Below are 57,671 nucleotides of genomic sequence, written 5' to 3'. Positions count from 1 at the left end.
CGACCGCTTTAAGGTGCGTGAAGATCTGGCAACGCGTCTGGCCGAGTCGTTTGAAACCGCACTGGATCTCTCCGGCGGTACGGCGGTAGTGGCAGATATGGACGATACCAAAGCGGAAGAGATGCTCTTCTCCGCCAACTTCGCCTGCCCGATTTGCGGCTACAGCATGCGCGAGCTTGAGCCGCGTCTGTTCTCGTTTAACAACCCGGCGGGCGCCTGCCCAACCTGTGACGGCCTGGGCGTGCAGCAGTACTTCGATCCTGACCGCGTGATCCAGAATCCGGAACTGTCGCTGGCTGGCGGCGCGATCCGCGGCTGGGATAAGCGTAACTTCTATTACTTCCAGATGCTGAAGTCGCTGGCTGAGCACTATAAGTTCGACGTTGAAGCCCCCTGGGCCAGCCTGAGCGCAAACGTGCACAAAGTGATCCTGTTCGGTTCCGCTAAAGAGAACATCGAGTTCAAGTACATGAACGATCGCGGTGATACTTCCGTGCGACGCCATCCTTTTGAAGGGGTGCTGCACAACATGGAGCGCCGCTACAAAGAGACAGAATCCAGCGCGGTGCGAGAAGAGCTGGCGAAGTTCATCAGCAACCGCTCCTGCGCCACCTGTGACGGCACACGTCTGCGTCGCGAAGCGCGCCACGTCTTTGTTGAAAATACCCCGCTGCCGACCATCTCCGACATGAGCATCGGTCACGCGATGGACTTCTTCAACAACCTGAAGCTCTCCGGCCAGCGAGCAAAAATCGCGGAAAAAGTGCTGAAAGAGATTGGCGATCGCCTCAAATTCCTGGTGAACGTGGGTCTGAACTACCTGACGCTTTCTCGCTCCGCAGAGACCCTCTCCGGCGGTGAAGCCCAGCGTATCCGTCTGGCCAGCCAGATCGGCGCAGGGCTGGTTGGGGTAATGTATGTACTGGATGAGCCCTCTATCGGCCTGCACCAGCGCGATAACGAACGTCTGCTGGGTACGCTTATCCACCTGCGTAACCTCGGCAACACGGTGATTGTGGTCGAGCACGACGAAGACGCCATTCGCGCTGCCGACCACGTGATCGATATTGGCCCCGGTGCGGGTGTACATGGTGGCCAGGTCGTGGCAGAAGGTACCCTGAACGACATCATGGCGGTGCCCGAGTCGCTGACCGGCCAGTACATGAGCGGTAAGCGTAAAATCGACGTGCCAAAACAGCGCGTTCCGGCGGATCCGGAAAAAGTGCTTAAGTTGACCGGCGCGCGCGGTAACAACCTGAAAGATGTGACGCTGACGCTGCCGGTTGGGCTGTTTACCTGCATCACCGGGGTATCCGGTTCCGGTAAATCGACGCTGATTAACGATACGCTGTTCCCTATTGCACAGACGCAGCTTAACGGCGCGACCCTGGCGGAGCCGGCACCGTATCGCGAAATTTCAGGTCTGGAACACTTCGATAAGGTGATCGATATCGACCAGAGCCCTATCGGGCGAACGCCACGTTCCAACCCGGCGACCTATACCGGCGTCTTCACGCCCGTGCGTGAACTCTTTGCCGGCGTGCCGGAATCACGTTCGCGTGGGTATACGCCTGGACGTTTCAGCTTTAACGTTCGCGGCGGCCGCTGCGAGGCCTGTCAGGGCGACGGCGTGATCAAGGTTGAAATGCACTTCCTGCCGGATATTTACGTCCCCTGCGATCAGTGCAAAGGCAAACGCTATAACCGCGAAACGCTGGAGATTAAGTACAAAGGCAAGACCATCCACGAAGTGCTGGATATGACCATCGAAGAGGCGCGTGAGTTCTTCGATGCCGTACCGGCGCTGGCGCGTAAACTACAAACGCTGATGGATGTGGGTCTGACCTATATTCGCCTGGGGCAGTCGGCAACCACCCTTTCCGGCGGTGAAGCTCAGCGCGTGAAGCTGGCGCGTGAACTCTCTAAACGTGGTACCGGTCAGACGTTGTATATTCTCGATGAGCCGACCACGGGTCTGCACTTTGCGGATATTCAGCAGCTGCTCGACGTACTGCATCAGCTCCGGGATCAGGGCAACACCATTGTGGTCATTGAGCACAACCTTGACGTGATCAAAACCGCGGACTGGATTGTAGACCTCGGTCCGGAAGGCGGTAGCGGCGGCGGTGAGATCCTGGTCTCCGGTACCCCAGAGACCGTCGCGGAGTGCGAAGCCTCGCACACCGCACGTTTCCTTAAGCCGATGCTGTAGTCATCACACTGAAAGTTGCTGTCGGGTCGCTTCCGGCAGCAACTCAATTGCCTGCTGATACGAGGCATCTACCAGATAGTAAATTTGCGAATCCGGTAGCGATCCATCGAGATAGACGGTGCTCCAGTGTGCTTTATTCAGATGTTTACTGGGACGGACATCGCTGTGTTGCTGACGCAGCAGTTCTGCCAGTTCCGGGCTGGTTTTCAGTGACGCCGCCGGTCGCCCTTCGACCTCTTTCACCATCGCGAACAGGACATCCGCCACTTTAATCTGGGTGGCTTTCCAGTCGCTGTGCACGCTCTGCTCTGCGCCGGTTTTGTTCATGCAGTACTGTAATATCTCCGAAATGGTCATCTTTATTCCCCCGTGATGGTGGCGATAATCGTGCGTGAGCCGCCGTGGATGCGATGTTCCCCCAGCCAGATTCCCTGCCATGTGCCCAACTGTATCCGCCCTTTATGCAGCGGCAACATTAACGAGACGCCCATCAGAGACGATTTGATGTGCGAAGGCATGTCGTCATCGCCTTCGTAGTCATGCTCATAAGGGGCATTGTCTGGCACAGTTTGCAGAAAATGTCGTTCCATATCGGCACGCACCGTGGGATCGCAATTTTCATTGAGGGTAAGGGAGGCGGAAGTGTGTTGCAGGAGCAGATGCAGCAGCCCGACGTTAATACGGCTCAGGTCGCGAAGTTGCCCGATGACTTCGTCCGTCACCAGATGAAATCCGCGAGGTTTCGCGCTTAAGGTCAGGGTTTGCTGATACCACATGAACGGCTCCGTATTGAAAGAATTGTCCTTCTAAGTGTGCAGCAATACGGCAAAAGGTAAAACCCGAAGAGCCCGATAAGGCTAAAAAATAATCAAATGCCCGGTGCGCTGACCGCACCGGGCAGCGATCAATATTCCGAATTAACAATGACCTCTTCGCCAAACGCCCCTGCCATCGGTAGTGGTCGATAGGTGGAGTTAGAGGCGCGCAGCACGCGGATACCTCTGGCGCCCACGTCGCGGGCCGCGGAGATATCGTTATCCGAGTCGCCATAGAACACTTTGATCTGCTTTTGCTGCAACCACTCGGTTTTGGTGTTCTGGCCTGGCTGATCGCCCGCGAAAATCACCGGATTCATGTTGGCGGCCGGGATGCCGAAAAGGCCCTGCAGGGTTTTAGAGACGGTCTCGGTTTTGGTCTGGCTACGACCCGTCACGAAATAGATGCTATCGCCGCGTTTTACGTGCATGGCAATCAGCGAGCGAGCCACCTCTTTTGGAATACTGAACTCATCCCAGCCGTTATTCATCTTTTCCCAAAACTCGGGATTTTTCAGGTACGCCTCACTCTCAGGCGAGTATGTTTTTTTACCGCGCCAGAAGCCGGGGCTGGAAAAGAGGACGGTATCATCTATATCAAAGCCCACCGCCATCGCCGGACGGCCGAGCAGGCTATTTTCAATCTGGGCAACAGAGACCCAATGAATTGGGGCTTGTTCCGCCAGTTTTGCGGCGGTAGTGCCGTTATATAACGGCGTGGGCGCGGAGGCGCGGGCAACAACGGAACTGTTGAGAGAGAAGAGTAAGCAGGCGGCGCTGAGCGCCAGTGTGATCTTGCGCATGTTTTCCCCTGAATATTCAGACATTTATTCTTTTAATTTGAGTGGATGGTCAAAAAACTTTCCGACCATAACCCCTGAAAGCAGTGAAGGAAAGGAGTTTTTACTTATGAATATGAAGAAAAAAGAAGACGATCACAGAGTGTTGAGCATGACCCAATGCCCTCACTCAGCGAGAGAGGGCATGGTAAGTAAGTGCTTACATTACAGCAGCAAAGGCCTGTGCAACGCGCTGAACGTTATGGGTATTCAGCCCCGCTACGCACATGCGGCCGCTGGCGATAAGATAAACGCCAAACTCTTCTCGCAGACGATCAACCTGCGCTGCGCTGAGACCGGTGTAACTGAACATACCGCGTTGCTTAAGCAGATAATCGAAGTTATGCCCCGGCACCGCCTCTTTTAGCACCTCAACCAGCGTCTGACGCATCGTCAGGATACGACTACGCATGGCTTCGACTTCAGCAAGCCAGCTGGCTTTTAATGCCTCATCGCCCAGCACGGTGGCCACGACCTGCGCCCCAAACGCCGGTGGGCTGGAGTAGATGCGGCGCACCGTCGCCTTCAACTGTCCAAGCACGCGGCTGGCCGCTTCGGCATCTTCACATACCACAGACAGGCCACCCACGCGTTCGCCGTAGAGCGAGAAGATTTTAGAGAAGGAGTTGCTCACCAGCGCGGGCAGCCCGGCGCTGGCAATGGCGCGAATGGCGTAAGCGTCCTCTTCCATTCCCGCGCCAAAGCCCTGATAGGCGATGTCGAGGAACGGGATCAGATTACGCGCTTTCAGCACCTCAATAACCGCATCCCACTGCTCGTTTGTGAGATCCGCGCCGGTTGGGTTATGGCAGCATGGATGCAGCAGCACAATGCTGCGTTCTGGCAGAGTCGTGAGCTTTTCCAGCAACGCCGAAACGCGTACGCCGTTGGTTTCCGTGTCAAACCATGGATAAGTATCTACCGTAAAGCCCGCGCCTTCAAAGATGGCGACGTGGTTTTCCCACGTTGGATCGCTGACCCACACGCCGGAATCCGGGAAGTATTTTTTCAGAAAATCCGCACCGACTTTCAATGCCCCCGAGCCGCCCAGCGTCTGAATGGTAGCCACACGTTTGTTTTGCAACACCGGATGGTCGGCACCAAACAGCAGCGGCGCAATGGTATTGCGGTAGGTATTGAGTCCTTCCATTGGCAGGTAGAGTGAGGCACCGTGCGGCACCGCATTCAGGCGCGCTTCAGCTTCGGCTACGGCCTTAAGCTGAGGAATAATGCCGTCTTCGTTGTAATAAAGACCGATGCTCAGGTTCACTTTATCGCTGCGGGGATCGTCCTTAAAACGCTCCATTAAGGAGAGAATGGGATCGCCGGCGTAGGCGTCTACTTTCTGGAACACGCGATGGTTCTCCGGATTTTTATAAGGCAGGGATTTCAACAATAAACCGGAAGCGAAAGAAGATCGAGCCTTGTGAAGGGAATCGGGGCGCGGCATCTCACCGCGCTCCGATCTGTCTTAATCCAGGTAGTGCATGGCCACGCGAGAGGTGAGCCGCGTAATAAGTTCGTAAGCGCTCACTTTTGTTCTTTCTGCAATGCGCTCCACCGGGAGGCCATCCCCCCACATCACCACCGGATCGCCCGCGCGCTCGTTGGCCTCCGGCCCCAGGTCAACGCAGATCATGTCCATCGCCACGCGGCCAACAATCGGCACTTCGCGGCCATTTACCAGTACGGGGGTACCGGTGGGCGCCGCACGCGGATAGCCGTCGCCGTAGCCCATCGCCACCACGCCTAAACGGGTATCGCGTTCGCTTACCCAGGTGCCACCGTAGCCGACCGGCTCCCCGGCTTTGTGCTCGCGCACGGCAATAAGCGTTGAAACCAGAGACATCACCGGCTGAAATCCGAAGTCCGCTCCGCAGGATTGGCCTTCAAGCGGCGACACGCCATACAGGATAATGCCCGGGCGCACCCAGTCGAAGTGCGACTGAGGCCACAGCAGAATACCGCCAGAGGCCGCGATGGAACGCTGGCCGGGTTTGCCTTCGCAGAAGGTGTTAAACAGATCCAGCTGCTGTTCCGTGGCACCACACTCGGGCTCATCGGCGCGGGCAAAATGGCTGACGATATTGACCGGCTGACGCACGTTTTTGCACTGACTCAGGCGCTGCCAGAACGCTTCAGCCTGCTCCGGACGCACTCCAAGCCGGTGCATACCGGTATCCAGTTTCATCCACACGGTGACTGGCGTGCTGAGCTGTGCAGCTTCCAGAGCGGCCAGCTGCTCTTCGTTATGCACCGCGGTATGCAGTTGCTGCGCTGCGATGACATCCAGATCCGCGGCGTTGAAAAAGCCTTCGAGCAGTAAGATGGGTTGAGAGATGCCCCCTGCGCGCAGGCGGAGGGCCTCTTCAAGACGGGCGACACCAAAAGCATCGGCATCGGGGAGCGTTCGCGCGGTCTCAAGAAGACCGTGTCCGTAAGCGTTCGCTTTCACGACTGCAACCAGTTTACTGGCGGGTGCCCGTTCACGCAGGCATTGCAGATTGTGTCGCAGAGCGCGGCGGTTAATGATTACAGTTGCCGCTTGCATGTGAATTCCTTAATAAAAAGACTCTCCAAAATCCTTCACGTTGCAAGAAGGCGACAAGCCCGTGAATCCCCGGGAGCTGCGTAAACTAAGTGACCGGGGTGAGCGGGCGCAGTCAATGCCCCTGCGGCGTGAAGAATGATGGAGAGTTATTCGTCGTCGTACTGCGGTCCCGCGTAGTTATCGAAGCGCGACCATTGCCCATTAAAGGTCAGGCGCACGGTGCCGATGGGGCCGTTACGCTGCTTACCAATAATGATTTCCGCGATCCCTTTCAGATCGCTGTTCTCGTGATACACCTCATCACGATAGATAAACATGATTAAGTCGGCATCCTGCTCGATAGAGCCCGATTCACGCAGATCGGAGTTGACCGGGCGTTTATCGGCGCGCTGTTCCAGAGAGCGGTTCAGCTGCGAGAGGGCGACAACAGGCACCTGAAGTTCTTTGGCGAGCGCCTTGAGCGAGCGGGAGATTTCGGCAATCTCCAGCGTACGGTTGTCGGACAGTGACGGCACACGCATCAACTGCAGGTAGTCGATCATGATAAGACCGATCCCGCCATGTTCGCGCGCGATACGCCGCGCGCGGGAGCGCACCTCCGTTGGCGTCAGGCCGGAGGAGTCATCAATGTAGATGTTACGTTTTTCCAGCAAGATGCCCATGGTGCCAGAGATGCGTGCCCAGTCCTCGTCATCAAGCTGGCCGGTACGGATGCGGGTCTGATCCACGCGCGAGAGCGACGCCAGAGAACGCATCATAATCTGCTCAGAGGGCATCTCGAGGCTGAAAATAAGAACCGGTTTATCTTGCAGCATCGCCGCATTTTCGACGAGGTTCATCGCAAATGTCGTTTTACCCATCGATGGACGCGCCGCGACGATAATCAGATCCGAAGGCTGAAGCCCGGCGGTCTTTTTATTCAGATCGTCATAGCCGGTATTAACCCCAGTGACGCCGTCGTGCGGCTGCTGGAAGAGCTGCTCTATACGCGATACGGTGGCATCAAGCACTTCCGCGATGTTTTTCGGCCCTTCATCCTTGTTCGCGCGGCTTTCAGCGATTTTGAATACGCGAGACTCCGCCAGATCCAGCAGTTCGTCGCTATTACGTCCCTGGGGATCGAAACCGGCTTCGGCGATCTCATTGGCCACAGAGATCATGTCGCGAACAACAGCACGTTCGCGGACGATGTCGGCATAAGCGCTAATGTTTGCGGCACTTGGAGTGTTTTTTGACAGCTCAGCCAGGTAGGCAAAGCCGCCTACGGTATCCAGTTGACCCTGACGCTCCAGCGATTCCGCCAGCGTAATCAGGTCGATGGGGCTTCCTGACTCCTGCAAACGCGCCATTTCAGTAAAGATATGGCGGTGCGGACGGGTATAGAAATCATCCGTCACAACGCGCTCGGCGACGTCGTCCCAGCGCTCGTTATCCAGCATTAACCCACCCAACACCGACTGTTCCGCTTCAATCGAGTGCGGCGGGACTTTCAGCCCGGCGAGTTGTGGATCGCGCTCACGAGGTTCAGTCTGTTTGTTGAAGGGTTTGTTTCCTGCCATAGTGAATGGAGTTACCGAGATAAAGAGTGGGTCGAAAGATTACCATATTTTTCTTACGGAGGGAGCATGGCAACACGCATTGAGTTCCAGAAACATGGCGGTCCGGACGTGTTGAGGGCGGTGGAGTTTACCCCCGCACCGCCTGGCGATAACGAGGTTCAGGTCGAGAACAAAGCGATTGGTATTAACTATATTGATACCTATATCCGGGGCGGTTTGTACCCACCGCCGTCGCTGCCCAGCGGACTGGGCACCGAAGCTGCCGGTATCGTTGTAAAAGTGGGCAGCGCGGTGAAGCACATCAAGGAGGGCGATCGTGTCGTGTATGCGCAATCCGCCCTTGGGGCCTATAGCTCGGTGCATAACGTGCCGGCGGATAAAGCCGCCATCCTTCCTGGGGCTATCTCGTTTGAGCAGGCGGCGGCATCATTCCTGAAGGGGCTGACGGTCTTCTACCTGCTGCGCAAAACCTATGAGATCAAGCCGGACGAGCCGTTTCTGTTCCATGCTGCCGCAGGCGGCGTAGGGCTAATTGCCTGCCAGTGGGCAAAAGCGCTGGGGGCGAAGCTGATTGGTACCGTCGGCAGTGCGCAAAAAGCGCAGCGCGCACAGCAGGCGGGGGCGTGGCAGGTGATTAACTACCGCGAAGAGAGCATTGTTGAGCGGGTCAAAGAGATCACCGGCGGCAAAAAGCTGCGGGTTGTGTATGACTCGGTAGGGAAAGATACCTGGGAGGCGTCGCTGGATTGTCTGCAACGTCGCGGCCTGATGGTGAGCTTCGGGAATGCCTCCGGGGCCGTTACAGGGGTGAATCTTGGCATTCTGAATCAGAAGGGCTCGCTGTACGTGACCCGCCCTTCCCTGCAGGGCTACATCACCAGCCGCGAAGAGTTAGAGGAGGCCAGCAATGAGCTCTTCTCGCTGATTGCCAGCGGCGTTATCAAAGTCGATGTTGCAAAGGCGCAGAAATATGCGCTAAGCGATGCGCAGCGCGCGCATGAGATACTGGAGAGTCGGGCAACGCAGGGGTCGAGTCTGTTAATTCCATGATGCGTATAAAGAATTAGGGCTTCCCGTAGGAAGCCCTTTCTTTTTTTTAGTTCGGCTGTATGTAGGGTACAGCACGATGAATTCTTTAACGGCAGTCATAGTGACAGATTTGATAAGTAAATCCTATTCCGTTCTAAGCCCCGCCGCCGGAAAAGTTGCAGGGTTGTGACGAACCCCTCAATACCTTAGTAACGAAAACGGTTATTGCGCTGATACTTCGGGACTTTTGGCGATTTTATCGCCCGTATCGCCCAGACGACGGCCACGGCCAGTAACAACCAGGGCAGAACTTTAAACATCAGGGCGAACAAACCGCCGACAAACATCACTGCCGTTGCCACCACCAGCGCGGCAATAATTCCCAACAGGGATACCCCTGTGACCAGGAGCATCACAAAAAATCCCACAACAAACAGCAATTCCAGCATGACTCTCTCCCAGCTAATGTCACCATGATATGCACATCATTACAAGATTCATGCCAGTTTTTAGCGCTTTGATTTATATACAAAAACGCCCTGTCACAATGACAAGGCGTGGTCTATTTGACGATTTTTTAGCGAAATTTATCGCTTGTCCGCCACCAGGCGGAGCGCCTGTTCGAGCACCTCGATATCCGCTCCGGCTTTATGGGCGTTTTCACTCAGGTGACGGCGCCACTGGCGCGCCCCCGGGATGCCCTGGAACAGGCCGAGCATATGGCGAGTCACATGGCCAAGATAGGTCCCTTGACTGAGCTCGCGCTCAATGTAGGGGTACATCGCCCGCACGACAGAGACCGGATCGTTGTCGATGCCGTCGACAGCAAAAATTTCGCGGTCAACGGAGGCCAGAATACCCGGGTTTTGATAGGCCTCACGGCCCACCATGACTCCATCCATGTGCTCCAGATGCGCTTTCGCCTCATCCAGCGATTTGATACCACCGTTAATAGACAGGGTCAGGTGCGGAAAATCGCGCTTCAGCTGGTAGACGCGCGGGTAGTCCAGCGGCGGGATCTCGCGGTTCTCTTTTGGACTCAGGCCAGAGAGCCAGGCTTTGCGGGCGTGGATGATAAACATCTCGCACTCACCGCGGCCGGAAACCGTATTAATGAAATCACACAGGAATTCATAGCTGTCCTGATCATCAATGCCGATACGGGTTTTAACCGTTACCGGAATAGAGACCACATCGCGCATCGCTTTCACGCAGTCGGCAACCAGCTGAGCATTGCCCATCAGGCAGGCGCCGAACATACCGTTCTGCACACGGTCAGAAGGACAGCCTACGTTGAGGTTGATCTCATCGTAGCCGCGCGCTTCCGCAAGCCTGGCACAGTGAGCCAGAGCCACCGGATCGCTACCGCCCAGCTGCAAGGCGACCGGATGCTCCTCTTCGCTGTAGGCCAGATAGTCACCCTTACCGTGAATGATCGCGCCGGTCGTCACCATTTCGGTGTAGAGCAGCGTATTGCGCGACAGCAAACGCAGGAAATAACGGCAGTGCCTGTTCGTCCAGTCGAGCATCGGCGCGATGGAGAAACGGTGGGCTGGGTAAACAGACTGAAGTTCTGACGACATGGCGAAGTTTTAAGCATCTGGTAAAAAGGGGGCGTAACTATAGCACAAAGAGAAGCCGGAGGCGCAGCGCCTCCGGTTTACTTTAGAAGGTCATGGTGAGCTGCGCACCGGCACCCCAGGTCTCATCTTCCCCGTAAATACCGGTCAGATCGACATGGACGGTGTTAAAGGGCGCAAAGCCCAGACCGCCAGTAAAGACATTGCTGTCGTTACCTTTCACATCGCCACGGAAGCCCGCACGTACCGCCAGCCAGCTCAGCGGCGTCACTTCGGCACCCACGCCCACATACTGCGAGGTGTCTTCCGATTTAAAGCCTTTGGTTTCGGTCAGATCGCCATCCGCGCTGATGGTGACCAGGTCGGTGTGCCAGGCCAGCCCTGCGGTAACCAGCGGTCGAATCTGGTAGGTATCTTTGTAGTTCACCACCTCACCCGTGTAGCCATTGGTGATGCGGACATCTCGAGTATCAATATCGCGTGAGATAAGGTTCTGCCCGCTCAGACCCAGGGTCCAGTTTTCGCCCAGATCGGCGGCAATACCCACGTCAACGTTGAAGCCGGTGTCGTCATTACGGTAGCGACTGCTGTTCCAGTCGTTGCTGTCGTAATCATAAATAGAGGTGGTGTAGTTGTAGAGCCAGGTTTTTTGCAGCTTTGGCGTCACGCCTAAGGACACGGGCACATCGCCCATCTCAAACTGACGAGCAACCGCAATACCGTAATCAGAGACAATGGCTACTCTGCCCGATGCGGTTGAGTTCAGGTTTTTGGTGATTTCGTCGGATCCGCCCAGCGCCGCCTTCCCGGCTTCCAGATAAACAGGGCTTAACGGATTATTCAGGTTACTGTTTTGAATCCCGCGTAAATAATCCACATCATGCTGATCGATGGAGGTGCTTACGCGACCGCGCGCATAACCCTTCGCCACAAACGCCATGGAGAGTTGCTGGGTGGGAATAGCAACAGTGAGTCCGGCCCCCGCGCTGGCACGGGCAGTTTTGCCGCGCAGGTAATCGAGCTCATCCGCCAGTTCGCCCGCCGCCCCCTGGAACTTCAATGCGGTTCCGCGCGGATCGAGCAAGATATTCTCCAGAGTTAAGTTATCAACCACATCATCGTAATAATCGACACGATCGTTAATGTGATCAATTTCATCCTGCAAATTGTCTTTATCGCTAATTTGCGCGCCAACGGTCGGAAGGATAATCGTAACGTTATCTTCCTGTTGTGCGCGTGCCAGCAACGCGGGGTTAATTAGCGCCGCGCTGCCATAATGTGCCGATGCTACGCCTGTGCCACCCATCGCGTCGCCGCGAGCTTCTGTCCAGGTATTGGCTGCCCCCGCCTGATTTGCCACAAAAAAGGAGACAGCGATGCTAACCACCGAAAATTTAAAATGTTTTTTCACAGTATTCTCGTCTTATAGTCTGTTATTAAACAACCCCTGTCTGTTATCACCCATACAGGGGCAAACTATTGCTGTGAATAAGTGCAAAAAGACCTGCTATTTCCTTAAGTTAAATTCCCTGTCCGGCCTGTTCTAATATGTGACGACCCTCAATATTTATAGAAGAGGAAATTATTTTCGCCCAGGTTTTCCATCGTGAGGGCCAAAAAATTGCGGTGGATGGTCAACCCAGCGATCTTCACGCGTGGCGCCGTAGACGGCATTTTTTGGGTAATAGATACGGTTGTGTTTTTTATTCGCTTCGCCAATCACCAGCAGGCGAACCTCCGCGTCGGTATTATTGATAAAGGTGTGGCAGATGCCCGTCCCGGCGGGGAATCCGACGCTGTCGCCAGGCTCCAGCTCCCAGAGATAGCCATTTATCCACACCTGCGGGTACCCCTCCAGCACGTGCACAAACTCCTCTTCATCACTTTCTGCATGCGGATACGAGGTACGGCGTCCAGGCAGCAGGCGCTCATGATGGATACCTATCCGACCCAGTCCCAGCGCACGCGCCAGCGGAGCACCAATAGAAAAGCGTTCGTCGCTGTCGGGATAGGTAGAGTCATCGGGACTCTCAAGCTCTCGCCAATGCCGTATACAGTCAGGTTTTTTCATCGTTTTATTCCTCTGTTTATTGGCTCAGGTATAGCACAAGGCGCGGATCTCGGTGTTTTGACCAGAACATGGTAAAGTGATGACTTGTTATTCCACGTTTTCGAGGTGCTTAATGGAAAAGACCACAACGCAGGAGCTGCTGGCGCAGGCTGAAAAGCTCTGTGCGCAACGCAATGTGCGCCTGACCCCGCAGCGCCTTGAAGTGTTGCGCCTGCTCAGTCTGCAGCAAGGGGCCATCAGCGCCTATGATTTGCTGGATCTGCTGCGTGCCAGTGAACCGCAGGCGAAGCCGCCAACGGTCTATCGTGCGCTGGATTTTTTACTGGAACAGGGATTTGTCCACAAGGTGGAGTCGACGAACAGCTACGTGCTTTGCCATCTGTTCGATCAGCCGACCCACACATCAGCCATGTTTATCTGCGATCGCTGCGGTAGCGTGAAGGAAGAGAGTGCGGAAGGCATTGAAGACATTATGCACACTCTCGCGGCAAAGATGGGCTTCGCTCTGTGGCACAATGTGATTGAAGCGCACGGACTGTGCGTGGATTGCGTTGAAGTTGAGGCGTGTAGCCATCAAAGTGAATGTCAGCACGATCACTCCATTCAGTTGAAGAAGAAGCCGCGCTAAAAACAACGTGGGCGGCCTGAGGCCGCCCTGGGTGTACTTCCTTGTACTACGGGTATTACCGGCTTACCAGCGGTAATCGTTACGGGTTTCCCAGTCTTTCACTTCCGATTCAGCCTGGTCTTTCTGATAACCATAACGTTCCTGAATTTTACCCACCAGTTGGTCGCGCTTACCTTCGATGATAGTCATATCATCATCAGTCAGCTTACCCCACTGTTCTTTAGCTTTACCTTTGAACTGTTTCCAGTTACCGCCGACTTCGTCTTTATTCATAATCGCATCCTCATCGTTCGGTGATTAGCCTTCGTATCGTCCGTTACGTTCATTTCCTGTTGGACTTGATAATTATTATAGTTAAGGCTTCGGCGAACGAGGCACTATTCAGAATCTTTTACCGTTACGCCAAACGAAACCGCTACATAAACCAGGTATTATTACGCCAGTGATGGCGCCAGATAAGCGCCAGCGACAGGCCACGCAGAGCCAGAAACACGGCCAGCGCCAGCCATAGACCATGGTTTCCCAGCCAGGGCAATGTGAGTAGCGTGAGGCCAAACCCGGCGGCGGCGATCGCCATACTGTTGCGCATTTCAGCGCCCCGCGTGGCGCCAATAAACATGCCATCCAGCAGGTAACACCACACCCCCACCACCGGTAATATTATCTGCCAGACCAGGTAATGATTCGCCAGTTCGCGAAGTTCAGGCAGCGAGGTGAGTAAGGCGATGATGCAATCGCCCATTAAGGCATAAATGAGAGCAAACCCCAGCGCCACCAGCCCGGCCTGACGACAGGCGGCGCGCCATACCTCGCGTAGCTGGCCACTTTCGCGGGCACCATACGCCTGGCCGGAGTGCGCCTCCACCGCATAGGCAAAGCCATCCAGCGCGTAGGCAGTAAACGTCAGCAGGGTCATCAGAACCGCGTTGACGGCGACGATTTCGGGCCCCAGCCGGGCGCCAAATACGGTTAGTGCGCCAAAGCAGAGCTGTAGCAGCAGCGAGCGCAACATGATGTCGCGGTTCAGAGCCATGAGTTTGCGGATATTACCGCGCCAGCTCGCTTTCAACATCGCCAGTGAGATGCCGCGCAGGGCCAGTACTCGCCAGACCATCCACAAGCCAATCAATAACGTGGCGTACTCTGCCACCGCCGTGGCCAGCGCGGCACCCTGCACGTTCATCTTCAGGCCCATCACCAGCCACAGGTCGAGCACGATATTAATCAGGTTACCCACTACCAGCAGGATCACCGGGGCGCGGGCATATTGCACCCCCAGCAACCAGCCGAGCAATACCAGGTTTGCCAGCGATGCCGGCGCGCTGAGCCAGCGTATTTCCAGGAAACGCCGTGCCTGAAGCAGCACCGCGTCGCTCCCCCCCACAATATGCAGGGCAAGATCGATAAGCGGGGTTCGCAGTAACACAATCAGCAGCCCGGCCCCCAGCGCCATCAGCAGCGGCTGCACCAGCGCACGTGCCAGACGCAACGGATCTTTTGCGCCATAGGCCTGGGCAGTTAAACCGGTAGTGCTCATGCGCAGGAAGAGCAGCAGCATAAAGAGGAAACTGGTCGCCGTCGCGCCGATGGCCACGCCGCCAAGATAGACAGGGGAATCCAGATGACCTATCACCGCCGTATCGACCAGCCCCAGCAGCGGCACGCTGATATTGGAGAAGATCATCGGCAGCGCAAGACGCCATAACGCCTTATCGGCGGTAGTCAGCAGAGACATGTGAATAACCAGAGAGAAAGAGAGCAGGCTACGACACAGTCGTAGCCTGTCAGGAAGAGATTACAGCCAGTCGCCGTTGCGGATAACGCCAACCGCTAAGCCTTCAATGGAGAAGTTGTTTTCACGCAGGTCAACAACGATGGGGGAGAATTCGCTGTTTTCCGGCAGAAGCTGAACAATGTTGCCCTGCTTCTTCAGGCGCTTCACGGTTACTTCGTCGTCGATACGCGCCACGACCACCTGGCCGTTACGCACATCCTGCGTTTTATGCACTGCCAGCAGATCGCCGTCAATAATGCCGATATCCTTCATGGACATGCCGCTAACGCGCAGTAAAAAGTCTGCACTCGGCTTAAACATACCGGGATCAACCTGATAGTGACCTTCAATGTGCTGCTGCGCCAGCAGCGGCTCACCCGCTGCTACGCGGCCTACCAGCGGCAGGCCCTCTTCTTCTTCAACCAGCAAACGAATGCCGCGAGACGCGCCGGAGACGATCTCCAGAACGCCCTTACGTGCCAGGGCTTTGAGATGCTCTTCAGCGGCGTTCGGAGAACGGAATCCCAGACGCTGCGCGATTTCCGCACGCGTGGGTGGCATCCCCGTCTGGCCGATATGATCCCGAATGAGATCAAACACCTCTTGCTGCCTGGTCGTTAACGCTTTCATTCCGCCCCCTGGGTGTATATACAGTTATGCTGTGAGTATATACAGTCAAAGGCGATTTTGGAACCATAAACCGCACAAAAAACCAGAGACTTATTCGTTTTGTCGAGGCTTATCGAAAATGTCCCCACAGCAGTGAGACCCAGGTAAAGAGCGCGACAAAGATACTTAACAATACCGCCGCCGAGCCCATGTCTTTGGCCCGCCCGGAAAGTTCGTGATAATCAGACCCGATACGATCCACTACCGCTTCAATCGCACTGTTTAAAATTTCGACTATCATCACCAACATCACCGAGCCAATCAGCAGCACGCGGGTAATAGGATCGACATCCAGCCAGCAGGCAATAATGATTGCCGCAATCACGGCAACGCTCTCCTGGCGGAAGGCCGCCTCGTTGATCCAGGCTGCGCGGATCCCTTTCCATGAATAACCAGCAGCTTTAATGATACGGGTTAACCCAGTGGTATTATTGGCCATCAAAAGAACCTTTATTGAAAAATAGCGTCAGTAACTATAGCTATAGAGCGTTGCCATACCGCCTGAAGTATGACGGGTAACAACAGAAATTTTGTGCGCATTCTGTTATCCTTGCGCCGCAATTGCATTTTTAACCAGAGGCTTTACATCGTTTATGTCTGGCTGGCCAAGAATTTACTACAAATTACTTAATTTACCATTAAGCGTCCTGGTAAAAAGCAAGTCTATCCCGGCAAATCCTGCGCCGGAATTAGGGCTCGATACCTCGCGCCCTATTATGTACGTTTTGCCTTATAACTCTAAGGCCGACTTGCTGACGCTGCGCGCCCAGTGCCTGGCGCATGATTTACCTGACCCGCTGGAGCCGCTGGAGATCGACGGCACCCTGCTGCCGCGCTATGTCTTTATCCACGGCGGGCCGCGCGTATTCACCTATTACACGCCGAAAGAAGAGTCCATCAAACTGTTCCACGACTACCTCGATCTGCACCGCAGCAACCCGAATCTGGATGTGCAGATGGTGCCGGTCTCGGTCATGTTTGGCCGTCGCCCGGGACGCGAAAAAGGGGAAGAGAACCCGCCGCTGCGTATGCTGAACGGCGTGCAGAAGTTCTTCGCCGTGACCTGGCTTGGTCGCGATAGCTTTGTGCGCTTCTCGCCGTCCGTCTCTCTGCGCCGGATGGCGGATGAGCACGGCACCGATAAGATTATCGCGCAGAAGCTGGCGCGCGTGGCGCGTATGCACTTTGCCCGCCAGCGTCTGGCTGCTGTAGGGCCACGTCTGCCTGCACGCCAGGATCTCTTCAACAAACTGCTGGCATCCAAAGCGATTGCCCGTGCGGTTGAAGACGAAGCGCGCAGCAAAAAAATCTCCCACGAAAAAGCGCAGCAGAACGCCATTGCACTGATGGAAGAGATCGCCGCGAACTTCTCTTACGAGATGATTCGCCTCTCCGATCGTATCCTGAGCTTTACGTGGAACCGTCTCTATCAGGGCATTAACGTTCATAACGCCGAACGGGTGCGTCAGCTTGCGCACGACGGTCATGAAATTGTCTATGTGCCCTGCCACCGCAGCCACATGGACTACCTGCTGCTGTCGTATGTGCTCTATCATCAGGGCCTGGTACCGCCGCATATCGCAGCCGGTATTAACCTGAACTTCTGGCCAGCAGGGCCGATTTTCCGTCGCCTGGGTGCGTTCTTTATTCGCCGTACCTTTAAGGGCAACAAGCTCTACTCCACCGTCTTCCGCGAGTATCTGGGCGAGCTGTTCAGCCGCGGCTATTCCGTTGAGTACTTCGTTGAGGGAGGTCGTTCCCGTACCGGGCGTCTGCTCGATCCGAAGACCGGAACCCTGTCGATGACGATTCAGGCGATGCTGCGCGGCGGTACACGTCCTATCACCCTGGTGCCGATTTACATCGGTTACGAGCATGTGATGGAGGTGGGAACCTATGCAAAAGAGCTGCGCGGTGCCACTAAAGAGAAAGAGAGCCTGCCGCAGATGCTGCGTGGGCTGAGCAAGCTGCGTAATCTCGGCCAGGGCTATGTGAACTTTGGCGAACCCATGCCGCTGATGACCTACCTGAACAACCATGTTCCGGAGTGGCGTGAGTCTATCGATCCGATTGAAGCCGTACGCCCGGCCTGGCTGACGCCAACGGTGAACGGTATCGCCGCAGAGCTGATGGTGCGTATTAACAACGCAGGTGCGGCTAACGCCATGAACCTGTGCTGTACAGCGTTGCTGGCGTCGCGTCAGCGTTCGCTTACCCGCGAGCAACTGACCGAACAGCTCGACTGTTACCTCAATCTGATGCGCAATGTGCCTTATTCACCGGACTCCACCGTGCCAACGGTCAGCGCCAGCGATCTGATCGACCACGCACTGCAGATGAATAAGTTCGAGGTAGAGAAAGACACCATCGGCGATATCATCATTCTGCCGCGCGAGCAGGCGGTGCTGATGACCTACTATCGCAACAACATTGCCCATATGCTGATGTTGCCTTCGCTGATGGCGGCCATTATCACCCAGCATCGTCACATCACGCGTCAGGCGCTGCTGCATCATGTTGAAGTGCTCTATCCGATGCTTAAAACCGAGCTGTTCCTGCGCTGGGATAAGGACGAGCTGGCAAACGTACTGGATCAGCAGAGCGAAGAGCTGGTGCGCCAGGGGCTGATTACGTTGAAGGATGACGTACTGCAGATTAATCCGTCCCGCTCCCGGACCTTGCAGCTGCTGGCCGCAGGCGCACGTGAGACGCTGCAACGCTATGCCATTACGTTCTGGCTGCTGAGCGCAAACCCGTCTATTAATCGGGGTACGCTGGAGAAAGAGAGCCGCACGCTGGCACAGCGCCTGTCGATGCTGCATGGCATTAACGCGCCAGAGTTCTTTGATAAGGCGGTGTTCAGCTCGCTGGTGCTGACGCTGCGTGACGAAGGCTATATTAGCGATAGCGGTGATGCCGAGCCGGAAGAGACAATGAAGGTTTATCAGATGCTGGCAGAGCTGATTACCTCGGATGTGCGCTTAACCATTGAGAGCGCTACCCAGGGCGAATAGCGCTGAAAAGCAGGTCGATAATGTTAAAACGGCAGCCTTCTGGCTGCCGTTTCATTATGCCCAGTAACTCGCCGCCAGGCCTAAAAACAGCACCAGTCCCACGTAGTTATTGTTCAGGAAGGCTTTAAAACAGGCGTCACGATCGCGATTCGCAATCAGCTTTTGCTGATACACAAACAGCCCACCCGCGGCCACCACGGCGGCATAAAATACCCCGTTCAGCCCGTTCAGATAGCCAATCGCCACCATCAGGGCCAGTACCGCCACCTGCAGGATGCCGATAATCAGCTTATCCTGGCGGCCAAACAGAATCGCCGTCGACTTGATACCGATTTTGAGATCGTCATCGCGGTCAACCATTGCGTACTCAGTGTCGTAAGCCACGGCCCAGAGAATGTTGGCAAGAAACATCAACCAGCAGCTCAGCGGCACGGTCTCGCTGACGGCGGCAAAGGCCATTGGGATCGACCAGCCAAATGCCGCCCCCAGCACCACCTGCGGCAGATGGGTGTAGCGCTTCATAAAGGGATAGACCCACGCCAGCGCCAGCGCTGCCACCGAAAGCAAGATGGTCATGGTGTTGAGGGTTAACACCAGCAGGAAGGAGATAAGTATCAGCACCACAAACAGCGTGCGAGCCTCTTTCTCGGTCACTGCGCCACTGGGCATCGGTCGATTAGCGGTGCGCTTCACGTGACCATCGAATTTCCGATCGGCGTAATCATTCACCACACAGCCTGCGGCACGCATCAACCAGACGCCCGCTATAAACACCGCCAGGATCCACAGCGGCGGCAGACCTGGCGTGGCCACCCACAGCGCCCACAGGGTTGGCCACAGCAGCAACAGCGCCCCAATCGGCTTATCCGTGCGCATCAGGCGGTGATAAGCCAGCAGCTTGTTCTGCGTCAGACTCCACTCCATATCTCTCTTCCTCTTAGTACAACGGCGATGCCGGTAAAAAAAGCTCCGTCAGCATTAACGGTTTACCACTTAAGCGCAGGCGTGAGCGACGCCCCCACAGATCGGCATCGCGACCAATTTCAATAAAGTCCCGGGTGAGCTCTGACGATGTAAACAGATAACGCCCCAGCGGGGTCTTGCCCATCTTCTGCAGGGCCAGCTCCGGTCCGGTGAGGGTCGACTCGGGCACCACGGTGCGTCCGGCAAGCCAGGGTTCCCCGTCGGCACAGAGTAAAATTTCTCGCAACCAGTAGCGCGGCTCTTGTGGCAAAAGCGGCAGTTCGTCCTGCACGGCATCGGCAGTGACAAACCCTTCCTGAATGAGGGTGACGGTGACCTGTTTGCCCTGCTGCTCAAAACGTTTGGTCATGGAATCTTCCAGCAACAACCAGTCGAGTTGCGCCGCATCCAGAGGGGGAATTTCTTCAAAGTAACGCAGCGCACGCAGTTGCGTTAGCGCAGGATGTGACATGCCAGACTCTCCGTTACATAACGTAAGGCTATTGTATCGCAGAAATAGCAACAGAGGGGGGGCAAACGCAACTTAGCGATCATTATCGCAACAGGGATGCAACAGGCTGCATCCGCAAAAAAAGTGCGCCCGACAGGGCGCACCAAACTACTGACAAAATCAGCATTGTGGGGAGACGGTCACCCCTTGCCTTTTACACTGCTGATAAAGGTGGAACGGGCCGATGTGGAGCCCAGACGCTCTGCTTCATCAAGCAGTTTCAGCGCTTTGTCGACATCGCCGCTGTTTACCGCCTGCTTAATCGCGTTATTGAAGTAAGCTTCGGTGTCGTTCAGTACCGGCTCGGCTTTCTTCGCCGGGGCAGGCGCTGGCGCGGCGACCGGAGCTGGCGCTGGCGCGGCATAGGCCGTGGCCGGGGCGGCGGTATTCCCTACGGTCACCGGGCCGTTTGAGGAGGAGCCAAACAGCGGGCCAACCAGTACGCTGGAGGCGGTATTGGTCGACACTTTCAGCTTCACGGTGCCGTCGGTGGTATGACGGGCGATAGGATCGGGGATGTCCGGAATCGCGTTGCCGATCCCTTTGGCATACGCTTTAGCCGGATCGAGCAGCGTGGTCGTTTTCTGAAGATCCTGAGGGGTGGTGAAGACCAGCACGTAGAGTTTTTGCTGTCCCAGCGCCGGGGTCAGACGCATCACGCCTTCCAGACGATCGGCGCTCATCACGCCCGGCTCCTGGTACGGGAAGTAGTCAGACGGGAAGAACGCCGCTGGCGTCAGGTTTTGATCCAGGATCAACACGTTCGGGGCAAAGACGCTGGTTTGTTTGTTCACTTCGCTCGTGAGGGTCAGCGCGATTTCGCCGATATTCGCTGGCACGCTAAAGGCCAGCACCGGGCCAGAAATGCCGGGAACGTTCAGCGGCTGGCCGCCCGTTGCAAGCTGGGCGGTTTTTGGTTTTGACTGATCGACAGGCGTCCAGACCAACTGCTGCAATGCTGCGGTCGGTACAGACGGCGCCGCCGTGGTGTTTTGTGGTACGAAATTTACGTCAGCAAAGGTAACGGCAGGCACGCTGGCCAGCAGCCCTGCGGATAGACAAAGGGCAACGAGACTTTTTTTCATTTTCATTGTAATCACCTCAAAAGCACAGGTTCAGCGGTAGCCAGGCAATAGCGCGCCGTCCCGAAGGAATTGAGGGGCTTTCGCCCCTCGTTTGGTCTGTACGTCAGATTAAGACGTTATTACCACCAGATTTCCATCTGGGCACCGAAGGACCACTCGTCGTTGTCACCGCGGCTAAAGGTTCTTGCCGAGGTATCGCTATAAGCGATGCCAGGGGCATAGCCTGCGATAGTGTTTTTACCTGTTGGCGCATAACCCCATTTTTCGTCCCACTTCGCGTAAGTGGCGAAGATACGGATAGCCGGACGAGACCAGATGCTATCACCCGCCTGCCATTGCTGTGCGAGAGTGACTTTAACCTGATTGTTGGTATCGCCTGTTTCCTGAGACTTAACGTTGTCGTAGCCAACTTCAAGCAGGGTACTCATGATTGGGGTCCATTTGTACATAGGACGCACGCCCACAGTCCACCATTTAGTCCCATTGTTGCTGTCCAGATTGATGTCCTGGTACATACCGACATACATCAGATCCCAGCTGTCACCCAGAGAGACCGCACCGTGGTCAAGGAGTCGTATCAGGTGACCGTTATTATCCATGGCATAGTTAATGTCATCGGAAGTTCCGATACTTGCGCCCTGCGACAGTCCTTTACCATGAGAAGTCATTGAATCCGTTGCGTACTGGACAACGAATTTGTTAAAGCCTTTCAGCATGCTCTGGGTATGTTCAGCGGTGAACATCCAGCCATCTTTAGATGCGCCATCAACCAGATAGTAGTCATCACGCTCGTTTGCACGACCATAATCCACACCCAGCTCCAGCGTACCGCCCGGGTTGATTTCCATCTGGGCTAAGCGAACGTCGAAAACATCGTTTGCTGTACGGGTGGTGTAGTCGTAGATGTTGTTGCTAGCGAAGGCAGAAGAGCCACCCGCTTCAGAGGAACGTGTTGCCGCCAGAGAGAGTTTACCGAAACCGACATCGATATTTTCCAGACCCGCACCCGGACCTGAAATATCCCAGTAGTAGAAGTCGATCATGTGAACGTCATGACGCTGATAGAAGCGCTTACCGGCCCAGATAGTGGAGCCTGGCAGCCATTCAATCAGGTTTTTACCCTGCACGTTGGCTTCACGGAAGGCCGGGTCGGTGGCTTCCCAGTCGTTCTGCTGTGCAACGGAGTAGGCTACGTTGGTGTCGAAGTAGAAGCTCTTATCACCCTCTTTCCACACTTCCTGGCCCAGTTTAATTTCGGCATAGGTTTCACATTCGTTACCAAGACGATATTTAGAACCCGCACCCGTTGCCTGGAAACACTGTTGTTCGCCGCCACTCCCGGTCCAGCCAATGCCAGAACGAGCATAACCTTTAAAGTCGACAGCGCCGGCCTGGGCAGACAGGATGCCTGCCGCAATGGCGACCGCCAGAGGGACTTTGCGCAGAGTAATCATTATTCTATCTCCTGAGATCATTGCTTTTCTTTTTTACACTTCACTCGTCAGGCCACGGGTGGCGGCCTCGTGAGCTTGTGTATGTTTTGGAATGCTTAAACGCCGGGCTCTTTATGCAGCCGACGACATGCGGTGCCATCCTCACGGAACAGATGGCAGCGCTCTGGCGGCAAGCCAATAGCGAATGTGGCACCCTCTTTTACCAACACCACGTCATTCTGGCGGTAAACCAGGTTCTGACGGATGGCGGGGATCTGGATATGAATCTGAGTTTCGTGGCCTAACTGTTCTACTACCTGCACCTCACCTTCCAGCGTCACATCGGCGATGTGGCTAGGCAGTAAGTGCTCCGGGCGAATGCCCAAAGACATGTTGGCGCCAACGGTCACGTTGGTGCTCTCGACGGGTAACCACACCTGCTGGCGGTTCGGCAGCTCAACCTGAACCTGTTCGATGGCGGTCGCCGTCACTTTCACCGGCAGGAAGTTCATCTTCGGCGAGCCGATAAAGCCCGCAACGAAGCGATCTGCCGGATAGTGATAGAGTTCCAGCGGTTTACCCACCTGCGCCACGCGACCGGCATCCAGCACCACAATTTTGTCGGCCAGCGTCATCGCCTCGACCTGATCGTGGGTGACGTAAATCATGGTGCGACCCAGACGTTTGTGCAGACGGGAAATCTCGATACGCATCTGCACGCGCAGCGCGGCATCAAGGTTCGACAGGGGTTCATCCAGTAAGAAGACGCGCGGTTCAGCCACCAGCGTACGGCCAATCGCGACGCGCTGACGCTGGCCGCCCGAGAGCGCCTTCGGTTTACGCTCCAGCAGGTGCGCCAGCTGCAGCACTTCGGCAACCTGAGTCACACGCTGGTTGATAATCTCTTTCTTCGCGCCGGCCAGCTTGAGGCCGAAAGACATGTTCTCGGCAACCGAGAGATGGGGATAGAGGGCATAAGACTGGAACACCATGCCCACGCCGCGCTCAGCGGGCGGCACATCGTTCATACGGGCGTCGCCAATGAACAAATCACCGCTGGTGATGGTTTCAAGACCGGCAATCATGCGCAGCAGCGTGGATTTACCACAACCTGACGGGCCAACAAACACCACGAATTCACCTTCCTGGATATCCAGGTTGATGTCTTTCGACACCACCACGTCGCCCCAGGCTTTCGTTACATTACGCAGCTGTACGCTCGCCATCCCCTACTCCCTTTGTTACAACCCGTCATCGACAGAAACATTCAAGATGGTCTGACTATGCGGTAACGCGTCGCGTCGCGAATCCTCCACCCCCTGGCTTTTTTATGGGGGAGGAGGCGGGAGGATGAGAGAGCAGGCTCTGCCCCCGGCGAGCGGGAGCGGAGGCGAAAATCGTGATGCAGACGGCAAAATTCACTGCCTGTTTATGTGCGCCAGTACGCATAACTCAAATTTATGCAACGCAGATCACACATTGAGGGGGTGGGGCGTAGGGTCAAGGAGGATGGAAAGAGGATGTCAAATAAGGAGACTGAGCCACGTTGAACTACCTCATTGTATCCACAGCACATCATAAAAAGGATGGCAGATATGAATATCAAGACTGGCGCACGCGTTTTCGCATTGTCCGCCCTGGCAGCAATGATGATTTCCGCCCCGGCTCTGGCCAAGATCGAAGAAGGTAAGTTGGTTATCTGGATTAACGGCGATAAAGGCTATAACGGCCTGGCCGAAGTGGGCAAAAAATTCGAGAAAGACACTGGTATCAAAGTCACCGTCGAACACCCGGATAAGCTGGAAGAGAAATTCCCGCAGGTTGCAGCGACCGGCGACGGCCCGGACATCATCTTCTGGGCGCATGACCGTTTCGGTGGTTACGCACAGTCTGGCCTGCTGGCGGAAGTCTCGCCGGATAAAGCCTTCCAGGACAAGCTGGTCCCGTTCACCTGGGATGCCGTGCGTTACAACGGCAAGCTGATCGCCTACCCGGTGGCGGTTGAGTCGCTCTCCCTGATTTACAACAAAGACCTCGTACCTAACCCGCCGAAAACCTGGGAAGAGATCCCGGCGCTGGATAAAGAGCTGAAGGCCAAAGGTAAGAGCGCGCTGATGTTCAACCTGCAAGAGCCGTACTTCACCTGGCCGCTGATTGCTGCCGATGGCGGTTATGCGTTCAAGTTTGAAAACGGCAAATACGACGTCAAAGACGTCGGCGTGGACAACGCAGGCGCGAAAGCGGGCCTGACCTTCCTGGTTGACCTGATCAAGAACAAACACATGAACGCGGATACCGATTACTCCATCGCCGAAGCCGCCTTCAATAAGGGCGAAACCGCGATGACCATCAACGGTCCGTGGGCGTGGTCCAACATCGACAAGAGCAAAATCAACTACGGCGTAGCGGTGCTGCCAACCTTTAAAGGCAAGCCGTCTAAAACCTTCGTTGGCGTGCTGAGTGCCGGTATCAACGCCGCCAGCCCGAACAAAGAGCTGGCGAAAGAGTTCCTGGAGAACTACCTGTTGACCGACGACGGTCTGGACATGGTGAACAAAGACAAACCGCTGGGTGCCGTGGCGCTGAAATCCTTCCAGGATACGCTGGCAAAAGATCCACGTATTGCGGCCACTATGGATAACGCCCAGAAAGGCGAAATCATGCCGAACATCCCGCAAATGGCAGCGTTCTGGTATGCCACCCGTACCGCGGTCATCAACGCAGCAAGCGGTCGTCAGACTGTCGATGCGGCGCTGAAAGATGCGCAGGGACGTATCACCAAGTAATGCCGTAATTCCCTCTCCCCCGGGAGAGGGTTAGGGCAAGGGTTGTCGCTATCTGCACCCCTCGCCCCGGCCCTCTCTCGCAGGAGAGGAAGAAAAGATAAAACGCTGTTGAGGAAGAACCCCATGGATGTCATTAAAAAGAAACACTGGTGGCAAAGCGACACGCTGAAATGGTCAGTGATTGGTCTGCTTGCCCTGCTGGTGGGTTACCTTGTTGTTTTGATGTACGCCCAGGGGGAGTACCTGTTTGCCGGCATGACGCTGATTTTGAGCGCGGTTGGCCTCTATATCTTCGCTAATCGAAAAGCCTACGCGTGGCGTTATGTCTATCCGGGCGTGGCCGGGATGGGGCTGTTTGTCCTGTTCCCGTTAATCTGTACTATCGCGATCGCGTTTACTAACTACAGTAGCACCAACCAGCTTGCGCAAGAGCGCGCCCAGCAGGTGCTGATGGATCGCTCATACCAGGCGGGTAAGAGCTTTAATTTTGGCTTGTATCCTGACGGTGACCAATGGAAGTTAGCGCTTACTGACCATGAAAGCCAAAAGGTCTTTGTTTCTGATGCCTTTAAATTTGGCGGTGAACAAAAGCTGACTCTGAAAGAGGCCGCGGCCCTGCCGGAAGGCGAACGCGCGAATCTGCGTGTCATTACCCAGAATCGTCAGGCGCTGACCCAGCTCACCGCCGTACTGCCGGATGAGAGCAAAGTGACCATGAGTTCGCTGCGCCAGTTCTCCGGCACCCGGCCGCTGTATACCCTGGCCGATGACGGTACCCTGACCAACAACCAGAGCGGCGTGAAGTACCGTCCGAATAACGATGTCGGTTTTTATCAGGCGGTAAACGCCGACGGCACCTGGGGCGATGAGAAGCTCAGCCCGGGCTATACCGTGACCATCGGCTGGGACAACTTTACCCGCGTCTTTACTGATGAAGGTATCCAGAAACCGTTCTTCGCGATCTTCATCTGGACGGTGGTCTTCTCGGTACTGACCGTGATCCTGACCGTGGCCGTCGGCATGGTGTTGGCCTGTCTGGTGCAGTGGGAGTCGCTCAAAGGCAAAGCGATTTATCGGGTGCTGCTCATTCTGCCCTACGCCGTGCCCTCGTTTATCTCGATCCTGATATTCAAAGGGCTGTTTAACCAGAGCTTTGGTGAGATCAACATGATGCTGAGCGCGCTGTTTGGCATCAAACCGGCCTGGTTCAGCGACCCGACCACCGCCCGTACCATGATTGTTATCGTCAACACCTGGCTTGGCTATCCATACATGATGATTCTGTGCATGGGGCTGCTGAAGGCGATTCCGGACGATCTGTACGAAGCCTCGGCGATGGACGGTGCGACCCCGTTCCAGAACTTCTTCAAAATTACGCTGCCGCTGCTGATTAAGCCGCTCACGCCGCTGATGATCGCCAGCTTCGCCTTTAACTTTAACAACTTCGTGCTGATCCAGCTGTTAACCAACGGCGGCCCGGATCGCCTGGGCACCACCACCCCGGCAGGCTATACCGACCTGCTGGTGAGTTACACCTACCGTATCGCCTTTGAGGGCGGCGGTGGCCAGGACTTTGGTCTGGCGGCGGCGATTGCCACGCTGATCTTCCTGCTGGTGGGCGCGCTGGCTATCGTGAACCTGAAAGCAACCCGCATGAAGTTTGACTAAGGAGGGTAATGAATATGGCTATGGTCCAACCCAAATCGCAAAAGTTACGTTTACTGATTACCCACCTGGGGCTGCTGATTTTTATCGCGGCAATCATGTTCCCGCTGCTGATGGTTATCGCTATTTCGCTGCGTTCGGGGAACTTCGCCACCGGCAGTCTCATCCCGGAACAGATCTCCTGGGAGCACTGGAAGCTGGCGCTGGGCTTCAGCGTTGAACATGCAGATGGCCGCGTGACGCCGCCGCCGTTCCCGGTGCTGTTATGGCTGTGGAACTCGGTGAAGGTGGCCACCATTACGGCCATTGGCATCGTGACCCTTTCCACCACCTGCGCCTATGCCTTTGCCCGTATGCGCTTCCCGGGGAAAGCCACGCTGCTGAAAGGGATGCTTATTTTCCAGATGTTCCCGGCGGTACTGTCGCTGGTAGCGTTATATGCCTTGTTTGACCGTCTGGGTCAGTATGTGCCCTTTATCGGCCTCAATACCCACGGCGGCGTGATCTTCGCCTATCTGGGCGGGATTGCGCTGCATGTCTGGACGATTAAGGGCTATTTCGAAACCATCGACAACTCGCTGGAAGAGGCGGCGTCGCTCGATGGCGCAACCCCGTGGCAGGCATTCCGTCTGGTGCTGCTGCCGCTGTCGGTGCCGATTCTGGCGGTGGTATTTATTCTGTCGTTCATCGCGGCCATCACCGAAGTGCCGGTCGCGTCTCTGCTGCTGCGTGATGTAAACAGCTACACGCTGGCGGTTGGGATGCAGCAATACCTGAACCCACAAAACTACCTGTGGGGCGACTTTGCCGCCGCCGCTGTGCTCTCTGCCATTCCGATCACCGTTGTATTCCTGCTGGCTCAACGCTGGCTGGTTAACGGCCTGACCGCAGGCGGAGTGAAAGGTTAAGTTTCATTGTTCTATGCCACTGTTATCCCTCAAATTGCCTTAAATTCACTGTGACTGTTGTTGGCGCTCTTCGGAGCGCCTTTTTTTTATTCCCGCTTCAGGCGTTTGGAATTGCACAGCCAGAGGGTGATCACCAGCAGCAGAATGGCGGCCGAGTAGATCAGCACGTCGAGCGGCGAGGTATGATCAACGATAATCAACCGCACAATCGCCGTAATGCCAATGTAGACAAAGTAACGCAGCGGAAAGTGAAAGCCAGACTGGAAGTACTTCACGATCAGGGCGATAAATTCAAAGTAGAGAAAGTAGACCACCAGCCCTTCGACCAACTCGTATTTGCTGGTTTGTTCAGGGGCAAACAGGACATCGGCCAGATGCAGCGTCTCTTTGCCGAGAAAGACGACCAGAATCAGACCAAGGCTCAGCAGACCGAGGTTCAGCACGGTCTGGAGGATGGTTGAGATGAACTCAACGCGCGGGCGGGTCAGGGATGTCATACAGCACCTCATTCTCCAGGGCGAGGTTCCTGTATAACGCAAAAATGTGACGGGGATCTATATTTTTTGTTTATGTTTTACTCGATTCGGAGTTTGTTACCCTCTCCCTCAGGGAGAGAGGAAAACCATGCCCTCACCCCAGCCCTCTCCCTCAGGGAGAGGGAGAAAACCGAACCCTCGCCACTGAGGAGAGGGTTAGGGCGAGGAGCCTCAGCGGAAGTTAATACTCTTATCGCTGGTCATATCATACAGCTGGAACTTACGTCCAAGCTGTTGCCCCCCGTCGCGGGTCAGCGGCGTCCAGCCAATGGCCGCGCGGCTGCGGGTCGGGCCTGATGAGAAGAGATCGAGCGGAATAGAGACATATACCCCTTTGGTGAAGTCCCCTTCCCCGTACTCATCCGGCGACACGTTGGTGAGGGTCGCATAGCCACCGACAACCACGCCGCTGTCGAAGTGTTTCGAGATATCCAGCGTGCCGCCTTTATCCCCCGCCAGATACTGTCCAACGCTCGCTTTCACCAGCACATCCTGAGCAAACGACGGCGTCCAGTAGGCGGTGAGATGGCCCGTTTTCACGCTGTAATCGGTGAACTTCATCATGTCCTGCGCGCTGCGCCAGTCACGCTGTTTCACGTAGTTGGCATCCAGACCGAACGCCCAGTTGCTGTCGACAGGACGGTAAAGCACTTCGGCCCCCGCACCGCCATACATGGTCTCCAGATAGCCTCCGTACACCTGGCCGTAGAAGCCGTTGCCAAAGTACTGGAAATAGTTGGCCTGCAGGTTGTTCACGTACGCGTTGTTTTGCACATAGTCACGTACATGTGTACGCACGCGCGGCAGCTTCGAATCGCTTGGCGGGTTGGTGTAGTTGAACTTGTCGTAGTTATTCGCCAGGTTGCCAAACAGACTCCCGGTGGTCAGGAGGTGATCCGTCACCCACAGATCCGCCGTGGCCATCACCCCCAACTGGTACATATAGAAGTTTTCTGGCCCACCGACGGACTGGTTTAGCACCGGATCGATATGGAAATCGAAGCGCGGTTTATCAATATACCAGCCCTGCTCGGTGCTCTCTGGCACTATCGGCTCCACCCGTTTTTGAACCAGTTCGGTCTCGTGTCCCAGTGGCTCTCCCGCCAGATGGCGCTGCAGGCTTGCCACATCCGTTTCAGTGGTCACCTGAGGCAGGTTAAGTCTGTTTTCAGTTACACGGATCGTGCGGATCCCGTCGGGAAGATCGTTCATGATGATCCGGTTGGCGCGTTCGATCCCTTCTCCTGAATCGCGGTATTTCACCTGCTCGCCGGTCACGTACAGGGTATCGCCCTTCACCTGGATCTTCGCATCCGCGAGGCCGGCATTGTATTTCAACAGCGTGAGCTGGTTGGCAACGACCGTATGCTGGAGGATGGCATCCTGCGGCTCCGGCTGGTATTTCGGCCGGGCGTTATCGTTGTATGACGGTCGCATATCATTGAAGTTGGTGCGCAGGGTTACGCCAAACATCAGGGTATTGCCCCGCTCGTAGCTGAGGTTCACGTCGGCCCAGTCGGTTACGCGATAAATGGCGCCAACGTTAAACTTGCTCTTCTGTTCGAGCTTGCCGGCAAAATCTTCGCTGTAGTTATTCCCTTCATACTCCAGCTTCAGGCGTAGCGGCTGCCAGGGCGTCTGATACTCTACGCCGCCAAACAGTGAAGCGGGGCCGTGGAACATCTGATCGCCATTGACCGAACCGGCCTTTTTATAGCTGTTGTCGCGGTAGCAATATTTGTCGCTGTATGAACAGAACGGGTTACTGACGTTACCGCTGGTGCCGAGATATCCCCAGCCCAGGCCGAGGCTGAAATCAAACGGGCCCCAGGCTTTACTGGCCACCAGGTACTCGGCATCGAACAGACCTGTACCGCCGATATCGCGCGCGCCGACGGAGACCTGAGGCATCCAGTAGCTCTCTTCCCACAGACGCAGTTTTACGTCGAAGGCTTTATCTTTATAAGTCTGATTACCAGAGAAAGACTCTACGCTGCTGTATTTTTTGGTGCGAACGTCGGTATAGCGCAGGGTGGTTTCCAGCCACGGGAAAAGCTGTACCGAGGCGGAGTAGTAACGATACTGATCGTTATCGCGATAGTTAAGGCTGATCTCCCCTTCCCGCGCCATGCGGGCGGTAGGCGTTTGCAGCAGCCCCACACCACCAAAGTCCGACTGCGACGGCCCGATCGGGGCCGGATACGTTTCTGCGTGACAGGCGGCGCTCACACACAGCGCCAGGGCGCTGTAGAGATAAGTTTTTTTCATCAATCCGGTATCCGATGCGTCAGGGAGTGAAGGATGTCGGTATTGAGACCGTCATACGCCTTCGTCCAGAAGTGATCGGCAAAGCCGACAAAAATCACGCTGCCCGGCATGGGCTCCACATGACGCTTGTTCCAGTAGGCCACCGGGACGTTCTGCGTACGGCCATCCGGATAAACGACCCACGCATAGCTCTTCTCAGCACCCGCTAACAGGCTCTGCTCGTCGAGATAGCTCGCCACATCGCGCCCCGGCGTAAACGGCTTTTTGCCCGGGCTGCTGACCAGCCCCATCACCGTCACGGTGCCAGGTTTGGCGGGGATCCACAGGCTGTACTCCCCCAGCAGCGTCGGATTGCCGTTTTCCGCTATGCGCACTTCATCAGGATCGAGATTTATCCGCTGACGTCCGGTCACGGCAATCTGCTCCAGCTGCTGGCGCACGGCGTTGATTGCCGCCGTATCGTCGCCAGAGGCCTGGCCAGCAAGCCCGGTCAGCCTTGCCAGCAACGCCTTGTGCTGCTGCTCTGCTCGCACCGTGGCCTGACGCTCACTGATTACGGCTCCCGGCCACCAGCTGTTTGCCAGACGAGGCTGTCCAACCAGATCGAGCAGGTGTTCCGCATTGGATAAGGTTTTGGGTTCTTTGCTGTCGGCGATATAGACCTTAACCGTGCCCGCCGACCACGCCAGCGGCGCATTCAGGCACATTAACAGCGCAACGCAGAGTTTGATGTTCATTGTTTCGCTGCCTTAATCAGGGTCGCTTTCACCGGGAAGAAATCGGCGCCCAGGTACTGCAACGACTGGCGTATCTGCCCTTCGTCGTCCACCCAGTAACGGTTATGCCAGCTGGCCTGATCGGTCGTGACGGCTTCATCCAGCACGCGAACGTGAGTCTCGTCGCTGCCGACTTTTACGCTGTCGCTGCCATCCCAGCGAAAGACCGACCGCGCAGTGGCATAGCGCACCTGTTTGTGTTCGGTCCAGCCCATCGTCCGCGTCCAGCTTGCGCCGTCGGTAATTTGATTGGGCTTGATAAGCGGGTCATCCGCGAGGTTATTCACCTCCAGCAGATTGTCGCCGCCGAGCAGTGTTTTCACTATGCGGCCATGCTGCGTAACAATGGTGGCCTGATCCTGCGTCACCCATTTCTGCTGCCCGTTTTCATCGAAAGCGAGTACCACAAACAGTTGCGGGCCATCGTTTAACTGCATGTATTGGCTGGCGTAGGGCATGTTCTGGATATCGTCATCGGTCAGGTGAACACCCGGCGTTCCGAACAGACTCTCCCACAGTGAGTTGCCCAGCCCTTTAGTGGTGGCTGAGCAGGCCTGTAAAAGCAGGCAAATCAGGATGATTGCAGGTCGCTTCACGACTCTTCTCCGAAGGGGCGAAATAACCACACCGAAGTGTGGTTAGAGTTAATACACCCGGTATTACTGGGTGCTTGTTGTGGTTGTGGTCGTGGTTCCGGTATTGGAACCATCACCGCCACCGGTTGCCGCCAGCGCGACACCCACGGCCGAGCCTACGGTGCTGGTCGCGGTTGCGGTAGAACTCCCCGCAGACGCAGACGTCGCAGCCGAACCCGCCGCTTCACCGACCTGAACCGGTGCTGCCCAGGCAGACGTCGCCGCAAGCGCAGATATGGCAAAAATGCCATAAAGTACTTTCTTCATATCAATTTCCCTTCAATGAATGAATGGAGATTTACCTGAAAAGAAATTCAGGCGGGATCGAGTATACACAACTAAAGCAGACGGATTGACGCAGCGGGAAATAACAGAAAGGTTTTCAGATAATTGGATGCAGGGAAATAAAAAGTCTATTTAATGAATTAAAAAATCATTAATTTCAATTAATTAAAATATACAGCGAGAGTTGGGTTCTGCGTATACTCCTAAAATAGACCCTGATAACTATTGGGCTATTTGGCCTTTTCAGATAAAACTTATAATAGAAATTTGCGTAAGGTAACGGACAACAAGAATAGTCCGATAAAAAAATGCCGGCATGGCGCCGGCATCATTTATGACTCATTTATTACGCGCGCCACGCTTTATAACGGTTAATCAGACCGTTGGTTGAACTATCGTGGCTGGCGATATCTTTATCATCATTCAGCTCAGGCAGGATGCGGTTAGCCAGCTGTTTGCCCAGCTCTACGCCCCACTGGTCAAAGGTGAAGATATTCAGGATCGCACCCTGGGTGAAGATCTTGTGCTCATACAGCGCAATCAACGCTCCCAGGCTGAACGGAGTGATTTCGCGCAGCAGGATGGAGTTGGTTGGGCGGTTGCCTTCGAACACTTTAAACGGCACCACGTGGTCCAGCTGAGCCGGATCTTTACCCTGGTCGCGGTACTCCTGCTCTACCACTTCACGCGCTTTACCAAACGCCAGCGCTTCGGTCTGGGCGAAGAAGTTAGACAGCAGCTTCTGGTGGTGGTCAGACAGGGCATTATGGGTGATAGCCGGGGCGATGAAATCGCACGGTACCATTTTGGTGCCCTGGTGAATCAGCTGATAGAAAGCGTGTTGACCATTGGTGCCCGGTTCACCCCAAATAATTGGGCCGGTCTGGTAATCCACCGCGTTGCCATTACGGTCAACGTACTTACCGTTGGATTCCATGTTGCCCTGCTGGAAGTAGGCCGCAAAGCGGTGCATGTACTGGTCGTACGGTAGGATGGCTTCTGTTTCCGCACCGAAGAAGTTGTTGTACCAGATCCCGATCAGCGCCAGCAGCACCGGCAGGTTTTTCTCGGCAGGCGTCGTGGAGAAGTGTTTATCCATCGCGTGTGCGCCGGAGAGCAGTTCAACAAAGTTGTCGAAGCCTACGGAGAGGATGATCGACAGGCCAATGGCGGACCACAGGGAGTAACGGCCTCCCACCCAGTCCCAGAACTCGAACATGTTGGCCGTATCGATACCGAATTCGCCAACCGCTTTACCATTGGTAGAGAGCGCCGCGAAGTGTTTCGCCACGTGTTTGTTGTCGCCCGCGGTTTTCAGGAACCAGTCACGCGCGCTGTGGGCGTTGGTCATGGTCTCCTGGGTGGTGAAGGTTTTAGATGCCACCAGGAACAGCGTGGTTTCCGGGTTCACTTTCTTCAACACTTCCGCGATATGGGTGCCATCGACGTTAGAGACGAAGTGCATATTCAGATGATTTTTGTAAGGGCGCAGCGCTTCGGTCACCATGAACGGACCCAGGTCGGAGCCGCCAATACCGATGTTCACCACGTCGGTGATCGCTTTACCGGTATAGCCTTTCCAGTCACCCGAAATAATGGCTTCTGAGAAGGTTTTCATTTTTTCCAGCACCGCGTTCACTTCCGGCATCACATCTTTGCCGTCAACGATGATAGGTGTATTGCTACGGTTACGCAGAGCCACGTGCAGCACGGCACGGTCTTCGGTGCGGTTGATCTTCTCGCCAGAGAACATGGACTTGATCGCCCCGGCCAGATCGGTCTCTTTCGCCAGATCCAGCAGTTTGGCCAGCGTCTCTTCAGTGATACGGTTTTTAGAGAAGTCCACCAGCATCTGATCGTCAAAGGTCGCGGAGAACTTACTGAAACGATCTGCGTCTTTTGCGAAGAGGTCCGCGATCGAAACGTCTTTCATTTCGTCAAAGTGCTTTTGTAAAGCCTGCCAGGATGAAGTCTGCGTTGGATTGATGTTTTTCATAGCAATACTCTTCTGAATTGAGAATTGTGACTGCGGTCGATTGTAGCGCCTGCGAACAGAAATTGTGATGGTTTTTATGCCATTGCCCTGGTCTGCATCAAACGCATGTGAAAAGACCCGGAAAGTATAGCTGCTGTACTCTCTCCCTGACGCGGTGGATTGTTGTTCAGAAAGGGCAAAAACGAAGGATAAAATAATGGCCTGTTATAAGTCCTGTTACTGAGGGGTACCCCCCCATGAAAAATCCGCATAATCCCAGCATTGACAGGACTTCCCCCGCATTTTATTTATAGGGCCGTAATCTGCGGCTGCACCTGTTTTCGTTTCAATCTTGTGCCACGGTCGCTTTATTCATTCCCTGACACGAGGTTGTTATGACGAGTTTTGTGGTCGCTAAATTTGGCGGCACCAGTGTGGCTGATTATGAAGCCATGAACCGCAGCGCCGATGTGGTGCTGGCCGATCCGAATACTCGCCTGGTGGTGCTCTCTGCATCCGCTGGCGTGACGAATCTGCTGGTTGCGCTGTCAGAAGGACTGGAAGCGACTGAACGCTTCGTTAAACTCGACGCCTTGCGCCAAATTCAGTTCGATATTCTTGAGCATATGCAGAATCCAAACGTGATTCGCGAGGAGATCGAACGTCTGCTTGAGAACATCACCACCCTGGCAGAAGCCGCCTCGCTGGCGACCTCTACCGCGCTCACCGACGAGCTGGTCAGCCACGGTGAGTTGATGTCCACCCTGCTGTTTGTCGAAATTCTGCGTGAACGTCAGGTTCAGGCCCAGTGGTTTGATGTGCGTAAAGTGATGCGCACCAACGACCGTTTTGGCCGCGCCGAGCCCGACATTGCCGCGCTGGCAGAGCTTACCGCGCAACAGCTGGCCCCACGACTGGCGGAAGGCATGGTCATTACTCAGGGCTTTATTGGTAGCGAAGCGAAAGGCCGTACCACCACCCTGGGCCGTGGTGGCAGCGACTACACCGCCGCACTGCTGGGCGAAGCGCTGCACGCGTCTCGCGTCGATATCTGGACCGACGTACCAGGCATCTACACCACCGATCCTCGCGTAGTACCGGCAGCAAAACGTATTGATGTTATCGCCTTCGAAGAGGCGGCAGAGATGGCCACCTTTGGGGCGAAAGTTCTGCACCCGGCGACGCTGTTGCCGGCCGTTCGCAGCGATATTCCGGTCTTTGTGGGTTCAAGTAAAGATCCAAAAGCCGGCGGAACCCTGGTGTGTAAAAACACCGAAAACCCACCGCTGTTCCGCGCGCTGGCCCTGCGTCGCAAGCAGACCCTGGTGACCCTGCACAGCCTGAATATGCTGCATTCCCGCGGTTTTCTGGCAGAAGTGTTTGGTATCCTGGCGCGCCATAATATCTCGGTAGATTTGATCACCACCTCTGAGGTAAGCATCGCCCTGACGCTGGATACCACCGGCTCAACCTCTACCGGCGATACGCTGCTGACTCAGTCGCTGCTGATGGAGCTCTCTTCGCTGTGCCGCGTGGAAGTCGAAGAGAACCTGGCGCTGGTGGCAATTATCGGTAACCAGCTCTCTCGCGCCTGTGGCGTGGGCAAAGAGGTCTTTGGGGTATTGGATCCGTTTAATATCCGCATGATTTGCTATGGCGCTTCCAGCTATAACCTCTGTTTCCTGGTACCGGGTGCCGAAGCGGAGCAGGTCGTGCAGAAGCTGCACCAGAACCTGTTCGAATAATAAAAAAGCCCGGTGCCATCGCAACCGGGCTTTTTTTAGCTCGCCAGCACTGTTTTCATCAACAGGGCATCCAGCGTTTTTATGTCGCCTTCACGGCCATCAGGCAGCGTAGGCGGCACCTCACCCCGCGCCAGCTCTTGCTGCAAAAACGCGTGCAGAAGCGGCCGTCGGGGGCCGTACTGCGCTTCACCGGCGCGCTGTTTGATAGCCAGGAGTTCATCTATTTCCTGGCGTAGCGGCGGCTCCAGCTCGCTTCCTGCCAACAGCTCGGCAAACCGCATCGGCGGCACCCCTCTGCCCGCTTCGACCCAGCGCACCGCTAACAGCGGACGCAGAACGTAAAAGTACTTCTTCAGCCGAACCTCATCTCCCTGCAAATAGCCGCGGAAGTTTTTCCGTGCCATTGAGTAGTAGTGCCAGCGTGCCCGCACCGGGGAAAACCACTGCGGGACTAATGCTCGCAGCTCCGCTAATACCGCGTCGTTCTGCTGATAGACCACCGGCGAATCGAGCCACTCGATTAAGGTGGGGTTCGCCGCCTTGAGCAAGCCCAGCGCTTTGCGCCATTCCCAGCCGCAAACATCCAGTTCGTCATCTATCGGCAGCTCTATCACATCGCGCTGCGGCTCAACGCGCAGGTACCATTCAGGTTGATGCACATAGAGAAAGCGCACGTCGTAGTCGCTATCCGGTGAGGCAAAGCCCCAGCCCCGGCTGCCCGATTCGCAGGCGTAAAGCACCTTCACGTTAAAGCGCCGTTCGACCTCTTCTAGCTGCTGCCGCACGCGGTCACGCATGGCGGCATCGACTCCGTTATTTGCCATCTTTTTATCCTTTTACACAGACCACCTGACGCAAGGTATGGACCACTTCGACCAGGGACGATTGCGCCGCCATCACGGCTTCGATGTCTTTATATGCCATGGGGATCTCATCGATCACCTCGCTGTCTTTCCGGCACTCCACATGGGCGGTGGCGCGGATCTGATCCGCCACGGTGAACCGTTTTTTCGCCGCCGTCCGGCTCATTACACGTCCGGCCCCGTGGCTGCAGGAGCAAAAACTCTCTTCATTGCCCAACCCGCGCACGATAAAGCTCTTCGCCCCCATTGAACCGGGGATAATCCCCAACTGCCCCTTTTGCGCCGACACCGCCCCTTTACGCGTAACCAGCACTTCTTCGCCAAAATGGTGCTCTTTCTGCACGTAGTTATGGTGGCAATTGACCGCCTCTTGCTGAGTCATAAAGGGTTTGGCGATTATGTGTGACAGTGCGCTCAGTACCCGGGACATCATCACCTCGCGGTTATGACGCGCAAAATCCTGTGCCCACTCCACGGCTTCGATGTAGTCGTTATAGTGGCGGCTCCCCTCCTGGAAATACGCCAGGTTTTTATCCGGCAAATGCGCGAGATGTTGCTGCATATCTTTCTGGGCCAGGGTGATAAACAGGTTGCCAATCGCATTTCCTACGCCGCGCGAACCGCTGTGCAGCATCACCCATACTCGCTGCTGTTCATCGAGGCACACTTCAATAAAGTGGTTACCGGTGCCCAGCGTACCCAGATGCTGATAATTGTTAGTTTTCAGCAACTGAGGGTATTTATCCGTCAGCCGTTTGAAGCGCGGCGCCAGCCCGGCCCAGTGGGCATCCACTTCCGCAGGGGGCGTTTCCCAGGCCCCTTTATCGCGACGAGAACGGGTGTTAGTCCGTCCGTGCGGCACCGCCTGCTCAATGGCGCTACGCAATCCGCTCAGGTTATCCGGCAGATCGCTGGCCACCAGCGAGGTGCGCACGGCGATCATCCCACAGCCGATATCGACGCCCACCGCCGCCGGAATAATGGCCCCTTTGGTCGGAATGACGCTGCCAATGGTCGACCCTTTACCGAGATGCACATCCGGCATCACCGCCAGATGTTTAAAGATAAAGGGCATTCTTGCGGTGTTCAGCAGTTGCTCTTGCGCCTCGGGCTCGACCGGAAACCCATGGGTCCACATTTTTACCGGCGCACTGTTCTGCGCCGTCAAAAGTTGAAATTCGTGATGCTGCATTGCACTACCCCTTTAGATTCACTAATCCGTGCAGGACTTGATCCAGGCCACCAAACACCGAGATTTTATCGATGCGTTCTGCCACTCTTTCCAGCGTTTCCAGCTCTTTTAAGCGCAGAGCAACCGGGTTGTTTTCCATCACTTTCGCCGTATTTAACAGCGAACGGGTGGCGGCGGTCTCTTCGCGTCGGCGGATGACGTTAGCCTGCGCCGATTTTTCAGCCTCAACCAGGCGGGAGAGGATGGTTTTCATATCCCCCGGTAAGACAATGTCTTTCACCCCTAAAGAGGCGATATCGATCCCAAAGGGTGCCATTCGGGCATCAACCTGCTTGCTAACCACCTCGTCAATGACCTGCTTATCTTCGAGCAGTTCGTCCAGCGTACGGGTACCTACCGCTTCGCGCAGAGCAAACTGCAATTCGCGGTACAGATGATCAAGCGGACGGGTAAGCTGGCCAAATGCCTGCAACACATCGCGATAACGCCAGTTCGCCGCAAGATTGAGGCGCAGGTTCACTTTATCCTTCGTCAGGATCTCCTGCCCCGCCACTTCCAGCACCTGCAAACGGGTATCGACTACCTCCGCCTCGACCAGATGATTCACTTTCCACCAGGCGCTCATGCCCGGCATTAACAACGGCTGGGTTTCACCATCGATTTTTAATACCCCCACGTGCCAGGCGGGCACCTGAACCACCTGTATCGCGTCGCGCCCTTTCACCGCGCCGTTACGACGGGGCTGCAATACGGCAGCCATCACGTCGTCGGGCACCTGAACCTGGCGCGTGTCGAACCGCACCAGCTTCAGCGCGTCATCTTCCTGCCAGAACAGACGTCGGGAGGCGGGAGGGATCACCTCCTCAATGACGCCATTCCTGTACAACACCCCGACTTCATTATCTGTTAATTCCACGACGAGGCAGTATGTGTCTACCCAGGCTGGCTGGAAGCGGCGTAAATAGTCGGCCAGGGCTGCCGGGACTTCACTGCCGTCGCGGCTAACCACTAATACGTCCGGCGTGTTGAACCATGGCAGGCGGTGTTCACCCGCCTCAAGTACCTTGTAGTAATCGCCACGCTTCGCCAGCAGCGCCAGTTGACCTTTGCGTACCGTAATTTTTTTTATCATTTTATTTTCCTTTTAAAATCAGGGGCGGGTGCAGGAGCGAAACCGCAGGGGAGATCCCTCTTGCCTGCGATCCGGCACCGTTACCGGCCACCTTCTTTGGGGCTAAAACACCGCCCCTCTTTACCATTTATGAGTCACAACCAGTTTTCATTGGGGAAATGAATGGGGAATCGAACCCCTGGGTGTCATTGGTTGACGGAACGCCCCGGGAAAACAGTGTTCGCCGTTCCTGGTGCGCCGGCGGGGCCTTAACCCCCTGCGAGCTCAACGTACTGACAGAGGAGTTATTGCCATAAGCGTGCCAACAAAAGGAAAATGACGAATAAAATTTTATGTAGCTGAATTAATAGATATTTATTTTTTATCGTCTATTTTGACATTGCATGATCTGCTGATAATTTTTATCTTTTGATATCGATTTTTATCTTGTGGGATAAACATGAAGAAACGGCGGGTGGTGATTGGCGTGCTCGGCACGGTGATGGATAAACGCGGAAAACGGGCAAACCGCTTTCGCAAATGGCGGCCTACCGTCGGGCTGTGTCAGCAGCCAGACTTTCCTGTCGACCGACTGGAGCTCATTCACCAGCCGCACGATCAGAGCATGGCTCAGCAGATCGCAGAAGATATCGCCCTTCTTTCACCCCATACCGAGGTTCGCCCTTGCCCGGTCATCATAAAAGACCCCTGGGATTTTGAAGAGGTGTACGCCGCGTTTCTCGACTTTGCGACCCACTACCCCTTCGATACGGACAATGAAGAGTATCTGGTGCACATCACCACCGGGACGCACGTGGCGCAGATTTGCTGGTTTTTACTGACCGAAGCGCGCTACCTCCCTGCCAGCCTGCTGCAAACCGGCCCGGCCGCCAGAGGCGCGCCGGAAGAGGCCATCGCCGCGGGCAGTTACTCAATCATCGACCTGGATTTGAGCCGGTATACGACCTTAACCAGCCGCTTTCAGCGCGAGCAGCAGCAGTCCGTTTCGTTCCTGAAAGCCGGAATCGACACCCGCAATGCCACTTTTAACGCCCTTATCGATCAGATTGAGCGCGTTGCGCTGCGTTCTACGGCGCCTCTACTGCTGACAGGCCCGACGGGGGCTGGCAAGTCGTTTCTCGCCAACCGTATTTATCAGCTTAAACAGGCGCGCCATCGGGTCTCTGGCAGATTAGTCGCGGTGAACTGCGCCACGCTGCGCGGCGACAACGCCATGTCGACGCTGTTCGGCCATGTGAAAGGGGCCTTTACCGGCGCGCAGACGGCCCGAACGGGGCTATTACGTGAGGCCGACGGCGGCGTGCTGTTTTTAGATGAGGTTGCGGAACTGGGCCTCGACGAACAGGCCATGCTGTTAAAGGCCATTGAAGAGAAGACCTTTTTCCCGTTTGGCTCGGATAAAGAGGTGCAGAGTGATTTTCAGCTGATCGCGGGCACGCACCGGGATCTGCGCCAGTGGGTGGCGGAAGGTCGTTTTCGCGAAGATCTCTACGCCCGTATCAATATGTGGAGCTTCGCGCTGCCGGGGCTGGCACAGCGCCGGGAGGATATTGCGCCGAACGTAGAGTACGAACTGCACCGTTTTTCGACCGAAGCGCAGGCGCAGGTACGATTTGATAAAGACGCGCGCGAGCGCTATCTGCGCTTCGCCAGTTCTCCCTCCGCGCTGTGGCGCGGTAATTTCCGCGAACTGAGCGCATCGATAGCGCGCATGGCGACCCTTGCCGAACAGGGACGCATTACCCTGGTGCTGGTAGAAGAGGAAATTGAGCGCCTGCAGGCCAGCTGGCAAACAGCGTCGACAACGCCACTGCCTGAGATCGATCTCTTCGAGCAGCGTCAGTTGGAGACGGTGCTGGAGGTGTGTCGGCGCAGTGCTTCACTCTCCGAGGCGGGCCGTGAGCTTTTTGCTGTTTCGCGATTAAAAAAGGCGAATCCAAACGATGCCGACAGGCTACGTAAATACCTGGCCCGCTTTGGGCTGAGCTGGGAGAGCCTCCGCGCGGGATCATGAAGAGAATTTGTTTGAATAAAATTCATTAGCAGGATAAACAATACCTATGGCCGGGCTCGAACCCGGCTTTTTTTATAAAGAAACAACACAACACAATCGCAAGGAAAACCTATGTTAGCCGTTATCACCAGGCTGTTCCCGCTATGGGCACTGCTGCTCTCTGTACTCGCGTATTACACGCCCACCCATTTCACCGCCATTGGCCCCTGGATCACAACCCTGCTGATGCTGATTATGTTCGGCATGGGCGTCCATTTAAAAATCGACGACTTTAAGCGCGTGCTGTCGCGCCCGGCACCGGTCGCGGCGGGCACTTTCCTGCACTACCTGATCATGCCGCTCGCCGCCTGGCTGCTGGCGATGGCGTTTAAAATGCCGCCTGACCTCTCTGCCGGCATGGTACTGGTGGGCAGCGTTGCCAGCGGAACCGCCTCTAACGTAATGATCTATCTGGCAAAAGGGGATGTCGCACTTTCGGTGACTATCTCTTCGGTGTCGACCCTGGTGGGCGTGATCGCCACCCCGCTGTTAACCCGCCTGTACGTTGATGCGCATATTCAGGTGGATGTGATGGGAATGCTGCTCAGCATCCTGCAAATCGTGGTGATCCCTATTGCGCTGGGTCTGGTTATTCACCATCTTTTCCCGCGCGTGGTAAAGGCGGTTGAGCCGTATCTGCCCGCCTTTTCGATGGTCTGTATTCTGGCAATTATCAGCGCCGTGGTGGCCGGCTCGGCTGCACATATCGCCTCCGTCGGCTTTGTCGTTATTATTGCGGTGGTGCTGCACAACATTATCGGGCTGCTGAGTGGCTACTGGGGCGGTAAGCTCTTTGGCTTTGATGAATCCACCTGCCGCACGCTGGCCATTGAAGTGGGGATGCAGAACTCCGGCCTGGCGGCGGCGCTTGGCAAGATCTACTTCTCACCGCTGGCGGCATTGCCGGGCGCGCTGTTCTCCGTCTGGCACAACCTGTCCGGCTCTCTGCTGGCGGGCTACTGGTCCGGCAAAGCGATTGATGAACAACCGAAAAAAGATGCGGTAAAGCAGGGTTAATTGGCGACACTTGCTTTACACTGAAGCCTCCCCTTCAGGAGGCTTCGCAATGGCGACACCCCGTTTGACCCAGAAAGAGATGACAGAAGCCGAGCAGCGCGAACTCAAAACGCTACTCGATCGCGCCCGTATCGCGCATGGCCGTACGCTAACGAACGCCGAAACCAATCAGGTTAAAAAAGAGTACATCGATAAACTGATGGCGCAGCGTGAAGCCGTGGCAAAGAAAGCCCGCAAGCTGAAAAAAGAGCAGGCTTATAAACCGGATGCAGAGGCGACCTTCTCCTGGTCAGCCAATACATCAACCCGTGGAAGGCGCTAATTAGCGCCCTTTCTTTTTACGGCCCGGCTGGGTAAAGCGTTTCCCCGCGGGCTTGCCCCGCCCTTTTTCTTCAGCAGGCGGCGCCTTCACGACCGGGCGCTTAATCGCCTGCGTTTTCGGTTTTGCTTTCGCCTTTGGCTTCGCTTCAGAAGAGGAGTTTTCGATCAGCCTGAACAGCTCAATCAGCTCGTCGTCGGTCAGGTCGCGCCACTCGCCCAGCGGAATACCGGACAGGCTGACGTTCATAATGCGCGTGCGTTCGAGCTTTGTGACTTCATAGCCGAAATGCTCGCACATACGACGGATCTGGCGGTTTAGTCCCTGTACCAATGTAATGCGAAACGAGAATGGCCCCTCTTTCTTCACCTTACATTTCTTCGTGACGGTGCCCAAAATCGGCACGCCTGCGCCCATGCCCTGGATAAATTCATCGGTGACCGCTTTGTTCACCGTCACAATGTACTCTTTCTCGTGATCGTTACCGGCACGCAGGATTTTGTTAACCAGATCGCCATGGTTGGTGAGGAAAATCAGCCCCTGAGAGTCTTTATCCAGGCGGCCAATCGGGAAGATGCGGGTGCTGTGGTTGACGAAATCAACGATGTTATCGCGCTCGCCGTCTTCGGTGGTGCTAACGATGCCAACCGGTTTGTTCAACGCGATAAATACCAGGTCTTCTGCATCACGCGGCTCGATGAGTTGACCATTTACTTTCACCACGTCGCCGGGCGTAACCTGGTCGCCAATGGTGGCGCGTTTGCCGTTGATAAACACGTTACCCTGTTCGATGTAACGGTCTGCTTCGCGACGTGAGCAAATTCCGCTCTCGCTAATGTATTTATTTAATCGGGTTGATTGTTCTGGCAGCATAGTTTCTCCTGTGAAGGGCGAAATATACCTTACCTTGCGGCTGACAAAAAAGGCTTAGTAACCGTTGATGAGAAAATCGAGCGCATCACGCAATGACGCCCGGTTTTGCGTAAGATCGGCGACACACCTGCCCAACTCTGTTGGTGAAATGCCTGCCATCATGTGCATCATGACCACACAGGGCTTACCCGCTATCTCTACGACAGGGCACACTTTCGCAGGTGGCTGAACGCCTCGAAGATGGCTAAGTTCAACGGCGGGGGCGACCAGAAGGTGCTTCATCACATTGGCCACGGGATGCTGCATATTGATTAGCCAGGGATATGCCGTTTTACCCCTACCTTCATTCTCATAAGCAAAATATTGCTTCATCAGAAAGATCTCTGAAAGTCACTAAAGGAGCCGTTTTCCTCTACCCACTGGTTAATAGCCTCGATAGAGGCTTTATTTTCTTCTAACCACGCGGCGCGCTGATGCACACGAAACTGCTCCTGAAGTGCAGCCGTGAGTACAGCGGAGAGATTAAGATTAAGACGTCGCGCCTCTTCAAGAATTTCTGGTGCTAAAGACACATTAACTGATTTTTTATTGCCAGAAGTAGTGCGCATGAGAACCCCCATCGAAATGCGCATGAATTGGCGAAGTGTAGCGTAATAAACAACCATTTTCTATTCCCTTAAAATCATAAGGTTTTAAGCGTAAATGGCGCTTTAAAAGGTGTCACGCCTCGCAACATGGTTTTACGAGGCGCTTTCAGAGATTAATACTCATCCCGCTCATCATCTTCGTCCGGCTGCTCCATCACGCTATACGCCACCGCGCAGAAGAGCGAATTGAGACGCTTCATATCCCCCAGCAGGCCCAGGTGCAGGGAGCTGGTTTCGATGCTTTGCACGTTCTGCTGATGCAGACGCTCGACGTGAGCGTGGGAATAACGGCGGTTAAGAATGCGGAAACGGTGCTTGTTACGGCGCAGGCGGCGGGCGCTGGGCACATCTCCGGAGAAGAAGACCGACATGGCCAGCTTCAGGTTACTCACCAGCTGTTCGTGTAACGCTTCCAGCTCTTGTAACCCTTCAAGGGAGAATGCGCGACGGGCCGCCAGCGATTTGTCGGCGATTTCACTGCCCATGCGTTCCACAATATCGGATGCCTGCTCAAGGTTAAGCGACATTTCGATAATCTCCGCCCAGCGGCGGGACTCCTCTTCCGCCAGTTCGTCCTGCGGCATGCGAGCCAGATAGAGCTTGATAGCGGTGTAGAGCACGTTGATATCGTCGGCCAGTTTACGCAGCGCTTTCTCTTCCCGCGGTTCGCCACGCATCACTTTTTGCAGCCCATCGAGCATGGTTTCCATGGCATCGCCCATCCGCAACGTCTCGCGGGCAGCATTGGCCAGCGCCAGCGCTGGCGTATCCAGCGCGGAGGTATCCAGGTGCTTGGGTTTGAGGCGCGAATCCAGCTCGGGCTCGTCGCGGATCATCCGTTTGCAGAAGCGCGCCATCGGCCCGGCGAAAGGCACCATCGCCAGGCAGCGCACCAGGTTGTAGAAGACGTGGAAGTAGATCACCAGCTCTGCCTTCGGCAGCTGCAGGTTATCCATCAGGTTTGCCAGCGGGTGAACAAACGGCAGGATGATCAAACTGCCCACCAGCTTAAACAGCAGGCTGCCCAGCGCCACGCGGCGGGCAGCGGCATTGGCGGCGCTGTTGTTGAGCATCGCCAGCAGGCCGGAGCCAAGGTTAGCGCCAATCACCAGACAGAGCGCCACCGGGAAAGAGATGGCGCCGGCGGCCGTTAACGTCGCCGTCAGTAGCACCGCCGCCAGGCTGGAGTAGCTGACGATGGCAAAGACCGCGCCAATGAGCGCATCCAGCATGATATCGCCGGTCAGGGAGGCAAAGATGACCTGCACACCGTTGGCCTGGGTGATCGGCGTAACGGCCTGCACAATCAGCTCCAGCGCCAGCAGGATCAGACCGAGGCCAATCCCCACGCGCCCGAGTTGCCCGGCGCGGGTCTGCTTACGCCCCAGAAAGAAGATAACGCCGATAAAAATCAGCAGCGGCGAGAGCCAGGAGAGATCGAATGTCAGGACACGCGCCATCAGCGCGGTACCCACATCGGCACCGAGCACGATCACCAGCGCAGGGGTCAACGCCACCAGGTCCTGCGCCACAAAGGAGGTGACCAGCATAGTCGTAGCATTACTGCTTTGCACCAAAGCAGTCACGCCAATGCCCGCGCAAAAGGCGAGCGGCTTCTTCTCAACGCTTCGGCTAAGAACAGTACGTAAACGTGCGCCGAACACGCGCATCACACCGGTACGGACAATATGGGTACCCCATACCAGCAGCGCCACTGCAGAGAGCAGGTGTAACAGAGTCAGCACGGAAGTGGTTTCTCCTTATCGTTAATTCATCCTTACTCCAGTATAAGGGTTTAAATGTAAGAAAGAGAAAGGGCGCCCGATGAGCGCCCTGTTAGTTGTAAGGAAAGGTGACGTGAGTTCTGGCACAGCCAGATCAGGCACAGGGCGTCCCGAGTGAGGCAGCCCTGCTGCGAGCGGGCAGGTTAATCGGCATCGTAACCGAGGTTAGGTGCTAACCAGCGCTCCACTTCCGACACGCTCATCCCTTTGCGTCGGGCATAGTCTTCAATCTGATCGCGCTGAAGCTGCGCCACCGCGAAGTATTTACTGTCGGGATGGCTGAAGTACCAGCCGGAAACGGACGCGCCAGGCCACATGGCGAAGGACTCAGTAAGCTTCATTCCGGTATGGGCCTCTACGTCCAGTAATTTCCAGATGGTGCCCTTTTCAGTGTGTTCCGGACAGGCCGGATAGCCCGGCGCCGGACGGATACCCTGGTAGTTTTCGCGGATCAGATCCTCGTTGCTGAGGTTCTCGTTCGCCGCATAGCCCCAGTGCACTTTACGCACGCGCTCGTGCAGATACTCTGCAAAGGCCTCCGCCAGACGGTCGGCGATCGCTTTCACCATGATTTTGTTGTAATCATCATGCTGCGCGTCAAACGCGTCTGCCAGCGCATCCTCTTCCAGGCCGCCGGTTACGGCGAAGGCGCCGATGTAATCTGCTTTTCCGGAAAGCTTCGGCGCCACGAAATCGGCGAGGCAGTAGTTGGCAAAGCCGATTTTCTCGGTTTGCTGACGCAGATGGCGACTGACGGCCAGCACCTGGGTACGGGTTTCATCCCGATAAATTTCCACGTCGTCGCCCACGCGGTTGGCCGGGAACAGGCCCACTACGCCGCGCGGATTAAGGGTTTTCTCCGCACTCAGGGTATCGAGCATGTCGTTGGCATCTTTGAACAGGCGCTTCGCCTCTTCCCCCACGACCTCGTCTTCGAGGATGCGCGGGTACTTGCCCGCCAGCGACCAGGTCATAAAGAACGGCGTCCAGTCGATGTAATTACGCAGCGTTTCGATGCTGGCGGTAACCGCCTGCACGCCCAGACGGTGTGCCACCGGCGGCGTATAGGCAGACCAGTCAAACGCCAGATCGTTTTCCCGTGCCGCCTGCAGCGTGACCGGCGGCGTGCGTGGTTTTTTACGGCCATGCTGGATGCGCACGGTTTCGTACTCTTTACGGGTACGCGCGACAAAGTCATCGCGCTGAGTTTCGGAGAGCAGCGCGGAGACAACGCCCACGGTGCGCGAGGCGTTCTGCACGTATACCGTCGGCCCGCTGTAGTTCTGCTCGATTTTCACCGCCGTGTGCGCTTTTGAGGTGGTGGCTCCGCCAATCAGCAGCGGAATGGTAAAGCCCTGCCGCTCCATCTCCTTCGCCACGTTGACCATCTCGTCCAGCGACGGGGTAATCAGCCCGGAGAGGCCAATCAGGTCGGCGTTCTCTTCCCGCGCGGTTTTGAGGATTTTCTCCGCCGGGACCATGACGCCGAGGTCGATAATCTCGTAGTTGTTGCACTGCAAAACCACGCCGACGATATTCTTGCCGATGTCGTGCACGTCGCCTTTTACCGTGGCGATGACCATTTTGCCGTTGCTGGAGCCTTTCTCTTTGCTGGCTTCGATGTACGGCTCAAGGTAGGCCACCGCCTGTTTCATTACGCGTGCGGATTTCACCACCTGCGGCAGGAACATTTTGCCCTCGCCGAAGAGATCGCCCACCACGTTCATGCCGTCCATCAGCGGGCCTTCAATCACCTCTATCGGGCGCGCAGCCTGCTGGCGGGCCTCTTCGGTATCGATTTCAATAAATTCGGTAATGCCCTTGACCAGTGAATACTCCAGACGCTTTTTCACGTCCCAGGCGCGCCATTCGGCCTGCTGAACATTGACTGCGTCATCAGATTTACTGCCGCGGTATTTCTCCGCCAGCTCCAGCATACGCTCGGTGGCGTCGTCGCGGCGGTTAAGGATCACATCCTCTACCGCGTCGCGCAGTTCGGCGGGCAGGTCGTCGTAAATCGCCAGCTGTCCGGCGTTGACGATGCCCATGTCCATGCCGTTGCGGATGGCATAGTAGAGGAACACGGCGTGAATGGCCTCACGTACCGGGTCGTTACCGCGGAACGAGAACGAGACGTTCGATACGCCACCGGAGATCAGCGCGTGCGGCAGCTCGCGTTTGATGTCTTCACAGGCGCCAATAAAGTCCTGTGCGTAGTTGTTATGCTCTTCAATGCCGGTTGCCACGGCAAAGATATTCGGGTCGAAGATGATGTCTTCCGGCGGGAAACCCACCTCTTCGGTCAAAATCTTGTATGCGCGGCGGCAGATCTCAATCTTGCGTTCGCGGGTATCGGCCTGGCCGACTTCGTCAAAGGCCATCACCACCACGGCGGCGCCGTAACGACGCACCTGCTTCGCATGGTGGATAAAACTCTCAACCCCCTCTTTCATCGAAATCGAGTTAACGATGCCTTTGCCCTGGATACACTTCAGCCCTTTTTCGATGACATCCCATTTGGAGGAGTCGATCATGATCGGCACGCGGGCGATGTCCGGCTCACCGGCAATCAGATTCAGGAAGCGCACCATCGCCGCTTCGGCGTCGAGCATCCCCTCATCCATATTGATGTCGATGATCTGCGCACCGCTCTCTACCTGCTGACGCGCTACGTCCAGCGCTTCGCTGTACTTCTCTTCTTTGATCAGGCGTTTGAACTTCGCGGAACCGGTCACGTTAGTACGTTCCCCGACGTTCACAAACAGGCTGTCGTCGCCGATGGTCAACGGCTCAAGGCCGGAGAGGCGGCAGGCAACCGGGATGTCCGGCAGCTTGCGCGGCGGCAGCCCGGCTACCGCGTTACTCATGGCGGCGATGTGCTCCGGTGTGGTACCGCAGCAGCCGCCGACGATATTCAGGAAGCCAGACTCGGCCCACTCGCGGATTTGTGCCGCCATGGTGTCGGCATCCAGATCGTATTCACCGAAGGCGTTTGGCAGCCCGGCGTTCGGGTGCGCGGTGACGTAGCACTCTGCGATGCGGGACAGCTCCTGCACGTACTGGCGCAGTTCGTCCGGCCCCAGGGCGCAGTTCAGGCCGAAGGTGAGCGCGTCGGCGTGGCGCAGGGAGTTGTAAAATGCTTCGGTGGTCTGCCCGGAGAGGGTACGCCCGGAGGCGTCGGTGATAGTGCCGGAAATCATGATCGGCAGATCCACGCCCAGCGTCTCGAACTCCTCTTTGACAGCGTAAATCGCGGCTTTCGCGTTCAGGGTGTCGAAAACGGTTTCAATCAGAATCAGATCGGAACCGCCCTCCACCAGCGCACGGGTCGATTCACGGTAGGCAGCCACCAGTTGATCGAAACTGATATTGCGAAACGCCGGGTCGTTAACATCCGGAGAGATGGAGGCGGTGCGGTTTGTCGGCCCCAGTACGCCGGCAACGTAGCGCGGTTTTTCTGGCGTGCGGGCGGTCCACTCATCGGCGCAGGCGCGCGCCAGCTTTGCCGCCTCGTAGTTGATCTCCGCCGACAGGGATTCCATCTCATAATCCGCCATGGCGATAGTGGTCGAGTTAAAGGTGTTCGTCTCAACGATATCGGCACCCGCCTCGAAATAGGCGTAATGGATAGCTGCGATGATCTCAGGCTTACTCAGCACCAGCAGATCGTTGTTACCTTTCAGATCGCAGGGCCAGTCGGCGAAGCGCTCGCCGCGGAAATCCTCTTCACTCAGACGATAGCTCTGGATCATGGTGCCCATGCCGCCATCCAGCACCAGAATGCGTTCATTTAACTGCGCGCGCAGTTGATCTACTTTGCTACTCACACTCGCTCCCGACTACGCTCAACAAGGCCATAAGGCTGCATTCCATACTGGCATAATCTTGCAGGGTGGAAAAGTCACACAGCGGTAACATGAGACAAGTTCAGCATCACACCTCCGACCAGCAATGAAAGCGGTTGCAAAAGCAGCAAATAAAACGAAAATGATTTCCACGATACAGAAAAAGGAGCCCATCATGGTCGCTACCGTTCCCGCCAAACGCGGCAGAAAACCTGCTGCCAACGCCGCACCGCAAAGTGGGCAAGTTCAGTCATTGACCCGTGGGTTAAAACTGCTGGAGTGGATTGCCGAATCACACAGTAGCGTCGCGCTGACCGAGCTGGCACAGCAGGCTGGCCTGCCGAACTCCACGACGCACCGCCTGCTCACCACCATGCAGCAGTTGGGCTTTGTGCGTCAGGTCGGTGAGCTGGGCCACTGGGCAGTGGGCGCGCACGCGTTTATCGTGGGCAGCAGCTTTTTGCAGACGCGCAATCTGCTGGCCATCGTCCACCCTATCCTGCGTAAACTGATGGAAGAGTCTGGCGAGACGGTGAACCTGGCGGTGCTGGACCAGAGCGATCATCAGGCGATTATTATCGACCAGGTGCAGTGTACGCAGCTGATGCGTATGTCAGCCCCCATTGGCGGTAAACTGCCGATGCACGCCTCGGGTGCAGGGAAGGCGTTTCTGTCTCAGTTGAGCGAAGAGCAGGTGACGGGGCTGTTGCACCGCAAAGGGCTGCACGCTTATACCCATGCCACGCTGGTCTCTCCCGTGCACCTGAAAGAGGACCTGGCCCTGACCCGCAAGCGCGGTTACTCCTTTGATGACGAAGAGCATGCGCTGGGTCTGCGCTGTCTGGCGGCCTGTATTTTTGACGAGCACCGCGAGCCGTTTGCGGCCATCTCTATCTCCGGCCCCATTTCGCGCATGACCGACGATCGGGTGACCGAGCTGGGGGCGCTGGTCATCAAAGCCGCGAAAGAGGTGACGCTGGCCTATGGAGGGGTGCGCTGAATGAGCAATTTAAAAGCGTACTGGCAGGATAAATATCCTCAGGCTTTTTGCTGGTCTTTCGGCGATTCACCCGAAATGGCCGATGAGCTGGCCGCCCTGGTCGTCGCCGGGAAGAAGCGCGGCACCTGCGGCTCGTTAGCCAGTTATCAGCAAGAGCTGCCACCCGTCACGCCCGGCGCCATGCATATTGTACTCAACGGTAAAGGCGATGCCGTCTGCGTCATTCGCACCATGGCGCTTCGAATCATACGCTTTAACGAAATGAGCCCTGAACTGGCGGCCCTGGAAGGCGAAGGCGATCTCAGCCTGGCTTACTGGCAATCGGCCCACCAGGCCTTCTTCGAGCGCGAAGGCAGCTGGTCGCCGGAGATGGAGCTGGTTTATGAAGAGTTCACCGTCGTCGAGACCGCCGAAACGCCGTAACGAATACAAAACCGTTGGCGGCGGCGGTAGGCGTAAACATCCTCGACATGCCCCTGTTTAATACGTAACTGCAAACCGCGCCAGTAATCGGCGCGGAACAGGTCGGCGTGCATCTCTTCAAATAGCGGCCCGATGCGCGGGTCAGCGCATAACCAGTGACGAAACTCCTCCGGGAAGACATCCCCTGGCGAGACGCTGTACCAGGGTTCACTGGCCAGCTCATCTTCGGGATAGCGCGGCGGCGGGATATCGCGGAAATTCACCTCCGTCATGTAGCAAATTTCATCGTAATCGTAGAACACCACCCTTCCGTGACGGGTGACGCCGAAGTTTTTGAAGAGCATATCGCCAGGAAAGATATTGGCTGCCGCCAGCTGCCGAATGGCATTGCCGTACTCTTCAATGGCATCGCGCAGCGCCTGCCCTTCTACCTGCTCCAGCCAGATATTGAGCGGCACCATACGCCGCTCAATATAAAGATGGCTGATGGCAATCTGATCGCCAAGATCGGTGATTTTGCCGGAGGCCTCCTGCAACAGAAGCGCCATCAGAGCCGGGTCTATCTGCCGCTTATCCAGAACAAAATTTTCAAACTCCTGGGTATCGGCCATCCGCCCCACGCGGTCATGCTCTTTAACCAGCTGATAGCAGGCGCGGACATGCGCAGCGGTCATCTCCTTTTGCGGCGCGAACTGATCTTTAATGACTTTAAAAACCCGATCAAATCCCGGCAGGGTAAAGACCAGCATCACCATGCCACGAATCCCGGGCGCCTCAATAAATCGCTCATCCGCGCGGCTGACGTACTGTACATACTCGCGGTAGCTTTCCGTTTTGCCGTGCTTCTGACAGCCAATCGCCATATACAGCTCGGCCGTGGTTTTACCCGGCAGGAGCTCGCGCAGCCACTCTACCAGGGCCGCAGGCAACGGTGCGTACACCATGAAATAGGAGCGGGCGAAGCCAAACACGATGCTGGCTTCGGCATGGGTGGTCAGGCAGGTATCGATAAACAGCTCGCCCGCATCGCTACGATGAATGGGCAACAGCAACGGGACCGTGGCGGAGGGCATGACCAGCTTCCCCACCAGCCAGGCGGCCTTATTGCGATAAAAGAGTTCGTTCGCCACCTGTAAATGGCTCTGCCTGAGTATCGCGTCGCCGAACGATTCACGCAGATGCGCATGGATAAACCCGATATCGCGCGATTTATCCTGCCAGGGTAAACGCAGTGGCAAATCACTTAATACCCGGTGGAGCAGCGCTTCCCAGCCATTATCGGGCCAAAAATCTTTCGCCAGCGGGCGCGGGATGGTGCGAAATCGGCGCTCTGGCTGAGAGCTGAAAATAAATAACCGCTCAGGCGATAACGAGCGGTGGTCAAATAACCGGCAATAGACGGAGTTGAAAAAGCTCTCCGCAATCTCGAAGCGCGGGTAATCCGGTAATAGCTGGGTATAGTACGCCTTCACGCATAGCAGGAAGGCCTCATCGGTGCTTTTGCCCTCGGTAATACAGTGCAACTGCTCTACCACCAGGCCGACGTGATGATCGTAAAGGTGGATGCGCTGCTTCATGGCCTGTTGCACGGCATGCCAGTCGGCATTTTCAAAGCGCTGCTGGGCACCGGCGGTCACTTCCAGAAAACGGCCGTACTGGGCGTCGAAGCCCTGCAGAATGGTTTGTGCAATCAGTAATTCCAGGCCACGCGACATAACGTTCTCCAGTGCCCCTCACCCTCTTCTCATGGAGAGAGGGTGAGGGGAAAATATCAGAACTGGGCTTCTTCGGTTGACCCCGTTAACGCGGTCACGGAGGAGGTTCCACCCTGGATGATGGTGGTGACGTTATCGAAGTAGCCTGTTCCCACCTCCTGTTGATGTGAAACGAAGGTGTAACCCTCTTTACCCGCTGCAAATTCAGGCTGCTGCACTTTTTCAACATAGTGCTTCATGCCCTCTCCCTGTGCGTAAGCATGCGCCAGGTCGAACATGTTGAACCACATGCTATGAATACCCGCCAGGGTGATGAACTGGTATTTGTAGCCCATATCAGAGAGCTGCTGCTGGAAGCTGGCGATGGTTTTATCGTCGAGATTTTTCTGCCAGTTAAAGGATGGGGAGCAGTTATAGGCCAGCAGTTTGCCCGGGTACTTCGCGTGGATGGCGTCGGCAAAGCGTTTCGCTAGCGCCAGGTCTGGCGTGGAGGTTTCGCACCACACCAGGTCAGCATAGGGGGCGTAGGCCAGACCACGGCTAATAGCCTGCTCAATGCCGGCATGGGTGCGGTAGAACCCCTCGCGGGTGCGCTCGCCGGTGATAAATTCGCTGTCGTAGGGGTCGCAATCCGAGGTGATCAGATCTGCCGCATCTGCGTCAGTTCGGGCGATGACCAGCGTTGGTACGCCCAGCACGTCCGCTGCCAGACGAGCCGCAACCAATTTCTGAATGGCTTCCTGCGTGGGAACCAGTACCTTGCCCCCCATATGGCCACACTTCTTCACCGAGGCGAGCTGATCTTCAAAGTGAACGGCCGCTGCACCGGCTTCAATCATCGATTTCATCAATTCGAAGGCGTTAAGTACACCACCAAACCCGGCTTCCGCATCGGCAACGATCGGCAGGAAGTAATCTACAAAACGGGGATCGTTAGGCTCAATCCCGGCCGCCCACTGGATCTGATCCGCCCGACGGAAGCTATTGTTGATCCGATCCACCACCGAAGGGACAGAGTTCGCCGGGTAGAGCGATTGATCCGGATACATGCTTGAGGCCAGGTTAGCATCTGCTGCCACCTGCCAGCCGGAGAGATAGACCGCCTCAATCCCGGCTTTTGCCTGCTGCAGCGCCTGGCCGCCGGTTAACGCGCCGAGGCTATTGATATAACCTTTTTTGGCGCCCCCGTGCAGCAGCTTCCACATTTTTGCCGCGCCATGCTGAGCAAGCGTGCACTCCGGGTTGACCGAGCCGCGTAATTTCACCACTTCCTCTGCGCTATACGGGCGACAGATGCCTTCCCAGCGCGGTTGGGTCCACTCTTTTTGTAATTCTTCGATTTGTTGGGTACGGGTTTTCATGTGCAGATGCTCCATATTATATTCCTGGCTTCCCAGGCGTTATCAGTGAAGACAGTTTGGCCATGGGAGCAGCGCAGAAACCGGCGCGTACTTATAGTACGGGAGGGTTTTGAGCACTGCCCCGCGCCAAAATGGCGAACAAAATAGCCCGGGCCTTTACGCCAGCAGGCGATAGCCTGGCAGGGTGAGGAAGTCGATTAAGTCATCTGATGTCGTGATTTGCTCCATCAGGCGGGCGGCGTCGGCAAAACGTCCGCTGCTGAAACGGTGTTCTCCCAGCTCTTCCTGAATGTTTTGCATCTCTTCTGCCAGCATCTGGCGGAACAGGGATTTGGTTACCGGCTTGCCGTTGCTGAGTGTTTTTTGATGATGAATCCACTGCCAGATGGACGTGCGCGATATTTCCGCCGTGGCCGCATCTTCCATCAGACCGTAGATGGGCACGCAGCCATTGCCGGAGATCCAGGCTTCGATGTACTGCACGGCGACACGGATGTTGGCACGCATCCCCTCTTCCGTACGCTCGCCGTCACTCGGCTCCAGCAATTGGCTGGCGATGACTGGCGCATCATCGGCGCGGGTAACATGCAGCTGGTTTGGATTGTCTCCGAGGATGCGACTGAAGACCTCCATCGCGGTGTCAGCCAGGCCCGGGTGTGCCACCCAGGTGCCATCGTGGCCGTTACGCGCTTCCAGCTCTTTATCTGCCTTCACTTTGGTCAGCACCTGGTTGTTACGTTCGGCATCTTTGCTCGGAATAAAGGCCGCCATGCCGCCCATGGCAAACGCGCCGCGTCTGTGACAGGTTTTGATCAGCAGGCGTGAATAGGCACTGAGGAACGCTTTATCCATGGTTACTACCTGACGATCCGGTAAGACGCGGTCGGGGTAGTTTTTCAGGGTTTTGATATAGCTAAAGATGTAATCCCAGCGTCCACAGTTCAGCCCGACGATGTGATCGCGCAGGGCGTGAAGGATTTCATCCATCTGGAAGACGGCCGGCAGCGTCTCAATAAGCAGCGTGGCTTTGATGGTACCGCGCGGCAAATTGACGCGATCCTCGGCATAACTGAAGACTTCGCTCCACCAGGCGGCTTCTTGCCATGACTGAGTTTTTGGCAGATAGAAGTAAGGGCCGCTGCCTTTGGCCAGCAGGCTTTTGTGGTTATGGAAAAAGTAGAGTGCGAAATCAAACAGGCTGCCCGGAATCCCTTCCCCACGCCAGGTGACATGTTTTTCCGGCAGATGCAGGCCGCGAACGCGGCAGATCAATACTGCCGGGTTAGGCTTGAGCTGGTAAATTTTCCCGGCTCCGTTGGTATAGCTGATGGTGCCGTTTACGGCATCGCGCAGATTGATCTGTCCCTCGATTACTTTACGCCAGTCCGGTGCCAGTGAGTCTTCAAAATCTGCCATAAAGACTTTGACGTTAGCGTTCATGGCATTGATCACCATTTTACGTTCAACCGGTCCGGTGATCTCTACACGGCGATCCTGCAAATCAGCAGGAATGCCGCGAATTTGCCAGTCACTTTCACGAATGGAAGCTGTTTCCGAAATAAAGTCAGGCAACCTGCCATTATCAATCTCTTGCTGCTGCTGGATGCGCGCAGCCAGCAGTTTGTTGCGCTTTGGCGTAAAGCGCGTCACCAGCTCAGTCAGGAACTCGACCGCCTCTGACGTCAAAATTTGTTGCTCCCGCTCGCTATACGGCTGAGTAAACGCCAGTTCAGCGTCTGTGGTTGCCTGTTGAGTCATTGTGTTGCCCCTCTTCAAAGATCCAAAAACAGTTTCCCAATGCGCGCGAAAGATCGTTGTTCGGTTTTCGCTCAGCAAAGATAAGACTATCTATAATTTTCTTAAAATCAAAAACAATTTCCATTTTAATTTAAAATGACATTTAAGCCTTTGATTAGACTGTTTTTTAAAAAATATCTGAAGGTGAGCGGTATTTCGGAAATAAAAAAGGCACCCGAAGGTGCCTGATAAAGAGTGCTGAAACGCTTTAGGATCGTTTCGGGCAGGAGATTACTCCAGCGTTGGATTCATGTGGCGCAGATCGTATGGCGTGATCTGGTAGACGTAATAGTTGAGCCAGTTGGTAAACAGCAAATTCCCGTGGCTGCGCCAGGATGCTCTCGGCGTGTTCTGCGGATCATTTTTTGGAAAATAGTTGTACGGCAACTCAGGCGACAAACCGGCTTCCACGTCGCGGAAATATTCACCCGCCAGCGTATCGGGATCATACTCCGGATGGCCGGTAACAAACGCGATTCGCTTATCTTTACTGGCAAACAGATAGGCATCACCGTCTTCAGTCTCTGCCAGGATGTCGAGATCCGTGTAATCACGAATGAGCGCCGCCGGGAAGTCGGCATAACGGGAATGGGGCGCCAGGAAGGTGTCATCGAACCCACGCGTCAGCAGTGCGTGGGGATGAAGAATATGGTGTTCATAAACGCCAGACAGCTTTTCGCTACGGGTTTGCTTCGGTATACCGTAGAGAATATTCAGCGCGGCTTGTACTGCCCAACAGACAAAAAGCGTTGAAGTGACATGATCCTTTGCCCATTCAAGCACTTGCTTGATCTGCGGCCAGTACGCAACGTCATTAAATTCCACCAGGCCGAGCGGGGCTCCCGTGACAATCAGGCCATCGAAGTTATCGTTGCGGATATCGTCGAAATTACAATAAAAGTTATTGAGGTGTTCTGATGGTGTATTGCGAGACTCTCGCGCATCGATACGAAGCAACTGGATATCGACCTGCAGCGGCGAGTTGGAGAGCAGGCGAAGAAACTGATTTTCAGTCTCGATTTTTTTCGGCATCAGGTTGAGGATAAGAACCTTCAGAGGACGAATTTCCTGACCTGTAGCACGTGAAGCCGTCATAACAAAGACGTTCTCATCACGCAAGAAATTGACGGCTGGTAGCTCGTCCTGCACCCGAATTGGCATAACCTTACATCCTCAAAGCATACGTATAAACGTTTAGACATCCAGATAGCTGACAATAACCAGGAATCGCCGAAATGTCGAGTCAGGGATGGGAAAGGTGAGAAAGTTTCAAGGAAGGTAAATGGTAGGATCGGATGGGTTATAAAATGGATAAGATTGCAAAGCAAAAAACCCCGC

50 protein-coding genes (1 of these 50 running past the window's edge) are annotated in these 57,671 nt (G+C 55.7%); 13 read left to right on the top strand and 37 right to left on the bottom strand.

Annotation, left to right across the window (positions count from 1 at the left end):
- Positions 1 to 2,212, top strand: the 3' portion of a protein-coding gene (gene uvrA / locus B3B59_RS05185) for an excinuclease ABC subunit UvrA (protein ID WP_040077600.1). The gene continues 611 nt to the left of window position 1, outside the view; 2,212 of the gene's 2,823 nt are visible here — the last part of the coding sequence; its start codon lies beyond the left edge, outside the window; the stop codon is at positions 2,210 to 2,212.
- Between the two features lie 3 nt (positions 2,213 to 2,215).
- Here uvrA and B3B59_RS05180 read toward each other — a convergent pair whose 3' ends face one another.
- The 6 genes from B3B59_RS05180 to dnaB form a co-directional block, all read right to left on the bottom strand.
- A complete protein-coding gene (locus tag B3B59_RS05180; protein ID WP_046885533.1) occupies positions 2,216 to 2,569 on the bottom strand; it encodes an MmcQ/YjbR family DNA-binding protein in 354 nt (117 codons plus the stop codon).
- A 2-nt stretch (positions 2,570 to 2,571) separates the two neighbouring features.
- Complete coding sequence (locus B3B59_RS05175; protein ID WP_040077603.1) at positions 2,572 to 2,988, bottom strand: secondary thiamine-phosphate synthase enzyme YjbQ; 417 nt, start codon at positions 2,986 to 2,988, stop codon at positions 2,572 to 2,574.
- 128 nt (positions 2,989 to 3,116) lie between these two features.
- Positions 3,117 to 3,830, bottom strand: coding sequence for an acid phosphatase AphA (aphA, locus tag B3B59_RS05170; RefSeq protein ID WP_040077604.1), 714 nt, complete (start codon positions 3,828 to 3,830; stop codon positions 3,117 to 3,119).
- Between the two features lie 196 nt (positions 3,831 to 4,026).
- Positions 4,027 to 5,220: an aromatic amino acid transaminase gene (tyrB, locus tag B3B59_RS05165; protein ID WP_046885564.1), complete on the bottom strand. Its 1,194-nt coding sequence runs from the start codon at positions 5,218 to 5,220 to the stop codon at positions 4,027 to 4,029.
- Between the two features lie 117 nt (positions 5,221 to 5,337).
- Complete coding sequence (gene alr, locus B3B59_RS05160; protein ID WP_286808281.1) at positions 5,338 to 6,417, bottom strand: alanine racemase; 1,080 nt, start codon at positions 6,415 to 6,417, stop codon at positions 5,338 to 5,340.
- A 146-nt stretch (positions 6,418 to 6,563) separates the two neighbouring features.
- The gene (dnaB, locus tag B3B59_RS05155; RefSeq protein ID WP_040077606.1) at positions 6,564 to 7,976 is read right to left on the bottom strand and encodes a replicative DNA helicase; all 1,413 of its coding nucleotides are present in this window, start codon (positions 7,974 to 7,976) and stop codon (positions 6,564 to 6,566) included.
- A gap of 66 nt (positions 7,977 to 8,042) precedes the next feature.
- On the opposite strand from dnaB, the gene B3B59_RS05150 reads away from it, so the two are divergent.
- Entirely contained in the window at positions 8,043 to 9,026 is a 984-nt protein-coding gene (locus B3B59_RS05150) for a quinone oxidoreductase (protein ID WP_046885535.1), read from the top strand.
- Between the two features lie 185 nt (positions 9,027 to 9,211).
- Here the strand turns inward: B3B59_RS05150 and pspG are convergent, their stop codons facing one another.
- The 4 genes from pspG to B3B59_RS05130 form a co-directional block, all read right to left on the bottom strand.
- The gene (gene pspG / locus B3B59_RS05145; protein ID WP_040077608.1) at positions 9,212 to 9,454 is read right to left on the bottom strand and encodes an envelope stress response protein PspG; all 243 of its coding nucleotides are present in this window, start codon (positions 9,452 to 9,454) and stop codon (positions 9,212 to 9,214) included.
- Positions 9,455 to 9,592: 138 nt separating this feature from the next.
- The gene (gene dusA, locus B3B59_RS05140) at positions 9,593 to 10,588 is read right to left on the bottom strand and encodes a tRNA dihydrouridine(20/20a) synthase DusA (RefSeq protein WP_286808278.1); all 996 of its coding nucleotides are present in this window, start codon (positions 10,586 to 10,588) and stop codon (positions 9,593 to 9,595) included.
- Positions 10,589 to 10,670: 82 nt separating this feature from the next.
- Positions 10,671 to 11,996 (bottom strand): conjugal transfer protein TraF, encoded by a 1,326-nt coding sequence (locus B3B59_RS05135; protein ID WP_286808276.1) that lies wholly within the window; start codon positions 11,994 to 11,996, stop codon positions 10,671 to 10,673.
- Between the two features lie 171 nt (positions 11,997 to 12,167).
- Positions 12,168 to 12,656 carry a cupin domain-containing protein gene (locus tag B3B59_RS05130; RefSeq protein WP_286808274.1) on the bottom strand — a complete coding sequence of 163 codons (489 nt, stop codon included), beginning with the start codon at positions 12,654 to 12,656 and terminating at the stop codon, positions 12,168 to 12,170.
- A 112-nt stretch (positions 12,657 to 12,768) separates the two neighbouring features.
- On the opposite strand from B3B59_RS05130, the gene zur reads away from it, so the two are divergent.
- Positions 12,769 to 13,284, top strand: a complete 516-nt coding sequence (gene zur / locus B3B59_RS05125; protein WP_207292804.1) for a zinc uptake transcriptional repressor Zur — start codon at positions 12,769 to 12,771, stop codon at positions 13,282 to 13,284.
- 63 nt (positions 13,285 to 13,347) lie between these two features.
- Here the strand turns inward: zur and B3B59_RS05120 are convergent, their stop codons facing one another.
- The 4 genes from B3B59_RS05120 to B3B59_RS05105 all read right to left on the bottom strand — a co-directional run bounded on the left by B3B59_RS05120 (position 13,348) and on the right by B3B59_RS05105 (position 16,166).
- Positions 13,348 to 13,557: a CsbD family protein gene (locus B3B59_RS05120; protein ID WP_046885537.1), complete on the bottom strand. Its 210-nt coding sequence runs from the start codon at positions 13,555 to 13,557 to the stop codon at positions 13,348 to 13,350.
- A 142-nt stretch (positions 13,558 to 13,699) separates the two neighbouring features.
- On the bottom strand, positions 13,700 to 15,019 hold the full coding sequence (dinF, locus tag B3B59_RS05115; RefSeq protein ID WP_286808272.1) for an MATE family efflux transporter DinF: 1,320 nt from the start codon (positions 15,017 to 15,019) through the stop codon (positions 13,700 to 13,702).
- 60 nt (positions 15,020 to 15,079) lie between these two features.
- Positions 15,080 to 15,688, bottom strand: coding sequence for a transcriptional repressor LexA (lexA, locus tag B3B59_RS05110; RefSeq protein WP_040077619.1), 609 nt, complete (start codon positions 15,686 to 15,688; stop codon positions 15,080 to 15,082).
- A gap of 109 nt (positions 15,689 to 15,797) precedes the next feature.
- Positions 15,798 to 16,166, bottom strand: a complete 369-nt coding sequence (locus tag B3B59_RS05105; protein WP_040077620.1) for a diacylglycerol kinase — start codon at positions 16,164 to 16,166, stop codon at positions 15,798 to 15,800.
- A 154-nt stretch (positions 16,167 to 16,320) separates the two neighbouring features.
- Between B3B59_RS05105 and plsB the strand changes: the two genes are divergently transcribed.
- Complete coding sequence (gene plsB / locus B3B59_RS05100; RefSeq protein WP_207292801.1) at positions 16,321 to 18,741, top strand: glycerol-3-phosphate 1-O-acyltransferase PlsB; 2,421 nt, start codon at positions 16,321 to 16,323, stop codon at positions 18,739 to 18,741.
- 54 nt (positions 18,742 to 18,795) lie between these two features.
- On the opposite strand, the gene ubiA is transcribed toward plsB, so the two are convergent.
- From ubiA to malK, 5 genes are all read right to left on the bottom strand, one after another.
- Positions 18,796 to 19,665: a 4-hydroxybenzoate octaprenyltransferase gene (gene ubiA / locus B3B59_RS05095; RefSeq protein WP_046885540.1), complete on the bottom strand. Its 870-nt coding sequence runs from the start codon at positions 19,663 to 19,665 to the stop codon at positions 18,796 to 18,798.
- 13 nt (positions 19,666 to 19,678) lie between these two features.
- Positions 19,679 to 20,176: a chorismate lyase gene (gene ubiC, locus B3B59_RS05090; RefSeq protein ID WP_040077624.1), complete on the bottom strand. Its 498-nt coding sequence runs from the start codon at positions 20,174 to 20,176 to the stop codon at positions 19,679 to 19,681.
- 179 nt (positions 20,177 to 20,355) lie between these two features.
- Positions 20,356 to 21,306 (bottom strand): maltose operon protein MalM, encoded by a 951-nt coding sequence (gene malM, locus B3B59_RS05085; RefSeq protein ID WP_212478550.1) that lies wholly within the window; start codon positions 21,304 to 21,306, stop codon positions 20,356 to 20,358.
- A 113-nt stretch (positions 21,307 to 21,419) separates the two neighbouring features.
- Positions 21,420 to 22,757 carry a maltoporin gene (locus B3B59_RS05080; protein ID WP_154298841.1) on the bottom strand — a complete coding sequence of 446 codons (1,338 nt, stop codon included), beginning with the start codon at positions 22,755 to 22,757 and terminating at the stop codon, positions 21,420 to 21,422.
- Positions 22,758 to 22,849: 92 nt separating this feature from the next.
- Entirely contained in the window at positions 22,850 to 23,959 is a 1,110-nt protein-coding gene (malK, locus tag B3B59_RS05075) for a maltose/maltodextrin ABC transporter ATP-binding protein MalK (RefSeq protein WP_286808269.1), read from the bottom strand.
- 369 nt (positions 23,960 to 24,328) lie between these two features.
- On the opposite strand from malK, the gene malE reads away from it, so the two are divergent.
- The 3 genes from malE (at position 24,329) to malG (ending at position 28,092) form a co-directional block, all read left to right on the top strand.
- Entirely contained in the window at positions 24,329 to 25,519 is a 1,191-nt protein-coding gene (gene malE, locus B3B59_RS05070) for a maltose/maltodextrin ABC transporter substrate-binding protein MalE (protein WP_046885542.1), read from the top strand.
- A gap of 123 nt (positions 25,520 to 25,642) precedes the next feature.
- Positions 25,643 to 27,187, top strand: a complete 1,545-nt coding sequence (gene malF / locus B3B59_RS05065; RefSeq protein WP_286808268.1) for a maltose ABC transporter permease MalF — start codon at positions 25,643 to 25,645, stop codon at positions 27,185 to 27,187.
- A 14-nt stretch (positions 27,188 to 27,201) separates the two neighbouring features.
- Entirely contained in the window at positions 27,202 to 28,092 is an 891-nt protein-coding gene (malG, locus tag B3B59_RS05060) for a maltose ABC transporter permease MalG (RefSeq protein WP_040078625.1), read from the top strand.
- Positions 28,093 to 28,178: 86 nt separating this feature from the next.
- On the opposite strand, the gene psiE is transcribed toward malG, so the two are convergent.
- The 6 genes from psiE to pgi form a co-directional block, all read right to left on the bottom strand.
- On the bottom strand, positions 28,179 to 28,589 hold the full coding sequence (psiE, locus tag B3B59_RS05055) for a phosphate-starvation-inducible protein PsiE (RefSeq protein ID WP_040077630.1): 411 nt from the start codon (positions 28,587 to 28,589) through the stop codon (positions 28,179 to 28,181).
- Between the two features lie 210 nt (positions 28,590 to 28,799).
- Positions 28,800 to 30,896, bottom strand: coding sequence for a YjbH domain-containing protein (locus B3B59_RS05050; RefSeq protein WP_040077631.1), 2,097 nt, complete (start codon positions 30,894 to 30,896; stop codon positions 28,800 to 28,802).
- On the bottom strand, positions 30,896 to 31,633 hold the full coding sequence (locus tag B3B59_RS05045; protein ID WP_212478552.1) for a capsule biosynthesis GfcC D2 domain-containing protein: 738 nt from the start codon (positions 31,631 to 31,633) through the stop codon (positions 30,896 to 30,898). The genes B3B59_RS05050 and B3B59_RS05045 overlap by 1 nt, the downstream gene beginning before the upstream one ends.
- Entirely contained in the window at positions 31,630 to 32,268 is a 639-nt protein-coding gene (locus tag B3B59_RS05040) for a YjbF family lipoprotein (RefSeq protein ID WP_046885546.1), read from the bottom strand. Before B3B59_RS05040 ends, B3B59_RS05045 begins: the two co-directional genes overlap by 4 nt.
- A 63-nt stretch (positions 32,269 to 32,331) precedes the next feature.
- Positions 32,332 to 32,574, bottom strand: a complete 243-nt coding sequence (yjbE, locus tag B3B59_RS05035; RefSeq protein ID WP_040077635.1) for an exopolysaccharide production protein YjbE — start codon at positions 32,572 to 32,574, stop codon at positions 32,332 to 32,334.
- 364 nt (positions 32,575 to 32,938) lie between these two features.
- Positions 32,939 to 34,588 carry a glucose-6-phosphate isomerase gene (pgi, locus tag B3B59_RS05030; RefSeq protein WP_286808266.1) on the bottom strand — a complete coding sequence of 550 codons (1,650 nt, stop codon included), beginning with the start codon at positions 34,586 to 34,588 and terminating at the stop codon, positions 32,939 to 32,941.
- Between the two features lie 374 nt (positions 34,589 to 34,962).
- Here pgi and lysC point away from each other — a divergent pair, with 374 nt between their 5' ends.
- On the top strand, positions 34,963 to 36,312 hold the full coding sequence (gene lysC / locus B3B59_RS05025; RefSeq protein ID WP_046885548.1) for a lysine-sensitive aspartokinase 3: 1,350 nt from the start codon (positions 34,963 to 34,965) through the stop codon (positions 36,310 to 36,312).
- A gap of 35 nt (positions 36,313 to 36,347) precedes the next feature.
- On the opposite strand, the gene B3B59_RS05020 is transcribed toward lysC, so the two are convergent.
- From B3B59_RS05020 to B3B59_RS05010, 3 genes are read right to left on the bottom strand one after another with little or no spacing between them, the layout of a single operon-like run.
- Positions 36,348 to 37,136, bottom strand: coding sequence for a nucleotidyltransferase domain-containing protein (locus tag B3B59_RS05020; RefSeq protein WP_040077640.1), 789 nt, complete (start codon positions 37,134 to 37,136; stop codon positions 36,348 to 36,350).
- A gap of 4 nt (positions 37,137 to 37,140) precedes the next feature.
- Complete coding sequence (locus B3B59_RS05015) at positions 37,141 to 38,367, bottom strand: RtcB family protein (protein ID WP_286808263.1); 1,227 nt, start codon at positions 38,365 to 38,367, stop codon at positions 37,141 to 37,143.
- Between the two features lie 4 nt (positions 38,368 to 38,371).
- Positions 38,372 to 39,499, bottom strand: a complete 1,128-nt coding sequence (locus B3B59_RS05010; protein WP_286808262.1) for a slipin family protein — start codon at positions 39,497 to 39,499, stop codon at positions 38,372 to 38,374.
- Positions 39,500 to 39,938: 439 nt separating this feature from the next.
- Between B3B59_RS05010 and rtcR the strand changes: the two genes are divergently transcribed.
- The 3 genes from rtcR (at position 39,939) to B3B59_RS04995 (ending at position 42,891) form a co-directional block, all read left to right on the top strand.
- Positions 39,939 to 41,513 (top strand): RNA repair transcriptional activator RtcR, encoded by a 1,575-nt coding sequence (rtcR, locus tag B3B59_RS05005; protein WP_286808260.1) that lies wholly within the window; start codon positions 39,939 to 39,941, stop codon positions 41,511 to 41,513.
- A 111-nt stretch (positions 41,514 to 41,624) separates the two neighbouring features.
- Positions 41,625 to 42,569, top strand: a complete 945-nt coding sequence (gene panS, locus B3B59_RS05000; RefSeq protein ID WP_046885553.1) for a ketopantoate/pantoate/pantothenate transporter PanS — start codon at positions 41,625 to 41,627, stop codon at positions 42,567 to 42,569.
- Positions 42,570 to 42,618: 49 nt separating this feature from the next.
- Complete coding sequence (locus tag B3B59_RS04995) at positions 42,619 to 42,891, top strand: DUF3811 domain-containing protein (protein ID WP_286808258.1); 273 nt, start codon at positions 42,619 to 42,621, stop codon at positions 42,889 to 42,891.
- Here B3B59_RS04995 and rluF read toward each other — a convergent pair whose 3' ends face one another.
- From rluF to metH, 5 genes are all read right to left on the bottom strand, one after another.
- Positions 42,892 to 43,761 (bottom strand): 23S rRNA pseudouridine(2604) synthase RluF, encoded by an 870-nt coding sequence (gene rluF / locus B3B59_RS04990; RefSeq protein WP_286808256.1) that lies wholly within the window; start codon positions 43,759 to 43,761, stop codon positions 42,892 to 42,894.
- 54 nt (positions 43,762 to 43,815) lie between these two features.
- Positions 43,816 to 44,133 (bottom strand): CcdB family protein, encoded by a 318-nt coding sequence (locus B3B59_RS04985; RefSeq protein WP_040077647.1) that lies wholly within the window; start codon positions 44,131 to 44,133, stop codon positions 43,816 to 43,818.
- A complete protein-coding gene (locus B3B59_RS04980; protein WP_046885555.1) occupies positions 44,133 to 44,426 on the bottom strand; it encodes a type II toxin-antitoxin system CcdA family antitoxin in 294 nt (97 codons plus the stop codon). Before B3B59_RS04980 ends, B3B59_RS04985 begins: the two co-directional genes overlap by 1 nt.
- 95 nt (positions 44,427 to 44,521) lie before the next feature.
- Entirely contained in the window at positions 44,522 to 46,153 is a 1,632-nt protein-coding gene (locus B3B59_RS04975; protein WP_286808254.1) for a Na/Pi cotransporter family protein, read from the bottom strand.
- Between the two features lie 182 nt (positions 46,154 to 46,335).
- On the bottom strand, positions 46,336 to 50,019 hold the full coding sequence (metH, locus tag B3B59_RS04970) for a methionine synthase (protein ID WP_286808252.1): 3,684 nt from the start codon (positions 50,017 to 50,019) through the stop codon (positions 46,336 to 46,338).
- A gap of 193 nt (positions 50,020 to 50,212) precedes the next feature.
- Here metH and iclR point away from each other — a divergent pair, with 193 nt between their 5' ends.
- Positions 50,213 to 51,037: a glyoxylate bypass operon transcriptional repressor IclR gene (iclR, locus tag B3B59_RS04965; RefSeq protein WP_154298839.1), complete on the top strand. Its 825-nt coding sequence runs from the start codon at positions 50,213 to 50,215 to the stop codon at positions 51,035 to 51,037.
- Complete coding sequence (locus B3B59_RS04960) at positions 51,038 to 51,460, top strand: ASCH domain-containing protein (RefSeq protein ID WP_046885558.1); 423 nt, start codon at positions 51,038 to 51,040, stop codon at positions 51,458 to 51,460.
- Here B3B59_RS04960 and aceK read toward each other — a convergent pair.
- The 4 genes from aceK to metA form a co-directional block, all read right to left on the bottom strand.
- Positions 51,418 to 53,175, bottom strand: coding sequence for a bifunctional isocitrate dehydrogenase kinase/phosphatase (aceK, locus tag B3B59_RS04955; RefSeq protein WP_286808251.1), 1,758 nt, complete (start codon positions 53,173 to 53,175; stop codon positions 51,418 to 51,420). The two genes, B3B59_RS04960 and aceK, sit on opposite strands and share 43 nt — an antisense overlap.
- Positions 53,176 to 53,231: 56 nt before the next feature.
- A complete protein-coding gene (gene aceA, locus B3B59_RS04950) occupies positions 53,232 to 54,536 on the bottom strand; it encodes an isocitrate lyase (protein WP_040078628.1) in 1,305 nt (434 codons plus the stop codon).
- 156 nt (positions 54,537 to 54,692) lie between these two features.
- The gene (gene aceB, locus B3B59_RS04945; protein ID WP_286808249.1) at positions 54,693 to 56,294 is read right to left on the bottom strand and encodes a malate synthase A; all 1,602 of its coding nucleotides are present in this window, start codon (positions 56,292 to 56,294) and stop codon (positions 54,693 to 54,695) included.
- A gap of 270 nt (positions 56,295 to 56,564) precedes the next feature.
- A complete protein-coding gene (metA, locus tag B3B59_RS04940) occupies positions 56,565 to 57,494 on the bottom strand; it encodes a homoserine O-acetyltransferase MetA (RefSeq protein WP_040077655.1) in 930 nt (309 codons plus the stop codon).
- Positions 57,495 to 57,671 lie beyond the last annotated feature (177 nt).

The organism is Leclercia sp. UBA2479, assembly GCF_002341985.1.
In the GTDB taxonomy this organism is placed as follows: domain Bacteria; phylum Pseudomonadota; class Gammaproteobacteria; order Enterobacterales; family Enterobacteriaceae; genus Enterobacter; species Enterobacter pneumoniae.
The sequence above is the reverse complement of the archived record's forward strand: the minus strand, read 5'-3'. Positions and strand labels throughout refer to the sequence as shown.

Bases quoted from the DNA above. Each gene is read 5' to 3' on its own strand.
- dinF (WP_286808272.1), bottom strand. From the start codon at position 15,019: ATGTCTCTGCTGACTACCGCCGATAAGGCGTTATGGCGTCTTGCGCTG.
- B3B59_RS05105 (WP_040077620.1), bottom strand. From the start codon at position 16,166: ATGGCCAATAATACCACTGGGTTAACCCGTATCATTAAAGCTGCTGGT.
- plsB (WP_207292801.1), top strand. From the start codon at position 16,321: ATGTCTGGCTGGCCAAGAATTTACTACAAATTACTTAATTTACCATTA.
- aceK (WP_286808251.1), bottom strand. From the start codon at position 53,175: ATGTCGCGTGGCCTGGAATTACTGATTGCACAAACCATTCTGCAGGGC.
- panS (WP_046885553.1), top strand. From the start codon at position 41,625: ATGTTAGCCGTTATCACCAGGCTGTTCCCGCTATGGGCACTGCTGCTC.
- B3B59_RS04960 (WP_046885558.1), top strand. From the start codon at position 51,038: ATGAGCAATTTAAAAGCGTACTGGCAGGATAAATATCCTCAGGCTTTT.
- psiE (WP_040077630.1), bottom strand. From the start codon at position 28,589: ATGACATCCCTGACCCGCCCGCGCGTTGAGTTCATCTCAACCATCCTC.
- aphA (WP_040077604.1), bottom strand. From the start codon at position 3,830: ATGCGCAAGATCACACTGGCGCTCAGCGCCGCCTGCTTACTCTTCTCT.
- B3B59_RS05180 (WP_046885533.1), bottom strand. From the start codon at position 2,569: ATGACCATTTCGGAGATATTACAGTACTGCATGAACAAAACCGGCGCA.
- malM (WP_212478550.1), bottom strand. From the start codon at position 21,306: ATGAAAATGAAAAAAAGTCTCGTTGCCCTTTGTCTATCCGCAGGGCTG.
- B3B59_RS05015 (WP_286808263.1), bottom strand. From the start codon at position 38,367: ATGCAGCATCACGAATTTCAACTTTTGACGGCGCAGAACAGTGCGCCG.
- ubiC (WP_040077624.1), bottom strand. From the start codon at position 20,176: ATGTCACATCCTGCGCTAACGCAACTGCGTGCGCTGCGTTACTTTGAA.
- malG (WP_040078625.1), top strand. From the start codon at position 27,202: ATGGCTATGGTCCAACCCAAATCGCAAAAGTTACGTTTACTGATTACC.
- dnaB (WP_040077606.1), bottom strand. From the start codon at position 7,976: ATGGCAGGAAACAAACCCTTCAACAAACAGACTGAACCTCGTGAGCGC.
- rluF (WP_286808256.1), bottom strand. From the start codon at position 43,761: ATGCTGCCAGAACAATCAACCCGATTAAATAAATACATTAGCGAGAGC.
- yjbE (WP_040077635.1), bottom strand. From the start codon at position 32,574: ATGAAGAAAGTACTTTATGGCATTTTTGCCATATCTGCGCTTGCGGCG.
- aceB (WP_286808249.1), bottom strand. From the start codon at position 56,294: ATGACTCAACAGGCAACCACAGACGCTGAACTGGCGTTTACTCAGCCG.
- rtcR (WP_286808260.1), top strand. From the start codon at position 39,939: ATGAAGAAACGGCGGGTGGTGATTGGCGTGCTCGGCACGGTGATGGAT.
- aceA (WP_040078628.1), bottom strand. From the start codon at position 54,536: ATGAAAACCCGTACCCAACAAATCGAAGAATTACAAAAAGAGTGGACC.
- B3B59_RS04985 (WP_040077647.1), bottom strand. From the start codon at position 44,133: ATGAAGCAATATTTTGCTTATGAGAATGAAGGTAGGGGTAAAACGGCA.
- malF (WP_286808268.1), top strand. From the start codon at position 25,643: ATGGATGTCATTAAAAAGAAACACTGGTGGCAAAGCGACACGCTGAAA.
- B3B59_RS05045 (WP_212478552.1), bottom strand. From the start codon at position 31,633: ATGAACATCAAACTCTGCGTTGCGCTGTTAATGTGCCTGAATGCGCCG.
- pspG (WP_040077608.1), bottom strand. From the start codon at position 9,454: ATGCTGGAATTGCTGTTTGTTGTGGGATTTTTTGTGATGCTCCTGGTC.
- zur (WP_207292804.1), top strand. From the start codon at position 12,769: ATGGAAAAGACCACAACGCAGGAGCTGCTGGCGCAGGCTGAAAAGCTC.
- pgi (WP_286808266.1), bottom strand. From the start codon at position 34,588: ATGAAAAACATCAATCCAACGCAGACTTCATCCTGGCAGGCTTTACAA.
- B3B59_RS05130 (WP_286808274.1), bottom strand. From the start codon at position 12,656: ATGAAAAAACCTGACTGTATACGGCATTGGCGAGAGCTTGAGAGTCCC.
- lysC (WP_046885548.1), top strand. From the start codon at position 34,963: ATGACGAGTTTTGTGGTCGCTAAATTTGGCGGCACCAGTGTGGCTGAT.
- B3B59_RS04995 (WP_286808258.1), top strand. From the start codon at position 42,619: ATGGCGACACCCCGTTTGACCCAGAAAGAGATGACAGAAGCCGAGCAG.
- B3B59_RS05050 (WP_040077631.1), bottom strand. From the start codon at position 30,896: ATGAAAAAAACTTATCTCTACAGCGCCCTGGCGCTGTGTGTGAGCGCC.
- iclR (WP_154298839.1), top strand. From the start codon at position 50,213: ATGGTCGCTACCGTTCCCGCCAAACGCGGCAGAAAACCTGCTGCCAAC.
- dusA (WP_286808278.1), bottom strand. From the start codon at position 10,588: ATGTCGTCAGAACTTCAGTCTGTTTACCCAGCCCACCGTTTCTCCATC.
- B3B59_RS05010 (WP_286808262.1), bottom strand. From the start codon at position 39,499: ATGATAAAAAAAATTACGGTACGCAAAGGTCAACTGGCGCTGCTGGCG.
- lexA (WP_040077619.1), bottom strand. From the start codon at position 15,688: ATGAAAGCGTTAACGACCAGGCAGCAAGAGGTGTTTGATCTCATTCGG.
- alr (WP_286808281.1), bottom strand. From the start codon at position 6,417: ATGCAAGCGGCAACTGTAATCATTAACCGCCGCGCTCTGCGACACAAT.
- B3B59_RS05150 (WP_046885535.1), top strand. From the start codon at position 8,043: ATGGCAACACGCATTGAGTTCCAGAAACATGGCGGTCCGGACGTGTTG.
- B3B59_RS05120 (WP_046885537.1), bottom strand. From the start codon at position 13,557: ATGAATAAAGACGAAGTCGGCGGTAACTGGAAACAGTTCAAAGGTAAA.
- B3B59_RS05175 (WP_040077603.1), bottom strand. From the start codon at position 2,988: ATGTGGTATCAGCAAACCCTGACCTTAAGCGCGAAACCTCGCGGATTT.
- B3B59_RS04980 (WP_046885555.1), bottom strand. From the start codon at position 44,426: ATGGTTGTTTATTACGCTACACTTCGCCAATTCATGCGCATTTCGATG.
- ubiA (WP_046885540.1), bottom strand. From the start codon at position 19,665: ATGGAGTGGAGTCTGACGCAGAACAAGCTGCTGGCTTATCACCGCCTG.
- malE (WP_046885542.1), top strand. From the start codon at position 24,329: ATGAATATCAAGACTGGCGCACGCGTTTTCGCATTGTCCGCCCTGGCA.
- B3B59_RS05020 (WP_040077640.1), bottom strand. From the start codon at position 37,136: ATGGCAAATAACGGAGTCGATGCCGCCATGCGTGACCGCGTGCGGCAG.
- metA (WP_040077655.1), bottom strand. From the start codon at position 57,494: ATGCCAATTCGGGTGCAGGACGAGCTACCAGCCGTCAATTTCTTGCGT.
- malK (WP_286808269.1), bottom strand. From the start codon at position 23,959: ATGGCGAGCGTACAGCTGCGTAATGTAACGAAAGCCTGGGGCGACGTG.